This is a genomic window from Nocardia fusca NBRC 14340 (assembly GCF_001618425.1).
In the GTDB taxonomy this organism is placed as follows: Bacteria; Actinomycetota; Actinomycetes; order Mycobacteriales; family Mycobacteriaceae; genus Nocardia; species Nocardia fusca.
Window position 1 is genome coordinate 114,492 of the sequence record NZ_BDCU01000022.1, and the last position, 56,680, is coordinate 171,171.

At 67.5% G+C, this 56,680-nt stretch carries 61 protein-coding genes and 2 pseudogenes (2 of these 63 only partly in view); 41 read left to right on the forward strand and 22 right to left on the reverse strand.

Features of this window, described 5'->3' with window-relative positions:
• The 9 genes from NF4_RS13270 to NF4_RS13310 all read left to right on the forward strand — a co-directional run.
• A protein-coding gene (locus NF4_RS13270) for a DUF8020 domain-containing protein (RefSeq protein ID WP_063127657.1) crosses the window boundary here: on the forward strand, positions 1–358 show its 3' portion. The gene continues 296 nt to the left of window position 1, outside the view; the window shows 358 of its 654 coding nt (coding positions 297–654); its start codon lies beyond the left edge, outside the window; the stop codon is at positions 356–358.
• 35 nt (positions 359–393) lie between these two features.
• Positions 394–987, forward strand: coding sequence for a DUF4352 domain-containing protein (locus NF4_RS13275; protein WP_063814573.1), 594 nt, complete (start codon positions 394–396; stop codon positions 985–987).
• A gap of 214 nt (positions 988–1,201) precedes the next feature.
• Positions 1,202–1,621, forward strand: coding sequence for an exonuclease domain-containing protein (locus tag NF4_RS13280; RefSeq protein ID WP_232330445.1), 420 nt, complete (start codon positions 1,202–1,204; stop codon positions 1,619–1,621).
• A complete protein-coding gene (locus tag NF4_RS39250; protein WP_232330446.1) occupies positions 1,614–1,799 on the forward strand; it encodes a hypothetical protein in 186 nt (61 codons plus the stop codon). The genes NF4_RS13280 and NF4_RS39250 overlap by 8 nt, the downstream gene beginning before the upstream one ends.
• Positions 1,800–1,936: 137 nt before the next feature.
• Positions 1,937–4,009: a DUF262 domain-containing protein gene (locus tag NF4_RS13285; protein ID WP_063127658.1), complete on the forward strand. Its 2,073-nt coding sequence runs from the start codon at positions 1,937–1,939 to the stop codon at positions 4,007–4,009.
• A gap of 191 nt (positions 4,010–4,200) precedes the next feature.
• Complete coding sequence (locus tag NF4_RS13295) at positions 4,201–4,620, forward strand: WXG100 family type VII secretion target (protein ID WP_232330447.1); 420 nt, start codon at positions 4,201–4,203, stop codon at positions 4,618–4,620.
• The gene (locus tag NF4_RS13300; protein ID WP_063127661.1) at positions 4,617–4,913 is read left to right on the forward strand and encodes a WXG100 family type VII secretion target; all 297 of its coding nucleotides are present in this window, start codon (positions 4,617–4,619) and stop codon (positions 4,911–4,913) included. The genes NF4_RS13295 and NF4_RS13300 overlap by 4 nt, the downstream gene beginning before the upstream one ends.
• Before the next feature lie 8 nt (positions 4,914–4,921).
• Complete coding sequence (locus NF4_RS13305) at positions 4,922–6,319, forward strand: hypothetical protein (RefSeq protein ID WP_063127662.1); 1,398 nt, start codon at positions 4,922–4,924, stop codon at positions 6,317–6,319.
• A 22-nt stretch (positions 6,320–6,341) separates the two neighbouring features.
• Entirely contained in the window at positions 6,342–6,863 is a 522-nt protein-coding gene (locus tag NF4_RS13310; RefSeq protein ID WP_157120284.1) for a hypothetical protein, read from the forward strand.
• A gap of 376 nt (positions 6,864–7,239) precedes the next feature.
• On the opposite strand, the gene NF4_RS38605 is transcribed toward NF4_RS13310, so the two are convergent.
• Together NF4_RS38605 and NF4_RS13320 are read right to left on the reverse strand one after the other, a co-directional pair.
• Positions 7,240–7,656 (reverse strand): VOC family protein, encoded by a 417-nt coding sequence (locus NF4_RS38605; protein ID WP_063127664.1) that lies wholly within the window; start codon positions 7,654–7,656, stop codon positions 7,240–7,242.
• Between the two features lie 169 nt (positions 7,657–7,825).
• Entirely contained in the window at positions 7,826–8,395 is a 570-nt protein-coding gene (locus tag NF4_RS13320; RefSeq protein ID WP_063127665.1) for a TetR/AcrR family transcriptional regulator, read from the reverse strand.
• A 178-nt stretch (positions 8,396–8,573) separates the two neighbouring features.
• Between NF4_RS13320 and NF4_RS13325 the strand changes: the two genes are divergently transcribed.
• The 3 genes from NF4_RS13325 to NF4_RS13335 all read left to right on the forward strand — a co-directional run bounded on the left by NF4_RS13325 (position 8,574) and on the right by NF4_RS13335 (position 10,138).
• Positions 8,574–8,963 (forward strand): hypothetical protein, encoded by a 390-nt coding sequence (locus NF4_RS13325; protein WP_063127666.1) that lies wholly within the window; start codon positions 8,574–8,576, stop codon positions 8,961–8,963.
• A gap of 2 nt (positions 8,964–8,965) precedes the next feature.
• On the forward strand, positions 8,966–9,574 hold the full coding sequence (locus NF4_RS13330) for a pyridoxamine 5'-phosphate oxidase family protein (protein WP_063127667.1): 609 nt from the start codon (positions 8,966–8,968) through the stop codon (positions 9,572–9,574).
• A 102-nt stretch (positions 9,575–9,676) separates the two neighbouring features.
• A complete protein-coding gene (locus NF4_RS13335) occupies positions 9,677–10,138 on the forward strand; it encodes a nuclear transport factor 2 family protein (RefSeq protein ID WP_063127668.1) in 462 nt (153 codons plus the stop codon).
• A gap of 456 nt (positions 10,139–10,594) precedes the next feature.
• Here NF4_RS13335 and NF4_RS13340 read toward each other — a convergent pair.
• Both NF4_RS13340 and NF4_RS39785 read right to left on the reverse strand, forming a co-directional pair.
• Positions 10,595–10,780, reverse strand: a pseudogene (locus NF4_RS13340) (hypothetical protein); the annotation flags it as partial.
• Positions 10,781–10,959: 179 nt separating this feature from the next.
• Positions 10,960–11,082, reverse strand: coding sequence for a hypothetical protein (locus tag NF4_RS39785; protein ID WP_269749596.1), 123 nt, complete (start codon positions 11,080–11,082; stop codon positions 10,960–10,962).
• Between the two features lie 408 nt (positions 11,083–11,490).
• Here NF4_RS39785 and NF4_RS13350 point away from each other — a divergent pair, with 408 nt between their 5' ends.
• Positions 11,491–11,889, forward strand: a complete 399-nt coding sequence (locus NF4_RS13350; RefSeq protein ID WP_063814574.1) for an SCO4402 family protein — start codon at positions 11,491–11,493, stop codon at positions 11,887–11,889.
• Positions 11,890–12,227: 338 nt separating this feature from the next.
• The gene (locus NF4_RS13355) at positions 12,228–12,698 is read left to right on the forward strand and encodes a DIP1984 family protein (protein WP_063127672.1); all 471 of its coding nucleotides are present in this window, start codon (positions 12,228–12,230) and stop codon (positions 12,696–12,698) included.
• Between the two features lie 434 nt (positions 12,699–13,132).
• Here the strand turns inward: NF4_RS13355 and NF4_RS13365 are convergent, their stop codons facing one another.
• Positions 13,133–13,783, reverse strand: a complete 651-nt coding sequence (locus NF4_RS13365; RefSeq protein ID WP_063127674.1) for a TetR/AcrR family transcriptional regulator — start codon at positions 13,781–13,783, stop codon at positions 13,133–13,135.
• A gap of 137 nt (positions 13,784–13,920) precedes the next feature.
• On the opposite strand from NF4_RS13365, the pseudogene NF4_RS13370 reads away from it, so the two are divergent.
• The 6 genes and pseudogenes from NF4_RS13370 to NF4_RS13395 all read left to right on the forward strand — a co-directional run.
• Positions 13,921–15,297 (forward strand): annotated as a pseudogene (locus tag NF4_RS13370) (flavin monoamine oxidase family protein); the annotation flags it as partial.
• Positions 15,294–15,680, forward strand: coding sequence for a hypothetical protein (locus NF4_RS38610; protein WP_063127676.1), 387 nt, complete (start codon positions 15,294–15,296; stop codon positions 15,678–15,680). The pseudogene NF4_RS13370 and the gene NF4_RS38610, both read left to right, overlap by 4 nt.
• Positions 15,677–16,108 carry a nuclear transport factor 2 family protein gene (locus NF4_RS38615; protein WP_063127677.1) on the forward strand — a complete coding sequence of 144 codons (432 nt, stop codon included), beginning with the start codon at positions 15,677–15,679 and terminating at the stop codon, positions 16,106–16,108. The genes NF4_RS38610 and NF4_RS38615 overlap by 4 nt, the downstream gene beginning before the upstream one ends.
• Positions 16,105–16,572 carry a nuclear transport factor 2 family protein gene (locus tag NF4_RS13385; RefSeq protein WP_063127678.1) on the forward strand — a complete coding sequence of 156 codons (468 nt, stop codon included), beginning with the start codon at positions 16,105–16,107 and terminating at the stop codon, positions 16,570–16,572. Before NF4_RS38615 ends, NF4_RS13385 begins: the two co-directional genes overlap by 4 nt.
• Entirely contained in the window at positions 16,569–16,859 is a 291-nt protein-coding gene (locus NF4_RS13390) for an MGMT family protein (RefSeq protein ID WP_063127679.1), read from the forward strand. The genes NF4_RS13385 and NF4_RS13390 overlap by 4 nt, the downstream gene beginning before the upstream one ends.
• Positions 16,860–17,192 (forward strand): hypothetical protein, encoded by a 333-nt coding sequence (locus NF4_RS13395; RefSeq protein ID WP_063127680.1) that lies wholly within the window; start codon positions 16,860–16,862, stop codon positions 17,190–17,192.
• Between the two features lie 161 nt (positions 17,193–17,353).
• Here the strand turns inward: NF4_RS13395 and NF4_RS13400 are convergent, their stop codons facing one another.
• On the reverse strand, positions 17,354–18,214 hold the full coding sequence (locus tag NF4_RS13400; RefSeq protein WP_232330448.1) for a methyltransferase domain-containing protein: 861 nt from the start codon (positions 18,212–18,214) through the stop codon (positions 17,354–17,356).
• A 139-nt stretch (positions 18,215–18,353) separates the two neighbouring features.
• On the reverse strand, positions 18,354–19,004 hold the full coding sequence (locus NF4_RS13405; RefSeq protein ID WP_063127681.1) for a TetR/AcrR family transcriptional regulator: 651 nt from the start codon (positions 19,002–19,004) through the stop codon (positions 18,354–18,356).
• A 136-nt stretch (positions 19,005–19,140) separates the two neighbouring features.
• On the opposite strand from NF4_RS13405, the gene NF4_RS13410 reads away from it, so the two are divergent.
• The 3 genes from NF4_RS13410 to NF4_RS13420 all read left to right on the forward strand — a co-directional run bounded on the left by NF4_RS13410 (position 19,141) and on the right by NF4_RS13420 (position 22,430).
• A complete protein-coding gene (locus NF4_RS13410; protein ID WP_063127682.1) occupies positions 19,141–20,082 on the forward strand; it encodes a zinc-binding dehydrogenase in 942 nt (313 codons plus the stop codon).
• Between the two features lie 207 nt (positions 20,083–20,289).
• Complete coding sequence (locus NF4_RS13415; RefSeq protein WP_063127683.1) at positions 20,290–21,138, forward strand: LLM class flavin-dependent oxidoreductase; 849 nt, start codon at positions 20,290–20,292, stop codon at positions 21,136–21,138.
• Positions 21,139–21,389: 251 nt separating this feature from the next.
• Entirely contained in the window at positions 21,390–22,430 is a 1,041-nt protein-coding gene (locus NF4_RS13420; RefSeq protein WP_063127805.1) for an aldo/keto reductase, read from the forward strand.
• A gap of 233 nt (positions 22,431–22,663) precedes the next feature.
• On the opposite strand, the gene NF4_RS13425 is transcribed toward NF4_RS13420, so the two are convergent.
• The 4 genes from NF4_RS13425 to NF4_RS13440 all read right to left on the reverse strand — a co-directional run bounded on the left by NF4_RS13425 (position 22,664) and on the right by NF4_RS13440 (position 25,204).
• A complete protein-coding gene (locus tag NF4_RS13425) occupies positions 22,664–23,227 on the reverse strand; it encodes a TetR/AcrR family transcriptional regulator (protein ID WP_063127684.1) in 564 nt (187 codons plus the stop codon).
• A gap of 160 nt (positions 23,228–23,387) precedes the next feature.
• Positions 23,388–24,116 (reverse strand): DUF6973 domain-containing protein, encoded by a 729-nt coding sequence (locus tag NF4_RS13430; RefSeq protein WP_063127685.1) that lies wholly within the window; start codon positions 24,114–24,116, stop codon positions 23,388–23,390.
• 69 nt (positions 24,117–24,185) lie between these two features.
• On the reverse strand, positions 24,186–24,344 hold the full coding sequence (locus tag NF4_RS37770) for a hypothetical protein (protein ID WP_157120290.1): 159 nt from the start codon (positions 24,342–24,344) through the stop codon (positions 24,186–24,188).
• An 86-nt stretch (positions 24,345–24,430) separates the two neighbouring features.
• Positions 24,431–25,204 (reverse strand): TetR/AcrR family transcriptional regulator, encoded by a 774-nt coding sequence (locus NF4_RS13440; RefSeq protein WP_084533102.1) that lies wholly within the window; start codon positions 25,202–25,204, stop codon positions 24,431–24,433.
• 131 nt (positions 25,205–25,335) lie between these two features.
• Here NF4_RS13440 and NF4_RS13445 point away from each other — a divergent pair, with 131 nt between their 5' ends.
• The 9 genes from NF4_RS13445 (at position 25,336) to NF4_RS13485 (ending at position 36,218) form a co-directional block, all read left to right on the forward strand.
• Positions 25,336–26,427, forward strand: a complete 1,092-nt coding sequence (locus tag NF4_RS13445) for a homogentisate 1,2-dioxygenase (RefSeq protein WP_063127687.1) — start codon at positions 25,336–25,338, stop codon at positions 26,425–26,427.
• A 102-nt stretch (positions 26,428–26,529) separates the two neighbouring features.
• Positions 26,530–27,705 carry an alpha/beta hydrolase gene (locus NF4_RS13450; protein ID WP_063127688.1) on the forward strand — a complete coding sequence of 392 codons (1,176 nt, stop codon included), beginning with the start codon at positions 26,530–26,532 and terminating at the stop codon, positions 27,703–27,705.
• 97 nt (positions 27,706–27,802) lie between these two features.
• Positions 27,803–29,014 (forward strand): CaiB/BaiF CoA transferase family protein, encoded by a 1,212-nt coding sequence (locus NF4_RS13455; protein ID WP_063127689.1) that lies wholly within the window; start codon positions 27,803–27,805, stop codon positions 29,012–29,014.
• Positions 29,015–29,166: 152 nt separating this feature from the next.
• Positions 29,167–29,547: a VOC family protein gene (locus NF4_RS13460; protein ID WP_063127690.1), complete on the forward strand. Its 381-nt coding sequence runs from the start codon at positions 29,167–29,169 to the stop codon at positions 29,545–29,547.
• A gap of 262 nt (positions 29,548–29,809) precedes the next feature.
• Positions 29,810–30,901 (forward strand): hypothetical protein, encoded by a 1,092-nt coding sequence (locus NF4_RS13465; protein WP_063127691.1) that lies wholly within the window; start codon positions 29,810–29,812, stop codon positions 30,899–30,901.
• A gap of 258 nt (positions 30,902–31,159) precedes the next feature.
• Positions 31,160–32,656 carry an NAD(P)/FAD-dependent oxidoreductase gene (locus NF4_RS13470; RefSeq protein WP_063127806.1) on the forward strand — a complete coding sequence of 499 codons (1,497 nt, stop codon included), beginning with the start codon at positions 31,160–31,162 and terminating at the stop codon, positions 32,654–32,656.
• 47 nt (positions 32,657–32,703) lie between these two features.
• A complete protein-coding gene (locus tag NF4_RS13475) occupies positions 32,704–33,297 on the forward strand; it encodes a hypothetical protein (protein ID WP_063127692.1) in 594 nt (197 codons plus the stop codon).
• Between the two features lie 399 nt (positions 33,298–33,696).
• A complete protein-coding gene (locus NF4_RS13480) occupies positions 33,697–34,950 on the forward strand; it encodes a cytochrome P450 family protein (RefSeq protein ID WP_063127693.1) in 1,254 nt (417 codons plus the stop codon).
• 11 nt (positions 34,951–34,961) lie between these two features.
• Positions 34,962–36,218: a cation:proton antiporter gene (locus tag NF4_RS13485; protein ID WP_063127694.1), complete on the forward strand. Its 1,257-nt coding sequence runs from the start codon at positions 34,962–34,964 to the stop codon at positions 36,216–36,218.
• Between the two features lie 137 nt (positions 36,219–36,355).
• On the opposite strand, the gene NF4_RS13490 is transcribed toward NF4_RS13485, so the two are convergent.
• Entirely contained in the window at positions 36,356–37,525 is a 1,170-nt protein-coding gene (locus NF4_RS13490) for an acyl-CoA dehydrogenase family protein (RefSeq protein ID WP_063127695.1), read from the reverse strand.
• Positions 37,526–37,653: 128 nt separating this feature from the next.
• Here NF4_RS13490 and NF4_RS13495 point away from each other — a divergent pair, with 128 nt between their 5' ends.
• The 8 genes from NF4_RS13495 (at position 37,654) to NF4_RS13530 (ending at position 47,441) form a co-directional block, all read left to right on the forward strand.
• The gene (locus tag NF4_RS13495) at positions 37,654–38,436 is read left to right on the forward strand and encodes a hypothetical protein (RefSeq protein WP_063127696.1); all 783 of its coding nucleotides are present in this window, start codon (positions 37,654–37,656) and stop codon (positions 38,434–38,436) included.
• 1 nt (position 38,437) lies between these two features.
• Positions 38,438–39,535, forward strand: coding sequence for a hypothetical protein (locus NF4_RS13500; protein ID WP_063127697.1), 1,098 nt, complete (start codon positions 38,438–38,440; stop codon positions 39,533–39,535).
• A complete protein-coding gene (locus tag NF4_RS13505; protein WP_063127698.1) occupies positions 39,532–41,010 on the forward strand; it encodes a hypothetical protein in 1,479 nt (492 codons plus the stop codon). The genes NF4_RS13500 and NF4_RS13505 overlap by 4 nt, the downstream gene beginning before the upstream one ends.
• Positions 41,007–42,317, forward strand: coding sequence for an AAA domain-containing protein (locus tag NF4_RS13510; RefSeq protein ID WP_063127699.1), 1,311 nt, complete (start codon positions 41,007–41,009; stop codon positions 42,315–42,317). Before NF4_RS13505 ends, NF4_RS13510 begins: the two co-directional genes overlap by 4 nt.
• Before the next feature lie 73 nt (positions 42,318–42,390).
• Positions 42,391–43,704: a S8 family serine peptidase gene (locus NF4_RS13515; RefSeq protein WP_063127700.1), complete on the forward strand. Its 1,314-nt coding sequence runs from the start codon at positions 42,391–42,393 to the stop codon at positions 43,702–43,704.
• A gap of 9 nt (positions 43,705–43,713) precedes the next feature.
• Positions 43,714–43,974, forward strand: a complete 261-nt coding sequence (locus tag NF4_RS13520; RefSeq protein ID WP_063127701.1) for a hypothetical protein — start codon at positions 43,714–43,716, stop codon at positions 43,972–43,974.
• A gap of 97 nt (positions 43,975–44,071) precedes the next feature.
• Entirely contained in the window at positions 44,072–46,069 is a 1,998-nt protein-coding gene (locus tag NF4_RS39255; RefSeq protein WP_232330449.1) for a serine/threonine-protein kinase, read from the forward strand.
• Between the two features lie 211 nt (positions 46,070–46,280).
• Positions 46,281–47,441 carry an FAD-dependent monooxygenase gene (locus tag NF4_RS13530; RefSeq protein ID WP_063127703.1) on the forward strand — a complete coding sequence of 387 codons (1,161 nt, stop codon included), beginning with the start codon at positions 46,281–46,283 and terminating at the stop codon, positions 47,439–47,441.
• 4 nt (positions 47,442–47,445) lie between these two features.
• Here NF4_RS13530 and NF4_RS13535 read toward each other — a convergent pair whose 3' ends face one another.
• The 9 genes from NF4_RS13535 to NF4_RS13575 form a co-directional block, all read right to left on the reverse strand.
• A complete protein-coding gene (locus NF4_RS13535) occupies positions 47,446–48,990 on the reverse strand; it encodes a polyamine aminopropyltransferase (RefSeq protein WP_063127807.1) in 1,545 nt (514 codons plus the stop codon).
• A gap of 88 nt (positions 48,991–49,078) precedes the next feature.
• Positions 49,079–49,504 (reverse strand): DUF350 domain-containing protein, encoded by a 426-nt coding sequence (locus NF4_RS13540; RefSeq protein WP_030523977.1) that lies wholly within the window; start codon positions 49,502–49,504, stop codon positions 49,079–49,081.
• 40 nt (positions 49,505–49,544) lie between these two features.
• Positions 49,545–49,973 carry a DUF4247 domain-containing protein gene (locus NF4_RS13545; protein WP_063814575.1) on the reverse strand — a complete coding sequence of 143 codons (429 nt, stop codon included), beginning with the start codon at positions 49,971–49,973 and terminating at the stop codon, positions 49,545–49,547.
• A 52-nt stretch (positions 49,974–50,025) separates the two neighbouring features.
• The gene (locus NF4_RS13550; RefSeq protein ID WP_232330450.1) at positions 50,026–50,619 is read right to left on the reverse strand and encodes a DUF4178 domain-containing protein; all 594 of its coding nucleotides are present in this window, start codon (positions 50,617–50,619) and stop codon (positions 50,026–50,028) included.
• Positions 50,620–50,725: 106 nt separating this feature from the next.
• Positions 50,726–53,035, reverse strand: coding sequence for a hypothetical protein (locus tag NF4_RS13555; protein ID WP_063127706.1), 2,310 nt, complete (start codon positions 53,033–53,035; stop codon positions 50,726–50,728).
• Positions 53,036–53,143: 108 nt separating this feature from the next.
• The gene (locus NF4_RS13560; protein WP_063127707.1) at positions 53,144–53,452 is read right to left on the reverse strand and encodes a hypothetical protein; all 309 of its coding nucleotides are present in this window, start codon (positions 53,450–53,452) and stop codon (positions 53,144–53,146) included.
• 99 nt (positions 53,453–53,551) lie between these two features.
• Positions 53,552–53,881, reverse strand: a complete 330-nt coding sequence (locus NF4_RS13565) for a hypothetical protein (RefSeq protein ID WP_232330451.1) — start codon at positions 53,879–53,881, stop codon at positions 53,552–53,554.
• 52 nt (positions 53,882–53,933) lie between these two features.
• Entirely contained in the window at positions 53,934–54,269 is a 336-nt protein-coding gene (locus NF4_RS13570) for a hypothetical protein (RefSeq protein ID WP_063127709.1), read from the reverse strand.
• A 420-nt stretch (positions 54,270–54,689) separates the two neighbouring features.
• Complete coding sequence (locus tag NF4_RS13575; protein WP_063127808.1) at positions 54,690–55,367, reverse strand: class I SAM-dependent methyltransferase; 678 nt, start codon at positions 55,365–55,367, stop codon at positions 54,690–54,692.
• Between the two features lie 116 nt (positions 55,368–55,483).
• On the opposite strand from NF4_RS13575, the gene NF4_RS13580 reads away from it, so the two are divergent.
• On the forward strand, positions 55,484–56,026 hold the full coding sequence (locus tag NF4_RS13580) for a TetR/AcrR family transcriptional regulator (RefSeq protein ID WP_063127710.1): 543 nt from the start codon (positions 55,484–55,486) through the stop codon (positions 56,024–56,026).
• A gap of 160 nt (positions 56,027–56,186) precedes the next feature.
• Here NF4_RS13580 and NF4_RS13585 read toward each other — a convergent pair whose 3' ends face one another.
• Positions 56,187–56,680 carry the 3' portion of a hypothetical protein gene (locus NF4_RS13585; protein ID WP_063127711.1) on the reverse strand. Its footprint extends 199 nt past the window's final position, so the window shows 494 of its 693 coding nt (coding positions 200–693); its start codon lies beyond the right edge, outside the window; its stop codon occupies positions 56,187–56,189.

The following is a 56,680-nucleotide window of genomic DNA, read 5'->3' on the forward strand; positions in this document are numbered from 1 at the left end:
CTTCACCTTGACACCGCGTGTCGATGCGAACAGCACGAAACTGGTCGCCGATGTCGCCGCCCAGGACATCGGTTACTGGCGCAAGACCTCGCCTCGTCAGCGCAGTATCGAAGCGGGCGTCGCGATCGGTGGCGCGGTCGGGGCCCTCACCGGAATCATCGCCGGCATGGTGATCGGAATCGCCGCGGGCGGCCTCCTGATCCCGATCAGCCTGCCGATGGGCCTGCTCGGCGGCCTGCTCGGTGGAATGGCTCTCGGTGGCGCGGCCGGTGCGGCCGTCCCCAACTCCGATGTACCGGACCAATGGGGTTACCAGGAGGAATGCGAATACGTCGGCGAGCACCGCATCTGCTGGTAGCGCACATCACCCCAGAACAAAGGAGTTTCGATCCGATGACCAACCCTCAGTATCCCCTTCCCTATCCTCGGCCACCGCGTAGAAACCGCACGGCACTCTGGATCACGCTAAGCGTCCTCGCCTTCTTCCTCCTGCTCTGCGGCGGCTGCGTCGGCATCATCGCCACCAGCGCAGACGACACGGACAGTCCCGGCGGCAACAGTGTCGTCGCCGGAACCGCGCCGGACGAAGCCGACGATCTCGCTCCCCCCGGATCCGAGGTACGGGACGGCAAATTCGCTTTCACCGTCACCCGGATCGAGGCACCCGCGAAATCGGTCGGCGGCGAGTTTCTGAGCAAGTCGGCCCAGGGCGAATTCGTACTCGTCCATATCGACGTCACCAACACCAGCGACCGTCCGCAGTCCTACTGCGGCGGCAACCAGAAACTCATCGACACCCAAGGCCGCGAGTTCACCAACGACACCGAGGCCGAGATCTACCTGAACGACGACGTCTACACCGATATCAACCCGGGCAACAAGTTCTCGGTGATCCTTGCCTTCGACGTCCCGGTCGGCACGACGCCGGCAGCGCTGGAATTCCACGATTCGATGTTCTCCGGCGGCGTCCGGGTCGCGGTGCGGTGAAATGAACACCGAGTCATCGGTCGCGCATCGAACAACCCCGACACCGCGCGAACTCCGGTAACGATCCGGAGGCCATTGCCACGCTGCCGCACCCGGCCCTCGGTTGCGCCCGGTGCGCAGACAGCCGGGCCGAGTTCGAGAAGCCCTGCCGCTCCCGAAGCCCCCTCCCGTTCGGCGAGGAACTTCCCCGTCCCCTTCCACTGAAAGCACTCCGGTGACCAGCACACTCAACTTCGCAGCCTTCGACGTCGAGACCGCCAACCCCAAGTACGGCAGCATCTGCGCGATCGGTATCGCGGTCGTACGCAACGGGACCCGGGTGGGTACCCACTCGTGGCTCTGCCGCCCGCCCGAGCCGGTGCACAGCTTCAACCCCCGCAATACCGGAATCCATGGCATCACCGCCGCTATGGTGGCCGGGCAACCGGGATTCGCCCAGCAGCTCGACGCGGCACTCTCGGTGATCGACGGACTCCCCGTGGTCGCGCACAACGCGGCGTTCAATATGAACGCGGTGGCTCAAGCCTGCGGCCACAGCGGGCTACCCGTGCCGACCTGGACCTACGGTTGCACCCGCCGCTGGGCTCGACAGCACCTGCCGCATCTTTTCCGGCACAGTGCCCGATGTGAGTAGTGCCCTCGGTATCCACCTGACCACCCATCACCAGGCCGGAGCCGATGCCGCGGCGGCCGCCGATATCGCCCTCGCCATCGCCACCCGGGTCGGCGCCCACGATCTGGAAGCGCTTGCCAAAGCGACCGGAACCCGGCTCGGCAGGCTCTCCCCCGCCGGGATAGCGGCCTGCCGATAGTTCCGGGCGACCCCCTCGGGCTGAAACACATTGCAGCGCAGTGCCGATAAGCGCTCGAATTGATGCCCACTCGGGGATCGAAAACACCTACCTGTCGGCCGGCACCGCCTCGGCCGTGCTGATCGAGGGGAACCGCTGTGGTAGCCGCGCAGGAAACCAGTCTCCAGAAGATTCTCGAAGGCACCTGCCAGTATCTGGTGCCGCTCTACCAACGGCCCTACCAGTGGGGCCCGGACAACTTCAAAGAGCTCTGGCGCGATATCACCCAGCTGGCAGAGGACCGGATCACCGAAATCGATACGACCCATTTCATCGGCTCGGTCGTTCTCGCGCCCGTACCCGCCGGGGTGGCAGGCACCATCACGCAGTACCTGGTGGTCGACGGGCAGCAGCGGTTCACGACGCTGATCCTGCTGCTGGCCGCGATCCGTGACCACCTGCGGGCGATCGACGACACCACGCGCCGCGACACCGACCGTATCCACAACCAGCTGCTGACCAACCAATACGAGGACGACCCCTACCGGTTGAAGCTGCTCCCCACACAGTCGGACCGCGAGTCCTTCGCAGCGGTGATCGACACTCTGCCCACGGCAGGTGGTGATGACAATATCGGCGCGGCCTACCGGTTCTTCCGGGCACGTCTGGCGGAGCCGGTGGACCCGGATGTCTCCTATCACGCCGTGCAGATCGCGCACGCCGTGACGTCCGGTCTGTCGGTGGTCTCCATCAGCACTCACCCCGGCGACAATGTGCATCGGGTCTTTCAATCCCTGAACAACACCGGACTGAAACTGACTCAGGGCGACCTGATGCGCAACTATCTGTTCATGCGGCTGCCCACCCAGGGCGAAATCGTGTACCGCACGTATTGGCGGCCGCTGCAGGAGGCACTGGTCGACAACGAGCGTCTCGAAACCTTGTTCTGGTTGGATCTCTTGCACACCAGGCCACAGGTCAAGCAGTCGCAGACCTTCGCCGGCCAGCAGGCTCGTCTGGACAGATTCACGAACGAAGAGGACATCGTCGCCGAGGTGGTGCGAATCGCCGAGCTGGGACACCTCTACCGGTTGATGCTTCAGCCGGACGAGGAACCTGAATCCAACGTACGCGAGCGACTGGTCCGCCTCCGCGAATGGGGGTCCACGACCCCGGCGCCACTGGTCCTGCATCTGCTGGTGCTCCGAGCTCGCGGCAGCGCGTCGTCGGAACAGGTCGCCCGCGCTCTCCTCTACCTCGAGTCGTTGCTGGTGCGGCGATTCCTGATCGGGCAATCCACCCAGAGCCTCAATCGTTTGTTCGCAGCCGCTGTCCAGGATCTCGATACCGCGCTGCCGGTCGACGAAGCACTGCACCGGTATTTGTCCGGCGGAAGGAAGCACTACGCCACCGACGAAAAGCTCACCGAGGCCATCCTGACCTCACCTCTCTACACCACGGGTCGCGCCGCCCAGCGGAAAACCGTGCTCACGTGGATCGAGCGGCTGTTCGCTGCCAAGGAGCAGGTGGCGACGGAGTCACTGACGATCGAGCATGTGATGCCGCAGACCTTGTCTCCTCGATGGCGCGCGGAACTCGGGGCGGTCTACGGATCCGAGAATGTCGACGAACTACACGACAGCATGGTGCACACGCTCGGAAACCTCACGGTGACCGGGTACAACGAAGATCTCGGCAATCATGAGTTCGACCGCAAGCGGGAACTCCTGCGTGCCAGCAGCATCAGAATGAACCAGGAAATCGCGGCCCATTCGGCCTGGGGACCCAAACAGATCGATCAGCGCGGCCGCGACCTGGCCCAGCGCATCATCGCCGCGTGGCCGGGCCCGCTTGTGGCACCCGGGCTCTACCGGGACGACAACCCGCTGTGGCAATCGATGCATCGATTGCTGGCACTGCTTCCGACCGGGCACTGGACCACCTACGGTGATCTCGCCAAGATTCTGGGCACCGCCGCCCAGCCCCTGGGCAACCGGTTGGCGACCGTGCCCGCACCCAATGCCCACCGCGTACTCACCGCACAGGGCGAGATCTCGTCGGCGTTCCGCTGGCTCGAGCCCGGGCGCAACGATGATCCACGGCAGATCCTCGAGCGGGAAGGCATCCGGTTCACAGCCGGGGCGCGGGCGCACTCATCTCAGCGGTTGACAATCGAGGCTCTTCACACTCTGCGCGCGGCTGCCGAGGACGACACCGATCCCACCGAATGAATGAGGACCCCATGTAAGAACCTCACCGTCCGCGCCGCTGTACCTCGAACCCGCCGGAAACAGCCCTCTCCAGGTAGCTATGTTGCGCGACATCGCCGACACCGGGATCGGCGGTCGAGGGCCGATACGGCCAGAATGTCGCCACCGCGCTGTCCGTCAGCACCGGCTGTTCGCCGGGCAGCGGATCCAGCGTGATCGGCTCGGTGGTCGAACAGGAGCGCGTGCGCGCTCGCCGCATCGGCAGGACCGGCCATACGATCTCTGCTAACTTCGAAATCATGGCTGATCCAGGGGGAAATCCGAGCCCGGGCGATGGCATTACCGTTGTGCCCGAGGAAGTTCGAGCGGTCGGTCGGTTCATCGCCGATATTGCCCGGAATCTACGATCGGGGCTGGATTCGGCGAGCACAGACGTCGACGCCCTCCTCACCGACGGATGGCGCGGAGACGCCGCGAACGAGTTCAACGGCGGCTGGACCGAACTCCGCGACGGCGGCACCAAGATCCTGCAGGCACTCGACGGGATGGCCGCCGAGCTCGGTGTCCAGGCCGGAAGCTACGAAACCACCGACAACACCACCTCCCAGCAGTTCCCGAGCCTGAACCTATGAACCCGGAATTCACCGTCGATATCCAACGACTCGACGATCTCGTGACCCGCCTGTCCAACCTGGCCGGATACCTCACCGAACAACTCGACCTCATCGACGACAAAGTCGCCGCCCTCGATGGCGCATGGGAAACTCTGGCCGCCAGCGCCTACCGCGACGCCCACCTGCTGTGGTCGGCGGGTGCCCGTGAATTCGCCACCGGTCTGGCCGATATCAGCGACGCAGCCCGCACCGCCCACACCCGCTATACCACCGCAGCCGAAGTCAACCGGAAAATGCTGCAGGACGGGTGAACCATGGCATGGGTCATCGACTCCGGCATGTACTACGCCGCCGCGATAAATGCCACCTGCTGGCAGGGGATATCAGCCTCGCGCTGGGCCCGCTGCTCAGCACGCTCGTGCACGACTGTGGTGGTATGGCCGGCGACCACGAAAAGTCGGCGGCGTGGACCACCGGCTACGATCAGCACGCCGCCGATATCGTCACCCTCGCGGCGACCCTGGCCAACGCCCTGCAACGCTTCGGTGATGTGCTGGCCGCCAACGGCTACAACTGGTGGCACGCCAACCGCGCGAAAGCCAGCGGACCCGAACCCGATCGGCCCAGCGCCTCCGAACCGCTCTACGACTCCGGGATGGCGCTCCCCACAACCGCCAAGGGCGATAACGGACCCGGGCTCGACGAGGGCGCGGTCGCCGGATTGCTCGCGCAGGTCGGCAGAATCCCCAACGGCGACGTCACCAGACTCGGCAAGGCCAAAGACGCCTGGCAGACATTCGCCGACCACGCCACCACCACCGGCGCGGCCGACCGGATCAAAGGCATCAACGCCGCCTTCACCGGCAGCACCGACCCCAATATCACCGATATCGAAACCAAACTCACCACCCTGACCCGAGCCGCGGAAATGCTGGCCCAAGCATCCAAAGCCCTGGTCACTCCGGTAGTTGAGCACCGGGACGCGCTCGCGGACATGCGCGATGACATCCAGACAGCAGTCGCGAGCGCCGGTAAAGAGATCGCCGCCGCTGTCGTCATCACCGCCGGTATCGTCGCCTTCGCCGTAGTCGCCTCCGCCGGCCTCGCCGCCCCCGCCGCAGCCGGCGGCGGCATCGTGGTCACCGCGGAAATCGTCACCACCACCGCCGGAATCATCAAGAACGCCGTCACCATCAGCCGGCTCCTGATCATCTTCGGCTCCGTCGTCGCAGTCGGCACTGCCTCCGGCGCCTTCACCGCCATCCCCGACCTCACCACCGACGGCATCAACACCGCCCTGGCCGCCATCGCCGCAATGAGCGTCCACATAGCCACCGACGGAGAAGAAGGACCGAGCGGTAGTCCAGATCAGTCTCGCGCCAGCGGTGATCCCGCAGAATTGGGTCGGGCCGTGGGAGAAGCTGCCGCGCAGATTCCGAAGGGATCCGGTCAGGGACAGCATATTGCTACTGAAGTCACCAAACTCGGACTCGGTCAACAGGAAGCCGCAACAGCCGCTGAGGCAGCAGCAGAACGAGCATTCGGAGAAACCGCAGGCGTAGCAAGCCTGCCCAATGGAAATCTCGTTGTCCTTCCCACGCAGCCGCAGGTGAAGGCATGGATCGAAGTGACCCCAGACGGTGAAGTAATCTTCAAACGGGGAACTATCGGTGGTCCTGGTTCCGACCTCGACGTGACCACCACAGGCCCACGCTGATCACTGACTCGGAAAGGAATCCATGACATCAGGCGCTCTGGGTGTTACCGAATTTCAACTTTACCTGTTGAAGACGATGCAGCCCATACGATCACTCCTCGATCCCGCGTTGGCCGCCCTGAATTGCGATGAGGACAAAATGCTCGCGGGCGCCGAAGCCGTATCGAAGTCGATCATGCCCGGGAAAGGCGGCTCGGCGCACGCTCTCAAAACTATATTGAATGATACCCTTATAGAAAAATCACACGGGCGGGAATCCGATACTTTTCTGTACCTCCTCCCTCTCTGGAAAGAATTTGCATTCAGGCTGGAACTGGATGACCTACCCTTTATGAGGAGAGTGGAGTTCATTCGCTACACAGCATCCGAGGAGGAGATAGCGCCTTGGAAGTTCCTCGAGCTCGATGTAGAAGAGAGGTTCGATGAAGTTCGCGAGATCGACTCCTGGGGAACCTACAACAGTTACACCGTGCGGGATCCCGGAAGCGGTGATCAGCTTTTCTTGAGGTTCTCCTGGGGACTTCTCCAGGAAGTAACAAGGTAGCCACCCAGCCGATGCGAGGGCATACTCGCTGGCGGAAGCCTTCGTTGAGCAAAGAGTCGCGCGCACAGGTCTCGACGGCAAAACCGTCAAGCCTTATGGGAAACACCTCCCTCAGGGGAGCCCTTCAGGGTCCCGGAGTTAATACACCCTTCAGCGAGCGGCTCGGGTGGAGGAGCTGGAATCAACGGTGAGTGTTCGTGGTGGACGACCAGGACCTCGTCCGCACCGGTCTATGCACACTGGCCGAACACGACAGAGACATCCGTGTCATCGCGGAGGCGGCGAAATCTTCCGACTCCGGTTCGCGCCACGCGGTTCGATGCCCTGAACCACGAATAGCGCGTCATCGGCCTGCCCGGTACCGGATTCATGGATGTCAGGGAATGTCGGCCGATGCGAATTCCGCCGCCCGCGGGACCGGCGTGCCGATGATCCATTCATGGCCGAACGGATCCCGCACCCGCCCCTGCCGGGCACCGTAGTACTGGTCGGCCACCTCGAACACGGTTTCACCGCCGGCCGCCACCATCCGCCGCGCGAGATCGTCGGGATCGTCGGTCACCACGGTCAGCAGCACCCCGCGGCCGCCGAGGCGCAGCGGGTCGGGGTCGAATTCGTCGGCGTCCTTCACCTGGAACATAGCCCCGCAGGGCAGCGCCAATTCGGCGAACAGCACCCGGCCGTCCGCCGCGTGCCGGTCGCGAAGTACAGCGGCCAAGACTTCGCTGTAGTAACGGATCGCCTTGTCGGCACCCTCGACACTCAACTTCGGTGTGATCTGCTCGATGCTCATGGTGCCGAGTATCGGCGGGCACCGCGCCCGCCGGCTTGGAGTTTTGTCGCCTGCGGTGCGGCGTAGTGACAGTGTCGGCAAGGGACGCTGCCGCCGGCCGATCACAGGGGCTCGGTTCGCAGGATGGCGCCCTCGTAGGTATGGGTCCGGCCGAAGTGGACGAGGGCGTCTACCCAGCACTGCGTTCGCCGGCGGAAAGCAGGGTCTCGGCGGCGTCGCGCGCGTGGCGTGCCGCCCGGGGGTCCTCGTGGATGGCGGCGGTGACCATGGCGCCATTGGCGAGAATCATCAGCTGATCGGCCACACCGCCGGGAAATGAGCCTTCGGCGACGAGTTCGGCCAGATAGTCGCGCACGGCGAGTTTGTGGCGCCGCGCGATCCGGGCGACTTCGTCGGAGGTGCCGCCCAGTTCCCCGACGGTGTTGATGAACAGACATCCCCGGAAATCGGGTTGGGCGAACCACTCGAGCAAGTAGTCGAACACGGCGAGTATCCGCTCCCGCGGTGTGTGGGCCCGCGCGTCCACGTATTCGACAATCGCACTGCGCACATCACGGTCGCGCTGCTCCAACACCGCGCACACCAGATCGGCTTTGGAAGGGAAATGCCGGTAGAGCCGCTTCAGCGACACGTTCGCGGCATCGCGAATGTCGTCCATACCCACCGCTTGCACACCCCGGTCGTTGAACAGCCGATCGGCCGCGACGACCACCTGTAGCGCCTCGGATCCATCCGCCACCGCGACCTCCTTGCGTTGAGAACCTTCGTTCTCCTATACTACCGATACCGGCGAGAACGCTCGTTCTCCCGGATTGACCGGCACGACATCAGCCTGGAGTGGGCACCCACCCAGCTCGAGAAGTCACGCCCGGATGACCCCGACCGCAGGTCCGGGCCACCCTCCGAAGGAGCAGACCATGAGTGGAAACACCGCGAGCAAGACCGCCGTTCTCGTGATGAGCGACCCCCAGGGCGGCGACGAGGCACTCGGCCGCGTATTCAACGCTCTCGCCGCCGCCTACGACTTCGACCAGGCCGGTGACGAGGTCCGGCTGCAATTCCAGGGCGCGGGCACCCGCTGGCCCGAACTCCTGAACTCGCCCGAACATCCTGCCTACGACGTGTATCAGGCAGTGCGGCACACGGTCGCCGGGATCTCGTGTGGATGCAGCGATCTGTTCGGCGGCAAGGAGGGCGCCCAGGCCTCCGGTCTCGAACTGATCAAGGACAACCCGCTGCCGGGCACCTCGGGTGTGGCCAGCGTGCGCACCCTCGTCGACAACGGATACTCCATCCTGTCGTTCTGACCATGGAACATTTCTTCGCACTCACTTTCGGAGCGGACGAGCAGGCGCATCAGCGCCGACGGGGCTCGTTCGACCGTTACGATGCACTTTCCGCCGCGCCCGTGCCGACCGGCATGGGCGCGGCGGAAGCCGAGTTCCTCCAGCGCCGCGACAGCTTCTATCTCGCCTCGACCGGCGGCAACGGCTGGCCCTATGTGCAACACCGCGGCGGGCCGGCGGGATTCGTGAAAGTGACCGGCCCGACGCAGTTGGTGTGGGCCGAGAGCACCGGCAACCGGCAGTACATCACCGCCGGCCACCTCGACCACGACGACCGGGTCGCGATCATCGCGGTGGACTACCCGAACCGCAAAAGGCTCAAGCTCCTCGGACACGCGCGGTTCGATCCGGAGCCCGCTCCGGAAAGGCTCGAACAACTCGAAATAAGCGGCCGCCTCGAAGGCCTGCTGACGGTCGAGGTCGTCGCCTTCGACTGGAACTGCCCCAAGTTCATCACTCCGCGCTTCACCGCAGACGAAATGCGGGCCGCCACCGAACCACTGAGAGAACGTATCCGCCAACTGGAGACAGCGCTGGCGGACAACGGAATTCCCACCCCGCTCTCCCCGTGACCGACCTGCCCGGCCGAATACTCCACGCCCCGGCCCTCGCAATCACGATCCAGGGTCATCGAGAAACGTCCGCCGGGAACGCCCAGCCCATGAGAGGTTGCCATGACCGACGCCCGACCACCGTATCCGCCCTTCACCGCAGACACCGCGCTCCGGAAGGTCCAGGCCGCCGAGAACGCGTGGAACACCCGCGACCCGCAGCGCGTGGCCCTCGCCTACACACCGGACTCGGTGTGGCGGAATCGCGATCAATTCGTCACCGGGCGCGACGAGATCGTCGCGTTCCTGACCGCCAAGTGGGAGCGCGAGCTGGACTACGCACTCCGCAAGAGCCTGTGGAGTTTCCACGACAACCGCATCGCGGTCCGTTTCCAGTACGAGTGGCACGACACCAGCGGACAGTGGTGGCGCAGCTATGGCAACGAACTGTGGGAGTTCGACGATCACGGTCTGATGCGACGCCGGGAAGCGAGCATCAACGACGTCGCGATCCCCGACTCCGAACGAAGGATCCGGGGGCCGCGAACCGAACAGGAACACGGGGTGGACATTCCGCTCCACTAGACGGTCTTGATAGCCCCACCATCGGCCAGATAGTCCCCTGGTCAGGTTTCCGGAGACGGGGGGCCAGGAAGGTGACCAGCGCCGCGGTCTCGTGTGGTTCGGTGAGCCGGCCGGTGGTGGTACCCATCCGGGAGGGGGCCTGAGCCAGGAACCGCGGCGAACTCTTCCGCCGCTGGTTCCGCCCCCACGCTGCCCCTTCCGGCCCTCCGGCCTCCTCGTGATCGACCCCGTCCGAGCCTGTGCCGCCCGCCGCAGCCGGCTGCGAACGCCCACGACGCCGACACCAGCATGATCCGGGCGCGCAGGAGCCGAATTCCAGCTCGTCAGCCCGACGCGAAACGATGAAGCAGTCGTGATCCTGCGGCAACAGGCCCCGAACCACCCCGCGGTGGCAGAAAGGGATGACCGACCGACCTCGCCGACGGGCTTCGTGCCGGCGGCGAGATCGACACCGAATCATCCGCCGAGGGCGGAACCGGCCGAGCCGAGGTCCAGAAACACCGTTTCACCGTTTGCGTCGTCCAGGCCGTCGTTATCGGTGACCACGTACAGATTGCCGTTACCCCCGACGGTGACACCCTCGACCTTCTCCTGGACGTAACCGTTGGTCGCCCGCAGATCCGGCAGTAGATCGCGGACCACTCATCCTCATGGCTGATCCTGGGGGGATTCCCAACCCGAACGACACCGTCACCGTCGTACCCGACGAAGTACGGGCGAGATCGCCGCCGCTGTCGTCATCACCGCCGGTATCGTCGCCTTCGCAGTAGTCGCCTCCGCTGGCCTCGCCGCCCCCGCGGCAGCCGGCGGCGGCATCGTGGTCACCGCGGAATCGTCACCACCACCGCCGGAATCATCAAGAACGCCGTCACCATCAGCCGGCTCCTGATCATCTTCGGCTCCGTCGTCGCAGCCGGAACCGCCTCCGGCGCCTTCACCGCCATCCCCGACCTCACCACCAACGGCATCAACACCGCCCTCGCCTCCATCGCCGCAATGAGCGTCCACATAGCCACCGACGGGGATGACAGCGCTGAGAGCGACTCGCCTCAGGAGACGACCGCCGCCTTCCCGCCACAGGAGGCAGTCGATAAAGTCCCGGACGAATGGGGTCCCGGGCGGCCCAACAGGAAGAAGGAAGGAGAACGGTGGCTCGATCCCGACAACCCTCAGGGCAACGGAGTGCGAATAGATAAGGGCGACCCCTCGAGTCCGAACCCCTCTCAGCGCGTAGACCATGTAGTCGTGCGCACGGACGGTAAGGTCCTCGGCCCTGATGGGCAACCTATTCCACCAGGAGAGTCCATTCAGCAGCACCCGGAAGCTCATATCCCGCTCAGTGAGTGGCTCGAGTGGAGGAGCTGGAATCAGCCGTGAGTGTCCGTTATCCAGAAATGCGTACCCAGGTATTCAGCGCTGTCAGCGCATTGGCGGATCGTGAGTACCAGCAGCGCGTTTGGATCGATCAGATCTATCCTCACGAGAACTACTATGACGACCTCGATCTGAACATACACATCCTCTACGACGACGCATTGGTTCTCCCTGACCCGACAGCCACGCTGGGACAAGTTCTGGCAAACCGGACCGAGGTGGACACGCTCCGTTTATTGGCCGAACGCCTTGATCCGATCATCGACGAGCTAGGCGATTCGCCCGATTCTGGATACCTTTCCCACCCGGGATGGCCGTCCGTGGTGGACGCCGCCAAATCCGCTCGCGAGGTCATGAGGTCGACAGGAGACTTGTGACTACTTTGCGGACCGCCTCGCTACCCCGCCACAGTGGCGGCGGCACGCCCACCGCGGAATCTGATTGGCATACATTCCCGTCACCCACACCGCCTCTGTGCGCGAACGGCTATCGATCCACTGGACTCGACGAGATATTCGCTGAGCGCGGATCGTCTGCGTCCTCCTTCATCTCAACAGCACGCGGTCGCGCCTGGAGTATCGGCATCGTCTGGCCTCGACCTCGACCCCGAATTCCGTGACGAGCTCCGGTCGGGGCAGACCTGGACCGAACAGCAGCGCCCGGCCCGGGTAGGCCATACTCGAACCGTCGTGGTCGTGACCGAAAGTAGGGGGATGTGAAGCTAGCAGAGGCTCTGTCGTTGCGTGCGGACGCGGTGCGCCGTATCGAACAACTGCGCGCCCGAATCGTGAGCAGCGCCCGATTCCAGGAGGGCGAGGAGCCCGCCGAGGACGCGACGGCACTGCTCGGCGAAGCCGGCGAGGTACTCGAGGAGTACGAAACACTGATCCGACGCATCAACCGCACCAACGCTGCCACGAATATCGGCGCGGACGGCACCCTGACCGACGCACTCGCCCGCCGAGACGCGTTGCGGCTACGGCATTCGGTGATCACCGACGCTGCCGACGCGGCCGCGGGCAAGAACCGGGGCGGCTATGCCCGACAGCTCCGCTCGGAGTTGAAGATCCTGTCCGCACTGCCGGTCGCCGAACTCCGCGCGCAGGCCGACGGGCTCGCCACGCAACTTCGTGAACTGGATGTGCGGATCCAGCGTGCCAATTGGGAGGTCGACCTCCTGGATTGATCACAGCAGTGGAGCAGGTAGCCGGCACGGAGGCGCGCACCGACCCGCTGGACCGACGGGCAATCGGTCACCTCCTGGCGCACGAAGGGCAGTGCGAGGGGTTCGACTCCCCCACTCACATCGCAGCCCAGCAACGCGCACAGGTGAGAGCGCACAGCGCACAACACACAACCGGGTGCGGATCCATCACGGTGAGGGCGGGTACGGGGTACTCCACGCATATTTCCGCGCCGACCGCAGCGTTTCCCACCGGCCCGAGCAGTTTCGTGCCGGTGACGGCCACCGATACCGGGCCCCAGGCAACCGAGCGCGCGGGTATTCGAATGCGGCGAAACCTTGAAGCGGCCGCCTGATCGAACACCTCGTACGGTCGCGTGCCTCAGGAGCAGTCGGTAAGGCCGGGTGGCCGAGGGAAGGATCCGATTCGAGGCCCGCTATCGGCGCGTTTCCGGCCGACTTGGCCCCGCATTCGTACCGTGGTCGGTAAGCAACCCCCGCGCGATGACGTCGGTGGCGGTGCGCAGCAGTTCACGGAGTTCGGGGGCAGAGCGGTGCAGGTCGTCGGGGCGCCAGCCGAGGCTGATGATGCCGTTCCAAGACGCCCACAGCACCGTGGCCACCGCGTCCGGGTCCACCTCGCGGATGCTGCCTGCGGCCACCCCGAGGCGCACCGCTTCGACCAGGCGCCGGTTCTGTTCGTTCACCGATTCGGCCAGCCGTTGCGCCATATCCTTGCCGGCGGCGTATCGGCCGGGAGAGGCCGGGAACGCGAGCATGCGGAAGTACTCCGGATGGGCCAGATAGAACTCGAGGTATTCCTCCGCGGCCGAGTAGAGCTGTTCGATCGGGTTGCGCTCGGGGGTGTAGGCGCGGTCCATAAAGGTGCGGTCGATGGCGAGCGCTCGTTCGACGACAGCCGCGTGCAGTCCAGATTTGGAGCCGAAGTGGTTGTAGATCGAGCCGACCGCGACACCCGCGCGGGCGGCGATCTCCTCGACCGTCACTAGTTCGGCCTCCTGCTCGGCGAACACCTCCTCGGCGGCGCGCAGCAAGGCGTCGACAGTGCGCTGCTTCCGTGGATCCATGACCCCTTCTTGTAATCGTTGCAAAATCTTCGCGGCAACTGCTACCGTACTCTCCATACTTCTTGTAAGCATTGCAAGAAGTTGCTCCGCGCCGGTAGCGGGAGCGCCGACCTGCCGTAACCACTCGAGTCGTCACGACCGATCAGGAGAACAGCATGGAGTGCGATGTCGTCGTCGTGGGTGCGGGAATAGCGGGTCTGGTTGCGGCCGAACGACTGTCCCGGGCCGGGTGTTCGGTCCGCGTACTGGAGGCGAGGGACCGGGTCGGCGGCCGGACGCTGAACGCCGATATCGGGGGCGGCAAGATCGTGGAAGTCGGCGGGCAGTTCATCGGCCCCGGTCAGCACACGATCGGGCGGATCGTCACCGAACTCGGCCTGGCAACCTTCGGCACCCACAACGAGGGCGCACACCTGCTGGAACTCGGTGACGCCGTGCGCCGATGGCGCCGGATCGTGCCGTGGTCGGGACCGGTCGCGTCGTGGTCGTTCGTCCGGTCGCGCCGGGCACTCAACCGGCTGGCCCGTACGGTGCCGCCGGAAGCGCCCTGGTCGGCCGCTGACGCCGCTCGATGGGACAGCGAGACCTTGGCGTCCTGGATGCGACGGAATACGAAATCGGCTACCGCGCGGGCGTTGCTGGGCACGGTAGTGCGAGCGGTATGGTCGGCCGAGCCCGAGGAATTGTCGCTACTGCACGCCCTGGCCTACATCAGCGCCGGTGGCACGCTGCAGCGATTGGCCGAAACCCGCAGCGGCGCCCAGCAGGACCGGATCGTCGGCGGATCGCAGCTCATCGCCCAGCGGCTGGCGGAACGGCTGCCGACCCCGCCACTTCTGGGCAGGCCCGTCCGGAGTATCACCCAATCGGCGGCCGAGGTCGTCACCCACACGGACACAGTCTCGGTGAGGTCCGGGTACGTCATCGTGGCGTTACCGCCGATGCCGGCCGCGCGCGTCGACTTCCGGCCGGCGATGCCCGCGGGCCGTGAACAGTTGCTGGCACGGATGCCGCAGGGCGCTACCTTCAAATATCTCGCGATATACGACGAACCGTTCTGGCGCCGCGACGGGTTGTCCGGTCAGGTCGCCAGCGACCGCGGTCCGGTCGGCGCCGTCTTCGACAACTCACCGCCGGACGCAACGCCGGGGGTACTGCTGGGGTTCGTGGTCGGCCGGCACGCGCACCGACTCCTGCGGTGGTCCGAAGCCGAGCGTGCACAGGCGGTCCGGGATTGCCTCGGCCGCTGGTTCGGCCCCCGGGCGGCCCGCCCACGGCAGCTGATCGGTACCTCCTGGACCGAGGACCCGTGGACCCGCGGCTGCTACTGCGGATATATGGTGCCGGGCGCGTGGACGTCGTACGGGCCCTGGCTACGACAGCCGCACGGACGGGTGCACTGGGCCGGCTCGGAGACCGCGACCCACTGGTACGGGTCGATGGACGGCGCCGCCAGTTCAGGGGAACGGCCCGCCGACGCGATACTCGCCGAGATCGGGGCGAGTGCGGCATGACCCGATGGCAATGGCACATCGTTCTACTCGGCGCGGGCGGCACCTTCACGCTGCTCGGGCTGTGGGCCGCGCTCCTACCCACCGATTTCCTGTCGGTGGTGGCGAACTACGGTCCGCCCAACACCCATCTGGCGCGGGATTTCGCCGCCTGCGCCCTCACCTTCGGGTTCGCGTTGCTGGTGGCCGACCGCCGCCCCGGCTGGCGGACACCGGCACTGACCGTCACCGCGGTCTGGAACGGTGCCCACACAGTGTCGCACCTGGTCGACATCGGGCAGGCCACCCCTTATTTCGTAGGCCCGCTGGAAGCGGTCCTGCTACTCGCTACCACCGTCGTATTCGCAGCGCTGGCCCGGGTCAGCGCCTCGAGAGGACACCGATGACAGTCGACATCTTCGACCAGAGCGAACTCGCCGCGGAATACGGTGCCGCGTGGAATGCGCACGATCTGCGCGCCATCATGGCCCTGCACACCGCGGATTCCACCTTTCGTCTCCAGTTACTCGACGCGCCCCTCGCGGTGGGGCACGACCAGGTGCGCGGTGCCTTCGCCGGTCTGCTGTCGACCTGGCCCGATATCCACTTCGATACCGAGACCAGGCAATACGGTCCGGGGTTTCTGGCGCAGCGCTACCGGGCGACCGCGACGCTGGCCGCACCGCTTACCCTCGGGCGGCTGACCGTCGAACCCAACGACACCCCGGTCTCCTTCGCCGGGCTCGACATCATCACCTTCCGGACGGGCCTGGTGCACACCAAAGAGACCTATCTCGATATCGCCGAGATCATGGCTCGGCTGGGGGCGTTGTGACCACCGAGCGGGATCCGGTACACGAGCGGATCGTCGAGGCATTCGCCGCGGGCTGGGCCGATATCGACAGCCGCGCACTCGACGACATCATGGCCGACGAGGTCGTACTCGTGCAGCCGATGATTCCGACCTGTCACGGCAAACGGCAGTGGTGGGCACATGTGGAGGCTTTACAGACCTTCGCCGCCGACCTGCGCAGTGACGTGCTCTCCTGGTCCGGCGCGGCGAATAAGCTCTACATCGAGCACCGGCTCAGCGCCGTCATCGGTGGGCGCACGGTGGTGATCGACGCCGTGGACAGCTTCGAGATCGACGACGCCGGTCGAATCGTGCGACGCACAGCGTATTTCGACCCCGCCCGTCTCATGTGGGCGGTTCTCACGACTCCGTCGATCTGGGTGCGCTGGTGGCGCTCGAATCTGCGGCCGAGCTTCGCACCGCCGGCCGGAAACGGTGTGCGGTGAACGACGAAGTCAACGAACGCGTGCGGGAGGTGATCGCCGATATCCCGCGCGGTCGCGTGCTCACCTACGGGGATGTCGCTGCGCGCGCCGGAGTCACCTCGGCGCGGATCGTCGGCCGGATCCTCGCCACCGACGGCGCCGACCTGCCCTGGCAACGGGTGCTGCGCGCGGACGGAACCTGCGCAGCACATCTGGCGGAGCGGCAACTGTCCCGGCTGCGCGCGGAGGGGGTCACGGTGACATCGGGCCGGATCGATCTACGGCGGTACCGGTGGAAGGAAACGTGAATGTACTGGAGATCGTCGCAGCCGGAGCACCGCAACGAACTTCCGGCACGTCCGCTGGGACACCCGCCCGCTCTGCTGGACCGCGGGCCCCGGCAGGTCACCGGTCGCGGAGAACGTCTCACCGAAATCGACGGCTGGCAAGCGATATGGCGGGTCGACGGCCACTCGATCCGAATAGTCGCACTGCGCAGCGCGTTCGACGCATCGGCCACCGCCCCGTTCCCCTCGGCGCATCCGCCCGACCTCGCCGATATGCGTGAGCGGTTCCCGGAACTGTCGCTGCTGTGGGATGCGATCCGGCACGAGTACTGGCGGCGTTTCCTTCCGTCCTGAAAGCGCACCGGTCACGGATACGGTTCGGCGCCCGGCGGTGACGATGCTTTCGTGGACAAAATGCTGGTGCTGGTGAACGGCCCGAATCGCCCGGGTGGCCGCCAAGCCCGCCTTCGATACCTGCCCGCTACACGGCGGGTAGGGGCGCGGGAAACCTCGGATCAGCGAAGCGGGAGGTGGCCGAGGACGGCGAACATGGTGACCGACAGGTGATAGTCACCGACCGCGACGCCCGCTTCGATGGCGGCGACGAGATCGTCGCGTTCCTGTTCGGTGATCACCTCCCGAGCCAGCGCGGTACCGCCCACCTCGTCGAACATGGGACGGGCGGCAGCCGGATCCCAGATCACCGCTTCCGAACCCATATCGTCGATCTCGAACCCGGCCGCCACCAGCCGGCCGCGCAGGGACCGGCCGGATCTGGAATTGGGGGTGGCCTCGAGCATCGCGGCGACCATCCGCGCGACCACTCCGGTGTCGCCGGGGTGCAGGATGGCGGTCTGCCAGTCGCTGTCGACCAGCACCACCCGGCCGCCCGGCCGCAGGACCCGGGCGATCTCCGCGGTGGCGGCGGCCGGATCGTCGAGGTGCTGGTAGACGCGCTCGCTGCGCACCGCGTCGAAGTAGTCGTCGTCGAACGGCAGCCGGTAGGCGTCGGCTTCGACGAACCGGCACCGCGCCCCCGTCTCAGCGGCCCGTTCGCGTGCCACGGCGAGCATCGCCGGGTTCGGTTCGACACCGACAGCCTGCCCCTCGGGCCCGACCCGGCGGGCGAACTCCAGTACTTCCGAGCCGGTCCCCGAGCCGATATCGAGAGCTCGCTCCCCGGCGCCGACAGCCAGCGCGGCGTGGGCCCAGCGGCGCATACGCCGGATCCCGGGGAGGGCGGCCTGCAGATCGAGGGCAGCGACGAGCAAGGCCATCGGGTCGGCCCCGGACGTCGCATCCTCGGCGCGCGCGGTCGCGATGGCATCGAGATGGAACGACGGCGGCCGTACGGGCTGCTCGGGTTCGCTCGGCACGGATTCCGACACTAGCGAGGCCGGGGCAGTATCCCGGCACCCGCTCGGCATCGATTCGGTGGCGGTTCGGGCGCAAGTGAGACGCCGACACGGAATGTCCGGGCGACCGACTCGACCGTCCGGGACCCCGCGCGTCGGTTCAGCCGGCGGCTCGTGGATCCGGCACCAGAACGAGTGCCTCGGGTGCGGCGGCGAAGGCATCCCGGAGGTGGTTCGCGAGCTTGCCGATATCTCGCTCGCCGGAGCTGTTGCTCCACGCTTCCATACCGCAGTGGAATGCGGCGACCACTATGTCCAGGGCCAGACGAGTGCGTTGGTCGGCGGGGAGTCCGGCGCCGAAACGGTGGTGCAGGATCTCCAGTGCCTCGCGGATGGTGCGGTCGCAGAATTGGAGGTTGTTCGCGCCCATGGAGGGCGTGGACTGCGCGAGACGGTGGCTGCGGGCGGCACGGTCGGCCCAGCCTTGCGCGGGCATTCGTTCCACTGCCGCCAGCACGCTGTCCTGCAAGATCCCGTAGAGCGATCCGGCGCCGGGCTCCTGGTTTTCCAGCTCGTGGAGAAAGGCGGCCCACATGTCCCGCAGCGGCGCCATGGCGACGTCTTCTTTGCTGGTGAAGGTGCGGAAGAAGGTGCGTTTGGAGACCTCGACCGCGTCGCAGAGTTCGTCGAGCGTGGTGCTGTCGAACCCGTTCTCCGTGAACAGTTCCAGAGCGGTGTCGACCAGCGCCTGGCGCGTGCGTAATTTCTTGCGCTCGCGCAGCGGCGGCCGGTCCAGCGCAGCGTCGGCCATAGGGACAGGATAGCGGCCGGCTGCCCCTCGATTCCTATCGCCCCTTGACGCCATTTGCCACTGAGTGGCATTTTAAGGAGATGGCACCGCACCCGGTGTCACATCGAATCTCCCCGCACTCGAAAGGCGCTGTGTCATGCGCGCATTGATCGTCGACCGTTCCGTTCCGGCCGGATTACGTATCGGCGAGGTACCCGATCCGGATCCGGCACCCCATCAGGCAGTGATACGGGTGACGGCGACATCGCTCAACTACGGCGAGGTCCAGTTCGCGCGCGAGGACGCACCGGAGGATGCGGTCCTGGGCTGGGACGCGGCGGGAATCGTGGAACAGCCCGCCGGCGACGGCTCGGGCCCACCGGCCGGGACACCGGTGGTCACCCTCGGCTGGTCCGGCGCCTGGGCGGAGTTCCGCGCGGTGGACACCGACCTGATCGGCACAGCCCCGGCCGGCGCGGAGCCCGCGGCGCTCAGCACCGTTCCGGTTGCCGCGACCACCGCGCTGCGCGCCCTGCACCGGCTCGGACCCTTGCTGGGGCGGCGGGTATTGATCACCGGAGCGACCGGCGGCACCGGCCGGTACGCGGTCCAGCTCGCCCGGCTCGGTGGCGCGCATGTCGTCGCGGCGACCGGCGACCCTGCCACGCACGGCGCGGGCCTGCGCGAACTCGGCGCAACGGAGGTCGTCACCGGCGCCGGTGACCTGGACGCTCCCGTCCACGGCGCCATCGACCTGGTGGGCGGCAACCGGCTGGTCGACGCCTACCAGCGGCTCGCCGAGGGTGGCACGGTGGTCGCCGTCGGGCATTCGGCAGGCGCGGACGAGACGTTCCCCTATGGGGCGTTCTTCGGCGACCAGGGCCGCCACGACCGATCGGTCACCTCCTTCTTCCTCCTGGGGTGTCGCGACCTGGGTCCCGACCTGAGCTGGCTGGCCCGGCAGGTCGCGATCGGGACCCTGCGGCCGAGTATCGCCTGGCAGGGCGATTGGCACCGGGTCGGCGAGGCGGCCGAGGCGCTGCTGTCCCGCCGCCTGCACGGGAAGGCGGTGCTGGAAGTGGGCGGACCGCTGGTGTAGCGGACGCGTCGGTCACCGGGAGCCCCGGCGGCCGAGAGGGACCGCCGGCGGATTTCTGTTTGTGGATGGTCGTATTCGCGCCTATAGTCGGCGTGATCCGATCGGAGCTCCCCGGAAGTACAGCCGCAGAGTGGGAGCCCGCGCCCGAACGAACCGGGCGATGGAGTGGGCGGCGTATTTAGCCCACCCATTTTCCGGAGGAATTCCATGCACATCGGACTCGGACTCCCCATCGCCGACCCCGCCGTCCTGCTCGATTGGGCACGCCGTGCCGACGCGGGACCGTTCTCGACCCTCGGCCTGCTCGACCGCCTCGTCTACGACAACCCCGAACCGCTGGTGGCGCTGTCGGTGCTCGCCGGCGCCACCAGCCGGATCAATGTGCAGACCGAGGTCCTGCTCGCCCCGCTACGCGAGACCGCCCTGCTGGCGAAACAGGTCGCCACGCTGGACCGTATGTCCGGCGGCAGGCTGGTGCTCGGGCTCGGCGTCGGCGGCCGCGCCGACGACCATCTCGCGGCGGGGGTGGACCTGCACATCCGCGGCCGCCGGATGGACGAACAACTCGCGCAACTGCGCGGATTGTGGGCCGGCGAACCGTTCGGCGGGGACTGCGGGCCGATCGGGCCCACACCGGTTCGCCGCAGCGGACCGCCGATCCTGTTCGGCGGGTTCCGGCCCGTCGCGCTGGAACGTGTCGCCCGCTGGGGCGACGGATTCCTGTCCGCGGCACCGGCGCAGTGGTGTGCGGGACTGTTCGATTCGGTCCGCCGATCCTGGCACGAGCACGGACGGCAGGGGGAGCCGCGGATCGTCGCTCAGGTCAACGTCGCGCTCGGACCGCAATCGGTCATCGACGAGGCCCGGGCGGCCATCGGCGCCTACTACGCTTTCACCGACTGGGCCGAGCACACGGTGTCGGGAATGCGCACGACGCCGGACGAGATCCAGGCGGCGATAAGGCAATTCACCGACCTGGGCGCCGACGAGGTCATGCTCTACTGCTACGGCACCGACCCGGACCAGGTCGATCGCCTGGCCGACCTGATCGGCTGATCGGGTCCGCGCCGGACGGCGGGGAGGCAGAGTCACCGCGCCGAGTGCCCGCCGCCACCGCTGTCCGGGCGGCGGGCACTGCACCGTTCTTCGTCGAGGGGATTCGCCGATCCGCTCGCCCACCGGGCCGGAGCCCGGCCGCGATGGGGCGAGCACCACGGAGATCGGCGGATCTCGCGACCGGAGCGGCCGCGCACCCGGCGATCGCGCGTAGCCTGGTCGGAGATCACGAATCCGGAACGGGGTGGGCAGTGCAATACCGTCAGCTCGGCCGAGCGGGCCTCCGGGTCTCGACCCTCGCCCTGGGCACCGCCACCTTCGGCAATACCGACCCGACCGGCTGGGCCTGCCATGATCTCACAGCGGCCCGCCGCCAGATCGACCTGTGTCTCGACGCCGGCGTCAATCTCATCGACACCTCGAACGCCTACGCCGCCGGCCGGTCCGAGGAGATTCTCGGCGAAGCCCTGGCCGGGCGGCGTGATTCGGTACTGATCTCGACGAAGGTCCGGTTCCCGGTAGGCGACGGCGTCAACGACGCCGGGCTGTCCCGCCACCACATCCTGCGCCAGATCGACGCCAGTCTGCGCCGGCTGCGCACCGACCACGTGGACATCTACCACGTACACGAATGGGACGGCCGGGTCCCGCTGGAGGAAACCCTCCAGGCACTGGACTCGCTGGTGCAGGCGGGCAAGGTCCGGTACCTGGGTGTCTCCAACTACGCGGGCTGGCAGCTGATGAAAGCCCTGGCCGTCTCTGACCGGCACGGCTACCAGCGGTTCGTGAGCAACCAGATCTACTACTCCCTGGAAAGCCGCGACGCCGAATACGAACTGCTGCCGCTCTCGGTGGACCAGGGCCTCGGAGTGATGGTGTGGAGCCCGCTGGCGGGTGGACTGCTCACCGGGAAGTACCGCCGGGACCGGACGCCCGGCCACGGACGCCATGTCGGCGGTTCGTCCGAACCTCCGGTCCGCAACCGGGACAAGCTCTACGACACCATCGATGTCCTCGTCCGGATCGCCGGATCCCACGGCATCCCACCGGCCCAGGTCGCGCTGGCCTACCTGCTGACCCGACCGGCGGTCAGCACACTCGTGATCGGCGCGCGCGAGGAGCACCAGCTCGCGGAAACCCTGAAGGCCGCCGAAGTCCGGCTCGCAGCCGAAGAACTCCGGCAGCTCGACGAGGTGAGCGCCCCGGCCCTGATCTACCCGCACTGGCACCAGGCCGCGATACCCGCCCAGTTCCGCGGCGAATCCGACCGGGTGCTGCACCCTGGGTCCTGATCACCGGCCACCTGCCTGGTATCCCCCGCAGGCCGGCGTTCCGGCCGGGGAGGTCGGCGGGATGCCGTTCGGGATGCAATCGATCGCGCACCACTCGTCGCGGCCACCGGCCGCGCCGGGCGGGGCCGTTCAGCGGACGGGCGGTGTGCTCCCGTGCACGCGGCCCGCCCGGGAGCCGGGTCGAGCGCGCCGTTCCTGTCCGCGGCTCACCCCGACGATCCGCCCCACCCCGCTCAGCGACGCAGCAGGAAATCGACCAACTCGGCGTGCTCGGCGGTTCCCGTCCGGGCCCGGCGCGCACCATCCGACAGATGCAGCGCACCGATCCCCATCGCGAACATCCATTCCGCCCGCCGGGTCGCGGTCTCCGGGTCGAACCCGTGATCGAGGAAAGCCCGGCGCACCGCGCGGCGGGCGCGACGATCGGCGGCGCGCACATTCGCCGCGGCGCGCGGATCCGACCGAGCCCATTCCCGCATAGCGCGCTCGAGCGTCCACTGCCGGGAGCCGGTGAGCAACCCCATCATCTCGATCAGCCGTTCCCGCGGCGAAACGCCGGCGAGCGCGTCCATCCGCCGGTGGTCCTGATCGCGCCAGCCACCCCACGCCGCCACGAGCGCGTCCTTGAACGCGGCGATATCGGAGAAGTGATGGTAGAAGCTACCTTTGGTCACCCCGAGACGCCGGCAGATCTCATCCAGTTTGAGCGCCCGGAAGCCCTCCTCCGCCAGCACGGTGTAGCCGGCCTGCAACCAGTCGTCGACCGTCAACTGAACGGCACCACGCGCCCGCGCCATCGGGTCAGCTTAACGCGGCGAGCCGATTCCCCGAGCACCGAGCCGATCCCGCTCTACGCTCCTGGACGACGAGGGCCATTAACGGCCATGGAGGACCGGCCCGGTCCCCGAACCTTTGTGACGGCTCTGATGTGGGCCCGCCGACCACCCGCGGAGGCGGCTATTCGGCGGGCGCGAGAACCCGTCCGCCGGTTACCCGCCCCTGGGTGGGGATCAACTCGTCATCCCGGCCGACAACTCCGGCATCACCGAATTCGAGGTATTTGATATCACTGTTACTCCAGGTGATCACCGGAGGACTACCCTCGCCATCCTTGGGCGCCATGACCAGCACTTCACCGCTCTCGATCTTGCTCTTGATGATGTGCTGCAACTCCTCGGGGGAGGCGTCCGGATTATCGGCCCCGATCTCACGGCCGATCTGGTTGTTGAAAAGATCCATCGCCTCGCGATTGGGTGGGTTACCACCGCTCTTCTCGTGCGCCGTCCCATAGGTCTCGGTCCACTCGGGGCCGAACTCCTGGGTCATCCGCGCATTCCAGTAGATATGCCTGAATGCGTTGCCGTGACCGTCGTCCAGCGATTGGGGATAGTTCTCCTCCGCGGCACTCTTGGCCTCGTCGACCATGTTCGCCTGCCGATACGCGGCAAGCGGACCCTGCTCGGTGAAAAGATCCTCCAGCGCCTCGATTTCCTCCGAAGTCATCATCTTGGGCTGGAATTCGGAATCGTAGACACGCATGGCCGTCGGCATCCAGCCTTCGGGCCACAGCTGGGGCTCCCCCTTCGACGAGTCCGTCTGGTACTCACTGAGCACCCAAGCGAGGTACGGATCGTCGGGAGTCGCGGCCACCTGTTTCTTGACCGTATCGGCGAGATCCTCCAGCAACCGGGCGAAACTTTCGGCCCCCTCGCTGTCCGCCTCCCGGATCGTCGATGGTGAGAGGATCAGGAGTCGTCACCGCGGCCCGGCCTCTTTCAACTGCCCGGTGACACCATCGTCGAGCGCCTCGTACTCGGCGGCTTGCCGATCGAGTTCGTCACCGAATCGACTCAGGCGATCCGCGTGATACTTCACCACTCCATCGAGCGCCTCGAGCGATTCCTCGATCTTCACGGCGAGATCGGACCTCTGTCGTACATGAAAGGGTTCCCCGCACTCCAGCGGTGTGTGCCGCTCCCGGGCCGCACGGCCGGGCGTGTTCATTCTGGCAGACCCGGATCTACCGAACCGATACGTCGGCGAGCCGCGGCTCGCGCCGGTTCTCCTCCGTCCCCGACGTTCTCGTCCGGGCCTGGTGTCCGGGCCGCCCGGGCCGCTATTCCGGCGACAATGGTGTCGGCGACCAGGCGCGCGTGGCGACGTACCGCCCGCGGCGCGAGGGGGTCGGCCGGGGCGATCCGGGTGGCCAGCGGCAGCTGCGCGAAGGGCGCGGTGGCGCCGCTCGTGATGAGGAAGTGCAGGGTGCGGAGGTCGTCGCGGTTCAGGATCCGCTGCCGGAGCAGCGGTTTCAGTGGTTCGGCGAGCAATACCGACATCGGTTCGATGTGCCGGTCGTAGAGGTAGGTCAGCCGGGGGCCCTCGATGGCCGCTTCCATACTGATCAACCGCACCACGTCCGGGTATTCGGCCTGGATTTCCAGGAAGCGGATGATGCCGGCGCGGAATTCCTCCAGCGGCGGCAGATCGTCGCGGCCGGGCCGGATCCGCAGCAGCGTGATGACATCGGTGAAGATCCAGTCCACCACCGCGTACCACAGTGCTTCCTTGGAACCGAACCGCTGATGGATCAGATTGTGGCTCACCCCGAGTTCCCGGTTGATCGCGGCCACCGAGGCGCCGGCGAACCCGTCGCGGGCGAAGACGCGTAGGGCGACGGTGAGGATCTCGTCCACCGAGGCAGGCGAATCACCGGCGGGTGGGCGTCCTCTCCCCTTGCGCGACCCCCGCGGTTCCGGTGCGACCTCTACGTCCATGAACCCGGATTATATTGACAGCTATCAATTTCTCTGCGAGGGTGACACCGATCACTCCGCTGTGCGGTGTGGCGGATCGCGGCGCACCCTCGCCACGGCCGCTCCGCGCCCGACGAGGACGGGATACTGCTATGGAATCCTTTGTGCACCTGCGGAAAGGCATCACTCCCGGCCGGCTGCACGCCGATCTCGACGGCCTCAAGGACGACGAACTGGGCCGCGGCGGATTCACCGGGCGCACCGCCCAGCTGTACCGGCGCAACGAGCCGATGGGCTATCGCGCCGAGGGTCCGCTCGCGCCCGTCGACGTACTCGCCGACACCCTGAAGCCCACCGACTCCACCGACCCCGCCGGCTCACCGCTGCTGCTGTTCTCCAATGCCGACTGCCGGATCCTGCTGAGCCGGCGCACGCAGGAGATGCCGTTCTTCGCGCGCTACGTCGACGGTGACCTGCTCTCGTTCGTGCACAAGGGCAGCGGTCTGCTGGAGACGGAGTTCGGGCCGCTGCGCTATCGGGAGGGCGACTGGGTCTATCTACCCAAGGCCTGCACATTCCGGCAGGTGCCCGACGGCGAATCCACCTGGCTGATGATCGAGTCGACCGAGGAGTTCCGGGTACCACCGGCCGGTCCGCTGGGGCGGCACTTCCCGTTCGACCCGGGCAAGATGGTCGTCCCCGAGCCGCGGGCTCTGGACGACGACGGGCGCGACGAGTACGAAGTGCGGCTGATCCACGAGGGCGGCCCGACGTCCCTGTTCTATCGGCACCATCCGCTCGACGTGGTGGGCTGGCAGGGCGACAACTTCCCGTTCACGTTCAATATCGCCGACTACCACGTGATCCTCTCCGATACCGTGCACCTGCCCGCCACCGTGCATCTGTTCATGCAGGCCACCGGGGTGTACGTGATGAACTTCCTGCCGAAGCGGGCCGAATCGGCGCCGGGGACCGAAACCGTGCCGTGGTATCACCGCAATGCCGACTACGACGAGATCGCGTTCTTCCACGGCGGCGATATGTACGGCGTGCCCATGCCGCCGGGCCTGATCTCCCATGCGCCGCAGGGTGTCCACCACGGCGCGCCGGAGAAGATGCGCGAGCGGGCGCGGCGTAAACGCGAGGAGATCACCCATATCGGGTGGACCACCATCGCGGTCGACACCCGGCGGCGGCTCACCCCCTCGCCCGAGGTGCGGGCCGCGAATCTCGGTGCGCACTGAAGATTCCGGCACCCGGTCGCCGGACCGCGGCCCGCCGGCCGCGGTCCGGTGACCGGCCGGCGCTGTGTTCAGCGGTAACGAAAGACGAAGGCAGGCAATACGATGTCGCATCATGTCGAGCGCGTCCCGTATGTGGTGGCGTACGCGAACACCTCCGGCACCCGGGACGCCTACGGCGGCCTCACCGAAACGGTGACCCTCGATTCGATCCTGGTAAAACCGCAGGACCTCGCGTCGGACACAGTGCTGGTGCTCATGCATCCGGTCTCCAGCGGCACCTATCTGCCGATCGTCACCGCGCTCGCCCGGGCCGGACACCACATCATCGTCTGCAACAGCCGCTATCGCGGCGCCGATGCCGCACTGCTCATGGAGAAAGTGGTGCAGGACCTCGGAGAATGTATCCGTGACGCCAAGAAACGGCTCGGTTATACGAAGGTGGTCCTGGCCGGGTGGAGCGGGGGCGGATCGCTGTCGGTGTACTACCAGCAGCAGGCCCGGCGTCCGACCGTGACCTCGAGCCCTTCCGGCGACGGGCCCGACCTCACCGCACTCGAGCTGATCCCGGCCGACGGCATCCTGCTCATGGCCGCCCATATCAGCCGCCACCACACCCTCACCGAATGCCTGGACCCGTCGATCCTCGACGAGACCGACCCCTCCCGGCGCGACGCGGACCTGGATCTCTACAACCCGGACAACCCCGAGCAGCCGCCCTACAGCGCCGAATTCGTCGCCCGCTACCGGCAGGCGCAGGTCGACCGGAACCGGCGGATCACCGCCTGGGTGAAGGAGAAGCTCGCGGCGATCGCGGCATCGGACCGGCCACAGGACGAGTTCTGTTTCGTCGTCCACGGCACCATGGCCGATCCGACCGTGCTCGACCCCACCCTCGATCCCAACGATCGCACGCCCGGCGAGTCCTATCTGGGTGAACCGCAGGAGGTGAACACGGGCGCGTTCGGCCTGGCCCGGTTCACCACCCTGCGCAGCTGGCTGTCGCAGTGGAGTATCGACGACGCCCGCGGTGACGCGGTCGCCTGCGGCCCGGATATCGAGGTCCCCACCCTGGTCCTCTACAACGCCGCCGACAATGTGTGCACACCCTCGCACGCCCATCGCATCCACGAGGCTTTGGGTTGCGCGGACAAGGAACTGCACGAGATCCCCGGCGCCAACCACTACTATCTGGGCCCCGACCAGCGTGAGCCGCTGGCGAAGGCGATCGCGCTCGTCGACGGCTGGCTGCGCGCCCGCGGCCTGGGGCCCGCCGCGTGACCCCGCCGCGCTCCCCGGCCCCGGCGGGTGCGCGGCGTGCGGGGCTCCCGCACCACCCCTCGGTCCCGCCCCCGTGGCCACCGGAGATAATGCCGCGATGGACTCCGCGACAACCGGTGCTCTCGACGGTATCCGGGTACTCGAGATCGGTACGCTGATCTCCGGCCCCTTCGCCGGCCGCCTCCTGGGTGATATGGGCGCCGAGGTGATCAAACTCGAGCCCCCGGACGCCCCGGACCCGTTGCGCACCTGGGGTCAGGCCGAACTCGACGGACACCATTTCTTCTGGACCGTGCACGCGCGCAACAAGAAAGCCGTCACGCTGAACCTGCGGGAGGATGCGGGCCGGGACCTGTTCCTGGAACTCGCCGCGAAATCCGACATCATCGTGGAGAACCTGCGACCCGGCACGCTGGAACGCTGGGGTCTCGGCTACGACGCACTGCGGGAACGCAATCGGGGCATCATCCTGGTCCGGGTATCCGGGTACGGGCAGACCGGCCCGGAAGCCCGCAAGGCCGGATATGCCTCGGTCGCCGAAGCGGCCAGCGGCCTGCGCCATATGAACGGTTTCCCCGGCGGCCCGCCGCCGCGGCTCGCGCTCTCCCTCGGCGACAGTCTGGCCGGGATGTTCGCCGCCCAGGGAGCGCTGGCGGCGCTGTACCGGCGCACCGTCACCGGGGAGGGGCAGATCGTCGACGCCGCGCTCACCGAGGCCTGCCTGGCGGTGCAGGAGTCCACCATCCCCGACTACGACATCGGCGGTGTGGTCCGCGGCCCGTCGGGTACCCGGCTGGAGGGTATCGCGCCGTCCAATATCTACCGCACCGCCGACGGGAGCTGGGTGGTTATCGCGGCCAACCAGGACACGGTGTTCCGCCGGCTCTGCGCGGCGATGGACCAACCGGAGCTGGCCACCGACGAACGATTCGCGAACCACACCGCACGCGGCCGCAACCAGGACGAACTCGATGCGATCATCGGCGAATGGGCGGCCCGGCGACAGCCCGGGGAGATCATCGCGACGCTGGGTGAAGCCGGGGTGATCAGCGGGCCCATCAACACCGTCGCCGAGGTGGTCACCGACCCGCAGCTGAACGCGCGCGGCATGATCGCCGACCACTACGACGAGCGCATCGAACGGAATGTGAAGGGCCCGGGCGTCGTGCCCGTGCTGTCGGCGACCCCGGGGACCATCCGCAATGCCGGCTCGGCGCGGCCGGGTCAGCACAACGACGAGGTGTACTCCGGTCTGCTCGGGAAATCCGCGGCCGAGGTGGCGGCCCTGCGGTCACAGGGGATCGTCTAGCGTGTCGGATTCCGGCACCGCGGGCCGTAGCGATGCCGGAAACCGTCCGTACCGGCGGTTATCGGCGCTGATCAGCGCGGATCGGTGCACGATCGGAACGGTGAACCCGTTGCCCGGGCGGCCGTGGCCGCCCGCTCTACTCAGGAGGATTCGTGCTGACCGCACTGCCCATCCGATACGTGGCCGATGTCGAGGAGTCCCGCCGGTTCTACGCCGGGCTCGGATTGCACCCCGGTGACGACAACGGCCTGTCGGTCTGGTCGCAACTGGACGCCGACGCGGGCGCGGTCGGCATCCACGACGCCGCGGTATCGAAGGGCCGGCCGCCGGGAACAGTGGAATTGGGTTTCGCCACCGACGAACCGCTGGAAACGGTCGCCGCCCGCCTCCGCGCCGCCGGGTACGCCCCGGAACTGGTCGAAGAGGATTTCGGGCGCAGCCTGCGGCTGACCGACCCCGACGGTGTCACGATCCAGATCCAGGAACTGGATACCGAGGTGATGCGCCGTTCGGAGGCCGCACTCCAGGATTAGCGCACCCGGCGCGGCCGCCCGGCAGGCGAGGTGATCCGCCGGTCCCGGTCCCCGAGAACGGCCCGCTCGACGATGCGTAGCGGCTATCATCGGAGAGTGGCGTGAGACACCATGCGGCACACCGCGGTCGGCGACGATCGGCCGGATGCGTGTCGGCCGCCTCGGGCGATCGGCGCCGGGTCGGTCGTCTTCCCGCCGGGCGACAGAAGAGTGACGCATGACCAGGTACGCGCATTTTGTAGGTAGCCTCCCCCCTGAACTGATGACCGGAGGTGATCGTGGCGTCCTGGACTGGTTCGCGGCGCACACCGACGGCCGCCCCGTCACCGCGATCCCCTGCGATCTGGATCCCGACTGGATCCTCGCCTACCTGAAGGACCTCGGGAACCGCACCGACACCCTGGAGGTATTGCGCCCGGGCGGATTCGACGGATACTCCGACTTCCCCACCTACGGCGTCCGGGCCGGGCGGACCCTGGAACCGCGAGATGTCTCGATGAACCGGGTCGAGCGGATCGGCGAAGTGGTGACGGCCTTCGAGTCGTTCCTACGCGACCGGCCCGAACTGGCCGGCACCAAACTCCAGCTCAGCCAGCCCCACCCACTGGATCTCGCCATGTTCGTCCACGCCGGTGGCGCCGTGGCCACCGGCCTGCCGGTCGGACTGGCATTGCGGCGGTCGAATCTGGCCCTCACCGCAGTGCGGAATCTCCCGGTGTTCACCGAGGCGGTACTCCAGGAGATGCGTGAGGTACGCCGCCGGCACGGCGATCTGATCGTCTGGCAGGTGGAAACCCCGATCTCGCTGCTGAGCATGGTCAAGGCGCAGCAACTGGGGGCGCTGTGGGCGCTGGCGCCGGTGGTCGCGGGACAACTGGCCGGGTTCCTCGAGAAGGTGCACGAGGTCGATCGTGAGCACGGTATCGAGACCGAGACCATCGTGCACCTGTGTTACGGCGATTACCAGCACGAAAGCCTGCTCGCCCCGAAGAACCTGGCACCCGCCGTCGCGCTGCTCGGCCGTACCGGACGCCGCCTCGCCGAGCGCGGAGTGCCCGTTCCCCGGGTGCACATCCCGTGTGCGTACGGCGCCCATCCCGCGCCGGTCGACCCCGCCTTCTACGCGCCGCTGCGCGAACTCGGGCCCGAATGGCGAGTGATCGCGGGCGTGGTCTCCACCGACGACCCCGACCGGAGCGCGCAGGCGCTGTCGCTTTTCGAGCAGGCCCGCGGAACCACCGCCTACGGGGTGGCCGCCGCGTGCGGATTCGGCCGCAACAACGCCGAGGAGGCCGAACAGGGTGCCGCGACCATCGCGTCGCTGGTCCGGGCACCGGAGGGCAGCCGGGGCTGAACCCCCGGGCGAACGTCGTCCGTTCCCGATGCGCCCCACCCGGCGGGTGTTCGTGCTCGCCGGGTCTCGGCGCTCTGTGTTGTTCATACAGATACGTAGTGCAGATGCACGCACAATTGTGCGTGCGCTGATACACTCTTCTAGGCGCCATTCTGTTCGAAACCACTTGCGGCATCGCGATTCCGGGCCATGGACCCCGGTCGGTCCGGCCGCCGGTGGCGGACCTCATGGTTCGTTCAGTTGATCCAGGAGTCAGCTATGGCGCACGATCCGCATGTTCTGATCATCGGCGGAGGCCCGGCCGGGTCGACCACCGCAGCACTGCTCGCCCGGGCGGGAATTCGGGTGACCCTCCTGGAGCGGGATACGTTCCCCCGCTATCACATCGGGGAGTCGCTGCTGGCTTCCGTACTGTCGACCCTGCGCCTCTCGGGCGCCTACGACAAGGTGGCGGCGCACGGGTTCCAGGTGAAACGCGGCGGGTATTTCCAGTGGCAGGACGACACCTGGTTGCTGAACTGGGCCGCGCTGGTGGATGCCGAGGCCTGGTCGTGGCAGGTCGACCGTGCCGAATTCGACGAGATCCTGCTACGCAACGCCGCCGACCAGGGCGCCGAGGTGATCGAGGGTGCCACGGTGAAGCGCGTTGTCTTCGACGACGACGAACGCCCCACCGCGGTCGAATGGGTACTCGCCGGGGAAGACACGCTCCGGACCACCGAGTTCGACTTCCTGGTCGACGCCTCGGGCCGCGCCGGACTGCTGGCGAAACATTTCAAGATGCGGCGCGTGCACAACGGGTTCCGCAATATCGGGATCTGGTCGTATTGGACGGGGGCCCGGCTGCACCCGGACAGTCCGGAGGGCGCGATCAACGTCGTATCCACCCCGGAGGGCGGCTGGTTCTGGAACATCCCGCTCGCGAGCGGGAAACACAGCGTCGGCTACGTGATCTCCACCAAGATCGCCGCCGAACGGGTCCGTGAATACGGTTCTCGGGAGGCGTACTACCACGCCATCATCCGCGACACCCCGGCGATGCAGAAATTGGTCGACGGCGCGGAGCAGATCGCCGAGGTGCGCGCCGAGCAGGACTACTCCTATGTCTCGGACCGGCTCTGGGGTCCCGGCTATGCGCTGGTCGGCGATTCCGCGCTCTTCCTCGATCCGCTGCTGTCCACGGGTGTGCACCTGGCCACCTACGGCGGGCTCACCGCGGCCGCTTCCATCGCGACCTACCTGCGGGGCGAAATGAGCGAAGCCGATGCCCTGGCCTTCCACGAATACACCTATCGACGGGCATACGAGCGGTTCCTGACCCTGGTGTCCCGTATGTACAAGGATTACATCGGATCCGAGGAGTACTTCGCACACGCGAGCACCCTCACCGAGGAACACGAAAGCGATACCAACGAGCAATCCTTCACCAGGATCATGGCCGGCCTGACCGACGTGGAAGAGACTTCCGGCACCCAGACCCGCACAGCGACCAGCACCATCGTCGGTGAAGCCGAGGGTTTCCGCGACGGGGACTACGCCGAGGGCGCGAATATCGAGTACATGGGCCATCTCGATATGTCCCCGGTCTGGAACATCTGGCGCGATCCGCTCGGCGCGGATACCACGATGGGCGATATCCGTATCACCACCGCACCGGTCCTGGGTCTCACCAGCGACTCCCGCAGCGCCGCCGAAAAGGAGGCCGTCGCCCGTCCGGTGCTGCCACCCCTCACGGCCGAGGGCGCGGCCGACTGATCGAGAGCTCGCAACGATTTCATGAGTATCCGAGTGCGGGGGCCGCAGTGACCGCTGCGCCCCTGCTGCCCGGGCCACCGGGGGCCGTCCCGCCCGGTGGCCCGGGCTTCCGAGACCCACTGACCCGGACGTTGCTCGCCCACGACGGCTATACCACTCCGGCACTGGAAGCGATCGTCGACGCCGAACTCAGCGTCCGGGTCGTGTGCCAGCACGACACGAGCGCCGCCGGGCTACCCGGCACGGTGCTCGACGCGCTCCGCCTGTCGGGGCAGGACCGGGTCCTCGTCCGCAGATCCCGGCTGGTGCACGGGGAGCTGACCGTCTCGCTGAACTATGTCGTCGCCGCGCACGGACGGGCGCGTACCTACGGCGTGGACGATCTCGGCAGTCCCATCGGACGCAGTCTGATGTCGCGGGGCGTCGCGCAGCGGCGGCGCATCCTGCGGACCGGCCTGGCGCGGTGGCCGGATGGACGCCTGTGCGCGGCACGGGCCTATGTCCTGCTCCTCGATCAGCCGCTCTGCTATATCCGCGAAACGTTCAACCCCGGGGTGGTGTCCCCCGAACACGACCCCGGCCTCGACGAAGGTCCGGATTGGCACGACGAACCCGATTCCCGGCGCGCCGAGCCGGATTGATCCGGCCGCGCTCAGCATTCACCCAGCGATTGCGATATCGCCCGCGCGGACTATAGTTCTGCACCGAACTGATGAGAGGCACGCATGAAACAGGCTGTCGCTGTAGCAATTCCATGGACCCGGCCCTGCCACCATGGCGAATTGTCCCGAACAGCGATACCCGCCCACCGATCGACCGGTGCATGAACGGGATGGCGAACGACTCGACCTCACCGAAAACTGCCGTAGCCGTGCGACACGTTTGCCCGTGCTGTAGTCAGTGAAATTTGTGGGGGAACAAACAGCCAGGGCGCATGAGTCCGCACGACGAGCTCGCGCCGAATCCCATCTCGTTCGAGTCTCGTAACTGGAGTCATACCCTTGTCCACACCACGCCGTAGCCCGCTGTCACAGTCGCCGATGACGACGGGGGCGTTTCCCGCCGCGCCCGGACCGGTCGCCGAACCCCCGAGCCCGCGCTACCCGATGTACACCCAGGAGTTCGCCACGGACCCCCATCGTGCGTACCGTGCGATGCGGGAACAGTTCGGGCCGTTGGTCCCGGTGGATCTGGCCCCCGGAGTGCCGGCCACACTGGTGATCAACCACAAGATCGCCGTACGTATCCTCAACGACCCCGACCACTTCCCGGCCGACCCCCGGTACTGGCAGGAAACGGTGCCGCAGGATTCTCCGGTGCTGCCGATGATGAAATGGTTCCCGGCCGCCCGATACAACGTCGGTGACGTCCACGCCCGCTATCGGCAGGCATCCGCCGACAGTATCGACGGCGTGGACCTCAACGCGTTGCCGTATACGGTCGAGCGAATCGCCACGCCGTTGATCAACGACTTCTGCGAGCACGGCACCGCCGACCTGATGAATCAGTACGCCTTCCCCTTGGCGCTGGAGATCATCAATCACATCTGCGGCTGCCCCGACGATATCGGCAGGCGGATCGCGGCGGGTATGGCCGCGCGCTTCGACACCGTGCGGGCCGAGGAGGGTATGGGGATCCTCAAATCCGCGCTGATGGAACTGATCCACCTCAAGCGCGACCGGCCGGGCGACGATGCCACCTCACGGCTCGCCCGACACACCACCGGGCTCGACGACGTCGAGGTCTTCGCGCAACTGATGAGCTTCTACGGGGCCGGTTTCGAAGCCCAGCGCAACCTCATCACCAACGCGCTGCTGCTGATGATCACCGAGCCGCAGTACGGGCCCGGGAACACCTTCGGGGGCAATCTGTCGACCGACGACGCCATCGACAACGTCCTCTTCAACGACCCGCCGATGGCCAACTTCTGCACGACCTACCCGCGTCAGCCCATCCCGGTCGCCGATACCTGGCTGCCCGCCCACCAGCCGGTGGTCATCAGCCTCTCGGCCTGTAACAACGACCCCGAGATCCGCAACGACCTCGACACCCCCGGTGGCAGTTTCGTCGGTAACCGCTCCCACCTCGCCTGGAGTGTCGGACCGCACGCCTGCCCGGCGCAATCACTGGCCCGCACCGCCGTACGCAGCGCGATCGATGTCGTGCTCAACGCGATCCCCGATCTGGGCCTGGATACCCGGCAGGACCTGGTGTGGCGGCCGGGGCCGTTCCACCGGGCACTGGCCGGGTTGCCCGTGGTCTTCGAGCCCGCTCCCCCGCTACCCGTGATGTAGCACTGCCAGGATTGCCGAGCCACCCCATGATCTTCCTGCTGGCCGATCTCGTCCTCATCATCGTGGCAGCCCGCCTGCTCGGCGGGTTGGCCCGGCGGCTCGGCCAACCCGCCGTCATCGGCGAGATCGCGGCCGGCATCCTGGCCGGGCCCACCGTCCTCGGCGCCGGCCTGTCGGAGGCGATCTTCCCGGTGGAGGTGAAGCCGCAGCTGACCGCGCTGGCCGATATCGGCGTCGTGATCTTCATGTTCCTGGCCGGGCTGGAGATCGACCGCGACCGGTTGGCCGGGAGCGGCCGTTCGATCCTGGGGATCGCCGTCGCCGCGTTCGTCACGCCGTTCGTCCTCGGGTGTGCCCTCGCACTCGGGCCGCTCGCGCGCCACCACGATGGCAGCCGGTTCGCGTTTCCCCTCTTCCTCGGGTGCGCGCTGGCGGTCACCGCCTTCCCGGTCCTGGCGCGGATACTGCAGGACCGGGGGCTGTTCACCACGCGCCTCGGCCAGCTCGGCCTGGCCGGCGCCGCGGTGGTGGATATCTTCGCGTGGTGTGCGCTGGCCCTGGTCTTCGCGTCCGCCCGGCCGGAGGTCGACGATCACTGGCGGCTGCTGCTGATCCTGCCGCTGGTGGCCGTGCTGTGGTGGGTCGTGCGCCCGGTCCTGGCGCGCGCCCTCACCGCCGAACGCGGTGAGACGGCGACGGTCCTGGTCGCGGTCTGCGGGGCCATGACCACCGCCGCCGTCACCGAATGGATGGGACTGCACCTGATCTTCGGCGCCTTCCTCTTCGGTGTGATCTTCCCCCGCCCGCAACGCCCCCGGGCCGAACCGGGCGCCCAGCTGGTGAGCAGCCTGTTCCTGCCGGCATTCTTCGTGGTCGCGGGGCTACGCGTCGATCTGAGCGGCCTGGACCGGGCCGCGGTCGTCGAGGCCGTGGTGATCGTGGCCGCCGCCGTCGCGGGCAAGCTCGGCGGAACATATCTCGCCGCCCGGCTGTGCCGTCTGGACCGCCGTACCGCGGGTGCGCTGGCGGCGTTGATGAACACGCGCGGTCTCACCGAACTCGTCATCCTCAATGTCGGATTGACACTGGGTGTCATCGACACCCAACTGTATTCCGTCCTGGTGCTGATGGCCCTCGTCACCACGGCGATGACCGGGCCGTTGCTGACCGTGTTCGGCGTGCGGCGGCCGCCACCGCCCCGAATCGGCGGGGAACTCCCCGGAACACCACCGAGCGAAGGCCGGACCACTCCCGCGGCGCCGGCCTGAGAATTCGCGTGGGCCGCTTCTTCTGGTCCGCTACCGTGCAGCCGGACTCGTGGCTGCGCCGAAGCCCGCGCCCGGATCCGCCCGGAGCCTTCGGGTGCGGCTCGGCCCACCTCCGCCGAGCGACCTCGCCGGACCGGTCAGAGCATGGCGGCGCGGGGGACCTTCAGCCCGATCGCGGTCGCCCCGGCGAGTTCGCGGGCGGTGTCGTAGTCGAAGACCACATGCCCGCTCAATACGTCGACATCACGTTTCAGCCGCTGCATCGGATGGTCGCTGAAGTGCACACTCGCACCGGAGGCGGACAGGAGGTCGGCGATGACCGCCCGGGACTCCCGCACGATATACGCGGCGGCCAGCCGGGCCTCGGCCCGGACCGGTACCGGCACCGGTGTCCCGGCGTCGAGCAATCCCTCGATCTCGGCCACCGTATCGGCGAGCAGACCGTGCACCGCGCGCAACCGGACCCGGGCCTGCCCGAGATGCGCCTGGGCTATGGGTTTGTCCCGCTGGCGGGAGCCGCCCTCGTAGAGGATGCGGCCCTCGAGCCGTTCGGCGAATATGCCGGCGGCCCGTTCGGCGGCACCGAGGGCCGGCATGGCCGCCGCCAGCGACAGCGCCGGTACCAGCGGCCACCGGTAGGTGGTGGCGTCGTGCAGCCGGGCGCCGGGAGTGTTGCCGCTGTAGATGTCGAGCACCCGCACCAGCCGGTGTTCGGGCACGAGAAGATTCTCGATGACCACGTCGTTGGACCCGGTGGCCCGCATCCCCTCGGTGTGCCAGACGTCCTCGATCACCACACCGTCGGCGGGCAGCAGCGCGAGAGCGAGGTAGAGATCATCGGTCGGGCCGCACAGTGCGCCCACCATGATCCAGTTCCCGCTCATCACCCCGGTGGCCCAGGACCAGCGGCCCGACAGCAGCACACCACCGTCGGCGGGGATACCCCGGCCGGTGGGCGCCAGCGGCGCGGGACACAGGAAGGGTCCGCGACCGTATCCCTCCTGCTGGGCGGTTTCGGGGAAGAGCGCGAGCAGCCAGTTGTGCAGCGCGTAGAAGCCCAGGGTCCAGGCGCTGGACACACATCCGTGTGCCATCCGGCGGATCGGGTCGAGTACGGCGGGGAACTTCTCCTCCCGTCCACCGAACCGTTTCGGCACCAGCGCACCGAGAAATTCCGAGGCCACCGCGTCGGCGATCGTCTCGTCGGGCAGCCTGCGCAACTCCTCGGCCGCGCGCGCCCGCGCGGCCAGTGCGTCGACAAAGTTCTGATCGATACCGAATGCGCAATTCGACCCCGCCGCAACCATATTCGTCACGCTAACATACCCAAAAGTATGTCGCAGGGATCCCGGAGAACTCGCCCACGCAGCGACATATACCGGCAAATACTGGCGTTCACTGGACTTCCCTGGAATTGCCCCCTACATTTCACCCCATGCCCACCGCCGAGGCGCTCGAAGCGCGCATAGCCGAGTTACGCGCGCAAGTGCGCCGGGCCGCCGGATCCGGCGACCGGACCGCGGCCCGCCGGTTGCGGGCCCAACTCCGGGCCGCCGAAACGGAATGGGACGCCGCGGTTCTCGGCGCCCCGGAAACACCCGCGCCGGCCCGGCAGTCCACGGCGGCGGTACCGGTCCGGGAGCACGTACATCGCGCGCTCACCCTGCTGTCCGTGCCCGCCGCCCCGAAACTGGTACTCGCCGTGCACGACGCGTTCTTCTCCGGAGAACTGGTCCCGGCGCGGCTCACCAGCCTGCGCCGGGACGAGGAGCGGTCCTTCCGGGCGGCGCCCTACGCCCGCCCTTACTACATCTGCGCCGCCATGACCACCGATCTGCTGGCCCCCGCCCGCGGCCTGCTGGCAGTGAGCACCTGGTCGTCGGCGCAGCGTATGGTCGGGCCGTTGAGTCCGCGCGTGGACCTGCTCACCGCAGCCATCCGCTTGGCCCGGTACATGATCGACCACGGAGGCACATCCGCGGGGCAACGCGTGCTGTGGCAGCTGGCGGTGTCCATCCCCGGCGCGACCGACGGGAAGAACATCGACCCGGAGATCGTGCGGGCGGCCGCGGAACGGGAACTAGAGGTGCACAGAGACGACGACATACAGCAGCGGGCCGACGCCGCGGAGCGGGCGGTACGGCAACTGGCGGATCCCGCGGCGCAATTGTTCGGCGTTCGGCTCGCGGTAGCCGACCGGCGACGGAACGGGGCCTGAGATGACGCTAGCCGAGAAGACACTGACCAACCGGCTCGACGAATTGCGCGGCGACGCCCCGGCCACCCGGCACAATGCCCGGACCATCGCCGCGCTCACCGCCAATCCGGGCTGCGCGCGCCGGGCCCTGCTGGACGCCGCGGCGGTGGACAAAACCGTGATCGCCCAGGAACTGGGCTTCCCGCCGAAATTCGGTCAGTCCCCGTTCGCGATCACCCGCGGTAACAGCTTCGAGGCCATGGTTAAGGCGCACGGCTGCGCCGAACTGCTGCGACTGCTGCGCGAAGAGCTCGGACTGACCATCCCGGAGGTGGGATACCACGACCTGGAGACCGTCGGCGACAATGCGAGCAATTCGGTGCGCTACCAGCGCACCAAACAGCTCCTGGGCCAGGCGCTGAGCTCCGGCCAGGGCACTCTGTTCGACCATCCGATGCTGCGCTTGGAGATCGCCGGCGCCACCGCCTATCTGGAACCGGATGTGGTGGCCCTGCAGATCGGTGGACTGTTCCACGTGGTGGAGATCAAATCGTTCGCCGTCGTCGACGGACAGGCCGATCCCGCGCAAGTGGCCTCGGCGGCCCGGCAGTCGGCGGTCTACGTCCTGGCCATGCGAGAGCTGTTGCGCGAACTCGGGCAGTCCCCGGAACTGGTCGCGCACAATTCGATCCTGGTGTGCGCCCGGGATTTCACCAACCGCCCGACCGCCGCACTGGTGGATCTGCGTAAACAGCTCGCGGTGATCGGACGCCAGCTGTCCCGGCTCACCTCGATCGATACGCTGCTCGACCTGGTGCCGCCCGGCGCCTCGTTCACACCGGGCGACGGGCTGGCGGGCACCGTCGCGGCGATACCGTCACGCTACGCCCCGGAATGCATGTCCAGCTGTGAACTGGCCTTCGCCTGCCGCTCCGAGGCCCGGACCCAGGGCTCGGTGGACACTCTCGGCCGCGGCGTTTGCGACGACCTCGGCGGTATCGACAACCTCGACACGGTGCTCGCCCTGGCCGACGGCACCCTGGACCCGGGTCCCGAACACGCCGATATCGCGGAGATGCTCCGCCGGGCGCGGGCGCTGCGCCTGGAGGTCGCCCGATGAGCGTGCTCAGCGCGCTGGCGAAAGTGACCGCGGTACGCAGCGGTCGCGCCGAACCGATCGCCGACCGGCGGCACTACCATCTCTCGGATCGTCCCCTCGTGCTCGTGCCGCTGCGGCTGGCCGGTGAGGCCGCGGCGCCGCTGGCGGTCGCGCTCGGATCGTCCCCGCACGATATGACCGTGCTGATCGTGGCCCAGCCCCGAGATCGGGTGCTCCGCCTGCGGTTCATCGAACACTTCGCCGACCGGGTGCTGCCCTATATCTCGTCGTTCTGCGAGGACGCCGAGGAACTGACGGTGAAATCGACCGGCGAGGCCTACCTGCGCTACCTGGACGCACCGCAGCTGCTGGTGCCCAATCCCGGTGGCGCCGAATTCCTGCGACTGCTGGGCCGGTCGGTGCGGTTCCATCGCACCGAGGGTGAAAACGCCGTCCCGGAATCTCTTCCGCTGCTGGGACGCTGGCTCACCTGGTTCGGTGACCGGTCCGATTTTCCGGGATCCAGTGTGTGCCTGGCGATGACCTCCGTACTCACCACCCACTGGGCTTCCGGGCAGTCCGCGCTCGAGGACGGTAATCTCGCCGCCCTGCTCGGCTGGATCGATCCACCCGCCGGAATGACGGGGCCGGAGGCCGCCGCCCTGGCCGAGGACCCGCTGGCCTATCCGCCGGCCGGCCCGGCCACCGATCCCGGTTTCGACAACGAGGAGCTGGCGCCCCTGATCGCCGCCTACGACGGCGCCGAGCACGAATGGGCCAAGGTCGTGGCCGCCGAACGACTCGAACAGGCGTTGCGCGGACAGCTGGAACCGACCTGGCGGCTGATGTGGCGGGCCGTGGAACTGCTGCGCGTCCTGCCGGAAGGCGCGAGCGTGGCCAAACGGTGGACCGACGACCGCGCCGCGTTCTCCTGGTTCGTGGCCGATATCCCGGAAGGATATCCGCAGGCCCGCCGCGACTCGGCGGTATCGGCGACCCGGCGGCTGCTCAAACAGGAACAGGCACTGGACACCTTCCAGGCACAGCGCGCCTTCGACGACCCCCGGGTCCTGATCGAATACCGGCTCGTCGGGGAAGCGTTCCAGGGCACGGTCAGCGGGTGCGAACCGGACCGGCGGGCGAAACCGAAATCCCGCGAAGTACCGCGCCCCTATCTGTGGGTTCATACCGCCGACCCGTTCCGGGCCCGCGTCGGGGAAACCCTCATCCGGATCGACCGGCCCGCGCAGAAGGCCGAGGTCGTCGCGGTGGCCGAAGATGTGATCCAGCTGGAACTGGTCAGCGGGATGGGACAGGGCAAGAACCCCGCCGCCGGCAGTGTCCCCGAGGAGGGCGACGCGATCGGCTTCGCCCGCTTCTCCCCCAGCGGTTTCGGCGGGCCGCCCGCCAAACTCCCACCCCGGGAGGAGACCCCGTGGACCCACGGCGGCCCACCGCCCGAACCGACCCTCGAATTCGCGGAGGAGTGGTCATGAGCACCGCGGACGAGGTGGTCGGCCGGATTCTCGCCGACCTCGACCATGCCGCCCATCGCGCCCTGGTCGTGGATTCCCCGCCGGGCGCCGGTAAATCCACCCTGGTGGTGCGCGCGGCCCGGCAGCTGGCCGCGGCCGACGACGAACAGCGAATGATCGTGGCGCAGACCAACGAACAGGTCGACGACCTCATCGATCGGCTCGCCACCGCCGACCCCGCCCTACTGATCGGACGGTTGTCCGCCGGCGACTACCGCCGCAGCGCCCGGATCGACCGCGACAATGTCGAGGTGGCCAACCGGCCCGCCGATCTGGAGAAATGCGCGATCGTGATCGGCACCGCCGCGAAATGGGCGACCTTGGACGAGGGCCGCTGGTCGTATGCGATCGTCGACGAGGCCTACCAGATGCGCTCGGATATGTTGCTGCGGATCGCCAACCGGTTCGAACGCGGCCTCTTCGTCGGCGACCCCGGCCAGCTGGACCCGTTCGCCACCGTCGACGGCGACCGCTGGGCGGGCCTGTCCTGGGATCCGACCATGAGCGCGGTGGCGGTGATGCTCAACCACAACGCGGGCATCCCGGTGCACACATTGCCGGTGTCGTGGCGACTGCCGCCCTCGGCGGCCTCGGTGGTGTCCTCGGCGTTCTACCCCTTCGCACCGTTCGCCGCCGGAACCCGCCCCGAACAGCGCCGGCTCGAATTCACCACCCGCGGCCTGCGCGGCCCGGTGGACGACGTCCTGGACGAAGCCGCCGCGCACGGCTGGGCGTACTACGAATTGCCCGCCCGGCATACGCTGCGAACCGACGGAGAAGCGGTGGCCGCCATCGCCGATCTCACCTGCCGGCTGCTGGAACGCGGCGGCGTCGCACATTCCGAACACGGCAGCCGCGAGATCGACGCGACCCGTATCGCGGTCGGCACCGCGCACCGCGACCAGGCCCAGGCGGTACGCGACGCACTGGCGGGAACGGTGGCGGAGACGGTCACCGTCGACACCGCCAACCGGCTGCAGGGCCGCGAATACGACGTCACGGTCATCCTGCATCCGCTCTCCGGACGTCGCGACGCGGGCGCGTTCCACCTGGAGGCCGGCCGGTTGTGCGTGCTGGCGTCCCGGCACCGGCACGCCTGTATCGTCGTGGGCCGTGCCGGAATCGGCGAACTCCTCGACGCGCACCCCTCCGCGGAGCCGGTCTATCTCGGAGTGCCCGTGAAATTCCCCGACGGCTGGGAGGCCAACCAGGCGGTGCTGGGCAGACTGGCCGAACACCGCATCGCCGCGCCGGTCCGCGCCCGGTGAGCGGGGCGGCGGCGCGCACGCGCCCGGTTGCGCAGCGATTGCCGTCCGCCGGCTCCCGGGGCACCATGGCGGGATGCGAGTCCTCATCGAGCTCCGCCCCTCCCCTGAACTGATCTCCGCCGCAACAGATTCCGCGGCCGGGATATCCGCTACCGAGATCACCGGCGCGGTCCCCGGTTTCACCGTCGACACCGGCTACCGCCCGGTGTCCGTTCCCGCTGCCCCGGTGGTGAGTGACACCACGGGCGGGACCGGCGGTTCGTACGTGGTGCGCGGTGAGATCCCCGACGACGACCCGGCCGCCCGGGCCGCGGTGGCGGGCGCCCCCGGCGTGACCGGCATCTTCGCGGATCCGGTGATCGAACCGGTGCTCACCTGCGGCGATACCGGTCCGGTCGGCACCTGGACGGATGTCGCCGACCGACTCGGCCGCGACGAGCTCACCGCCGCCGGACTGACGGGTGCGGGCGTGGCCGTGGCCGTGCTGGACACCGGGATCAATGCGGCGGCGGTCCAGCGGGCGGCCGGTGCCGCGATAGCGATCGACGCCGCCCGGAGCTGGAATCCCGCCGGGGTCCGCGGCACCGCCGGCGAATTCCCGGTCGACCACGGCACCATGTGCGCCTTCGACGCGCTCATCGCCGCACCGCAGGCCACCTTCCTCGATATCCCGCTGTTGCAGAGCACGCGCTCCGGTGGTAGCCGGATGGATGGTCTGCTCTCCGACGCACTCGCCGCGTTCGCCCATCTGCGTACCGTGCTGACCGCGCAGCCCGAGGACCGCCGTGCCCTGGTGATCAGCAACAGCTGGGGTTCGTTCGCCCCGCAGTGGGATTTCCCGGTCGGCGACCCGGGCAACTACTCCGACAATCCCGGCCACCCGTTCAATGTCATCGTCGCCTCTCTGGACGCGGCGGGCGCCGATATTCTCTTCGCCGCCGGGAACTGCGGCCGCGACTGCCCCGACGGACGCTGTGCCTACCCCGAGCGGCCCATCACCGGAGCGAATTCGCATCCGAACGTGCTCTCGGTCGGTGGCGTAGACACCGGCGGACAGCGGATCGGCTATTCGTCGCAGGGTCCCGGCCGGCTCTCCGATCGCAAACCCGATCTCTGCGCCTACTCCCACTTCCTGGGTTCCACCGCCTTCGGCGCCGACGCACCCGATACCGGTACCTCCACCGCCTGCCCGGTTCTCGCCGGAGTCGTCGCCGCGTTCCGCACCCGGTGGACGGCGACCGAGGTACCGCCCGCCCGCTTGCGGGAACTGTTGCGCAGCACCGCGGGTGATCGGGCGGGCGCCGGATTCGACTACGACTACGGGTACGGCATCGTCGAGCCCCGAGCCCTGCTCGCGGAGCTGCAGAAAGCTGCGGCCCGCGCGTAGCCTGGGGGAATGCCGCTGCTGACCGTCTCGCTGCCCCCTGGCTCGGTACTGGCCGACGCCCTGCGGGAACTGGGACTGGCCGAGGACGAGGTCGACCGCGAATACGGTTTGATCGCGGTCGACCCGGATACCGGCCGGTTCGCGCTCCGGGTGGCCGCGAGCGCGGCCGCACGGCTGGCCACCGGTAGCGCGGCCACGGTCTTCGCGGACCCGCCCGTCGAACCGCTGGACGACGCCGGGTCCATGGGGCGCGACGAACCCGGCCGTTGACCGAAAACCCCTGGTCCCAGCGTGATTCCAGCCTCATCCCCGGTGCCGGGGTGCTGTGATCGGTCACCGGATGTGGTATCCGTAGCTCGTGGAAGGTGTGGAAGGTACAGAGTTCGGTCGTTACCGACTGCTCGATCCACTGGGGGCGGGCGCCATGGGGGAAGTACACCGCGCCTACGACACCGGGACCGAGCGCATGGTGGCGGTGAAGGTGCTGTCGCGGGAATTCGCGCAGGACACCGTCTATCGTCGGCGGTTCCAGCGCGAAGCCCAGCTGGTGGCCCGGCTGCACGAACCGCATATCGTGCCCATCCACGATTTCGGCGAGATCGACGGCCGCCTGTTCCTGGAGATGCGCCTGGTGGAGGCCCCCAATCTGGCCGCGTTACTCGCGGACAAGGGATCGCTGCCCGCCGCCGAGGCCGTCGCCGTGATCGCCCAGATCGCCGCGGCCCTCGATTCCGCACACTCGAGCGGGGTGGTGCACCGGGACGTGAAACCGTCGAACATCCTGATCACCACGGAAGGTTTCGCCTATCTCATCGATTTCGGAATCGCCCGCAGCAACCAGGACACCACACTCACCCGCGCCGGCACGATGATCGGCACGCTCGCCTATATGGCGCCGGAACGGCTCACCCTGGACGAGGTCGACGCGCGTTCGGATGTGTACTCCCTGGCCTGTGTCCTCTACGAATGCCTGGCCGGCACGAAACCGTATACCGGCGAGAGCGTGGAGCGGCAGATCACCGCCCATCTCACCGAACGTCCGCCGCTCCCCTCGGCCGCCGGTCTCCCGCCCGCCTTCGACGCGGTCATCGCGCGCGGGCTGGCGAAGGATCCGGACCAACGTTACGGGTCGGCCGGGGAGTTGGCGTCGGCGGCGCAGCAAGCGCTGGAACCGGCCGACGCCCCGCGAACGGGTAGGCGGGCCGCCGTCACCTCCCCGGTGGACTATCCACCGGACGACAATCCGGACGGCGGCGATTCGCCGGGTGTCGATTCGCGAATGGACATTTCGTCGGTCGACGACCCACCGGGCTCCCTCTCGCCGCTGGACAACGGGCCGGCCACCTCCCCCGCTGCCACACCACCCGCTCCCTTCCCGCCCGCCGCCACCCCACTCGTCGGCCTCTCGCCGGATGACAACCCGCCCGTCGGTTTCTCGCCGAGCAACAAAATTCCTGGCGCCGGTTTCTCGCCGGGCAACTACCCACCCGCCGACGGCTTCTCACCGGCCGCATTCAAGCCCGCCGTCACCCCATCCACCGACCGCCCACTCACCCTCGGTACGCCTCACGGCACCCCGTCCGCTACGCGGTCCCGTGCCCGTGCCAGGACCGCGGCCGCGGTGGCCGCGGTCGTGACGGCGGTCGTGAGCGTGTCGGCACTGGCGTTGACCGGGGAGGACACCACCACGGTCACCGACGCACCGGTACCCACGGCACCGTCGGACGTGCCGGCCACCGCGGTGCCGGGTGATCGGGCAGCCGAGATCGTCCCCACCCCCGCGCCGCGGCTCCCCGGACAAGAACCGCCTCCTTCGGCAACCCATTCGATGCCGGTGGTTCCGTCCGAACCCCCGGCCGCGCCGGGAACCACTGTCGCGGAGCCGGCACCCACCACACCCGCGGGTGACCCGGTGGACCAGCAGCAGCCCGCGCCTCCCGAACCTCCGCTGCCGACCACGAGTGTCGCCGCGCCTCCGACCACCATCACCACCACCTCCGAACCGTCCGGCACGTCGACCTCCCCCACCACGACCACCGACCCCGGGACCAGCACCACCACTCCCTCCGCCGGCGAGACCACGACGGCGACCCCGCCGGAAACCACCGGTACCGGCGACGAGACGAGCGCCGCCGCGAGCAGCGCGACCACCGAGCAGCCCCGCACCCGGGGCAGCGCGATCTCCACTTCCTCCGGCCACGTTCCCGCCACCGCCCCCACCGCGACCCCGCCCACCACCTCGACCCCCGGCCCGGCCTCCACCTCCACGCCGATCTCCCCGGCCCCGGACTCCGCCCACCTCCCGGCCCCGCCTCCTGCTCCGGTCTCCCCTTCCGCTTCCGCGCCTGCTGCCACCGGCGGCTGAACCCGGTGTAGGGCCGGGCAACGAGGCAGTCGTCGTGACGACGAGCGGGGCCGCCGGCAAGCGGCGGTGGCCACTCGCCGCGTCCGCGACACCGGATCGCGAGCGAACCGGACGGGTGACCGGCGTAACAACGACTCGGCAGCCGTGAAAAGGACTCCGCCGCCCCGGCAATAATCGTTGCGAGCAGGAAATTCGAAATCCGGAGGTCGTAATGAACGCGGAACCCGTGGGCGCCGAACGCCGGGCGGTGATCGTGGGTGCCGGCGTCGCGGGGCTCACGGCCGCCATCGCGTTGCGGCAGCGCGGCTGGCGAGTCGAGGTCCTGGAACGGGCCTCCGGGGTGGAACCGGCCGGGTCGGGACTGAGCCTGTGGCCCAACGGTCTGCGTGGTCTCGATGTGATCGGTGTCGGCGCCGCGATCCGCGAACAGTCGCTGGCGGCGACCGAGGGCGGTATGCGCGATACCGCCGGGCGTTGGCTGTCCCGCACCGATATCGCCGCCCTCCGCGACCGTTACGGAGACCTGGTGGTGATCCACCGGAACCAGCTGTCGGACCTCCTGCGCACCGCGCTGGGCACCGGCCCCCTGCGGTTCGGGTGTGCGGTGGAGGCCGTCGAGTTCACCGGTCGTGGCGTGCGGGTGCGGCACAGCGCCGGGACCACCGACGCCGACCTCGTACTCGGTGCCGACGGGATCAACAGCACACTCCGCGCCACCCTGTGGCCGCGCGCCCGGCGGCCGGTGTATGCCGGATACACCGCCTGGCGGACCATTGTCACTCCGGCCGAACCGGTCCTCGCCGGTGGCGAGACCCTGGGCCGCGGGCAGCGTTTCGGTATCGCGCCGCTGCGGGACGGAAGGGTCTACATGTTCGGCACCGCGAACCTGCCGGCCGGGCAGCGTGACCCCGGCCGGGAACTGGACGAACTGCGCCGCCGGTTCGGCAGCTGGCACGACCCGATTCCGGCGCTGCTGGCAGCGGCCGACCCGGCGGCGATACTGCGGCACGATATCTACGAACTGCCGCCACTGGACACCTATGTGCGGGAACGGGCGGCGTTGCTGGGCGACGCCGCCCACGCCATGACCCCGAACCTGGGCCAGGGCGCGAACCTCGCCGTCGAGGACGCGGTCACCCTGGCGGCCGTGCTCGACCGGGCACCCGATATCCCCGGAGCCCTCACCGAATACGACCGGATCCGCCGGGCCCGGGTGCAACCGCTGGCCCGGCTGTCGCATCGGATGGGCGCCGCGCTGCAACTCGCGCTGCCGGCGGTGACGCCGGTACGCAACGCCGTACTGCGCCTGGCCCCGGACGCCGCCGCGCTGCGTGCGCTGGGGCCGGTGCTGTCCTGGGCGCCGCCCGCCTGATCCGCTACACCCACTCTTTGCGGGCCAGCTCGAGAATTGTCGGATGCATGAGCGTCGACGGCTGCTCGCCGGTGTCCCGGCGATCCGGCGCGAAGATCGTCGCGGCCGGCAGGCTCAGTTCGTCCATCGAACGCAGCGGAGCCGGCGGGTCCAGCGCGAGCCGCGGCTCGGCGTCACGGGTGGCCTGGACGAAACCCCAGTCACCGAAACTCGGGACGTCCACGTGGTACGGCAGGATGTTCAGGCCGGAGGTACGGACAGTGGCCGCGATACACCAGTACGAATGCGGGGCGAAGAACGGCGAACCCGCCTGCACCACCATGGTGCCGCCAGGGGCCAGCACCCGGGCCGTCATCGCGTAGAACTCGGTGGAATAGAGCTTGGCGATGGAGGTCTGGTCCGGATCGGGCAGATCGACGATCACCGCGTCGTAGTCGGCAGCGGCGGTACGCAACCAGGAGAACGCGTCCGCCGTGACCACCCGCACCCGCGGATCGGCGAAAGAATTCCGGTTGAGTTCGGTGAGCCGCGGATCGGTGCGGGCGAGCTCGATCACGGCCGGATCCAGTTCGACCAGCGTCACCGACTCCACATCGGGATATTCCAGGATCTCGCGCAGCGCCAGCCCGTCGCCGCCGCCGATCACCAGTACCTCCCGGCGCGGCCCGGCCAGGGTCGGATGCACCATCGCCTCGTGGTATCGGTACTCGTCCACCGACGAGAACTGGAGATCACCGTTGAGGAACAAGCGGGTATCCCGGGTTCCGAACGGCGACACCGATTCGGTGAGCACGATCTTCTGGTATTCGGTCTGCCGCTGCCAGACGATCGGATACGCGAACAGCGCCTGCTGGGCGGTGGCCTCGAATCGGTCGGCGTAGACATAGCTGCCGACCAGCACCGCCGCCACCAGCAGGGTTACCGCGCCCAGAGCCACTTTCACCAGGTGGGACAGGTCGGCACGGAACCAGATGAGCACCAGTACCAGCCCGGCCACCGCGTTCACCACTCCGACGATCAGACTGCCGCGGATCTGCCCGAACACCGGCAGCAGCAGGAACGGGAACGCCAGACCGCCGAGAAGGGCGCCCACATAGTCGGCGGCGAACAGGTCGGCGACCGCGCTGCCCGCCTCCTGTTTGCGGATCCGCTGCAGCATCTCCATCAGCAGCGGGATCTCGGCGCCCACCAGGGCCCCGATCACACACGATGCCGCCACCAGCGCCGCCGTGTACAGGTCGAGCCAGGCATAGGCGGCGTACAGGCCCAGCACCGACAGGCCGCCCACCAGCGCGAGCGCCAGCTCCACGACCACGAAGGCAGTGGCGGCCCGCTGTCGCAACGGTTTCGCGGCCAGGGCGCCGACCCCCATCGCGCAGACCATCACGCTGAGCGTGATCGATGCCTGGGTGGCGGTATCGCCGATCAGATAGCTGCCCAGCGTCACCAGGGACAGTTCGTACACCAGTCCGCACGCGGCGCAGACGAAAACCGTGGTGAGCAGGGCCAGTCGCGCGAACCGTCCGGGGACGGGCGGCGCGTCCACCATCGGTTCGACCGACTCGGTGTCGGACGCGTCGGCGACCGGCGGAAGTTCCGGCGCGACGGTGCCGGCCCGAGATTCGTTCGGTGGCAACTCAGGTCAGCGCGGACGCGACCACCGCGGCCACCGCGATGTGCACCGCCGCACTCACCCACACACCCGGATGCAGTTCGTGCTCGTTCACCACGCCCCGGAACTCGCCGGGCGTGGTGAACTCCAGCAGCAGAAACGCCAGCGCCATCGCCACCAGCCCGATGACCCCGTACACCGCGCTGGTGACCAGCGCCTGCCCGATCGCGCCGTCGGAGGTCCAGATGGCGGTGGCGACGATAATGCCCACACCCAGCATGTTCGCGGCGACCAGCAGCGCGGCGTTGCGGTTGCGCTCCACCCAGATCTGGTGACGCAGGTTGCCGGGGGTGAGCACATCCACCAGGACGAACCCCAGCACCATCAGGACGATCCCGAGGCCGGAGTAGGCGGCCGCGGCGCCGGCGTTCGCGGGCAGGTCTTCGAGCATTGTTTCCTCCTGGGAATGGATCCGAACGGGCGGGCGGCGGTTACTTTCCGTCGCCGGAGCCGCCGCCACGGAAGCCGGTGTTGTCGCTGGGCCAGCCGAAGACGGCGATCGCGCTGTGGTGGCGGCGGTGCCCGGTCCGGTAGTCGTCGAGCAGGATCTTCGCGCCGGACCCATTCGGCGAGATCGCGACAATATCGTTGCGATACTGCAGGTAGGTGGTGGCGCCCGCAGTGCGCCGGTCCAGCGGTCGCGCGGCCTTGGCGATCTCGTCGGCGGTCGCCGTCGGCGATTTGCCCGCCGTGTACGCCAGCCCGTTGTTCGCTTCGTCGAGCTTCGGGGCACGCGCATAGTGCGAGGTGATGTAGGCCCGGACCCCGTTGTCGTCGTCATCGTCATCGGATCCGCATCCGGACAGCACAACGGCGAGAACAGCGCAGAGCACCGCGACCACCCAGGACTTACGACTCACAGCAAACCTTCCCCCGTCCGGCGCACAGTCCCTCCGGTGCCGCAGCTATCGCTCAGTTCGACGACTGCGGGTAGATCATAATGGCACTCCGGTACAGCACCTGACCGATCGCGGCTTCCTTCTTGCCCGATTCGCCGAAATCCTCGAACGAGAGCCTGGTGCCGTCCGCGGCGGCGTAGTCGTGATAGGCGACAGTGCCCGAGGGGGTGAGGCCGGTGGTCGCCTCGCCGACGTACTGGGCGCGCCCCGACTCGTCGAGCCGGAACGTCTTCCCGTCGTACTCGATCTCTTCCCCGCCCGCCGCCGGGACTCCCGGTGTCTCGGTCCACAGCACCAGCTCGAGATCCGGGTCCTCCTCCACCGACAACCATTTGCGGGTACCCCTCGCGGTATCCAGCAGATGCTCACTCCACTGGTAGCCGCCCTCTTTCAGGCGTAGCGAGCCACGGACGGTGTAGGTCTCGCCGAAGATGTCGACGATATCCCCCGCCTTCAGCGCCCGCGGATCACCACGCAACGCATCGGAATCCTTGTCGGCGAACGGATCCACGGGGCCGGCCGGGACGGCCGGCTCGTTCTTCTTCCGTACCAACAGGAACAACGCGACCCCCGCCACGACAAGCGCGACGACGAGCAGGACGAGCAACAGCGCGTTGATGGTGGCCTCCCTCTGACGGTCTCAGCGGAGACTAACACCCGCCACCGCGGCGTTGCGGTCGGCCGAGCGCGAATGACGCGCTCGGCCGGTCGGATCACGCCTGCTTGGGCTCTTGCGGTGCCTGGACCGAAGGTGGTGCCTGCGGCGTCTCGAGGGTGACCTTCGGTTCCGGCAACTCCGTCGGTGCGCCGGGAGCCTGCACGTCGGCCTCCCCCAGGCCCTGTGGGCGGAGGAACTGCACGAATTTGCCGTGGCCCAGGTTGTCGAGATCGCCGTTCTGGTCCAGCCGGGTGAGAACTCCGTCCTTCCAGTACTGCGGACCCGTCCCGTCGTTGATCACGACGGCACTGTGGTTCTCCCACCTGATCACGTCACCCGTCTTCAAATCTCCCTGCACGGCTTCCCAGGTACCGCCCATGTCCTGCGAGGCCTGCGTGCCCTCGTAGGCGGTGAACGCGTTGAGCGCCGGGTTTCCCTGCTGCCGTGTCAGCGCGTCGGAAACCGCCTGCGGCACCTGGATGGTGGTCTTACCGTCGGGCATCTTGTAGTCGACCATCGCGCCGGGCGTGGTCACCACCGGCGGAGCACCGGTATCGGTGGGCGCGGTGACGGCCGGCTGCGCGCCGGGGCCCTGATCGGTCGCTCCAGGAACAACACCCGGCGACGGCTGGCCGGGAGCGGGAACCTCGCGACCCTGACCGCGGGGATCGTCCTTGCCCTTGTCCTTGTCCTTGTCCTTGTCGTCTTTGTCCTTACCGTCCGCACCCGCCGGGTTCCCGCCGTTCGCCAGTTGGGAAAGCAGCGGGATCATCGCGAGGCTGCTCATATCCGGAGCACCGCTGGTCGGCGAGGACTGGACAGCGGGCTGAGCCTGGGTGGCGCCACCGGTGTTCTGGCCACCGGCGACGGGTTGCCCGGTCACACCGGACGGGGACTGCTCCCCGTCGGTACCGGTGGTATCGGAACCATCCGTCGGCTTCTTGGTCGAGTCACCCAAGATCTGGTCGTACTGCTTGTCCAGATCCTTCAGCGCATCATCCGCGTTGACCGGAGTATTCGCAGGCGTATTGGCGGGGGTGTTCACCGGAGTATTGACCGGAGTATTGACCGGAGTGTTCACCGGGGTGTTGACCGGAGTGTTCGCGGGCGTGTTGGCAGGAGTGTTCGCGGGCGTGTTGGCAGGAGTGTTCGCGGGCGTGTTGGCAGGAGTGTTCGCACCGGGCTTTTCCGACTTCGGATCGTTGCCTGCGTGCCATTCGCCGTCATCAATATATTTCTTCGCTTCCTTATTATCCTTGGCGAGCTCCTCCATATCCTTGACATACTGATTCACCCGGTCGGTGCAATCGACCACACCACGGCGTATTATCTCGTAGAGTTCCAACTCCTCGATATGATCCTGAATACCGATATCTGCCAGGTCCTTATCCTTGTCCTCCTTCTTCAATTTTTCATTTACAACTTCTTCCGCCGGGGTGAGCGCGCCGGAATAGGTTCCTTTCAGAGTCTTCTCGTCTTCTTTGAACGTGTACTTACCCGTAAGACTGAGGGCCATGGCCGCGTTTATGTCCTGAACCTTGTCGAACACCTCTTTGTACGCTTCATGGTTGTGGCGATCGATGGTCAGGACGGTATCCCCGAACTCCTTGTCGATCTTCTCCCAATCTCCCAGCATCTCACCCATCAGGAAATTGGCTTCCCGCTCGCCATCGGCCGTCTGACCCTCACCACCGATATACTTTTGAATGAATGCCGCGTCGAGGTTGTCGTTCAGGTTGTTGTTTTTCTTACCGTCGGTCTCCAGAAGTTTTTCCGGTTTGTTTATATCGCCGGTTCCCATTTGCCGACTCAACCACCTCAACTGGATGTTGGCGAGGTTGATGGCGTCCACCAATTTCGACGAAGGTCCTACACCGAGTTCAGCGGAGGGCGTCTCGATTCTCAGTGGGAAATCTTTGTAGTCGGCGAACAGGTACTCGGTCTTGTTACCGTCTTTATCTTTGTCGTCTTTGTCCTGAAAATATATGCCCTTGGAATCCGGCGGTTTGTAATCTGCGCCGTAAGTATCGGTTATCGAACGAGGATCATCATCTTTTCTCCTCTTGTCCTTATCGGCGCCGTAGATATTGACATTTACGTTTGCGGTGTTTCCGTCATTATCCGCATCCTGAGACTCCGTCTTTACTGTCTTTTTCTCGTACGCCTCACCGTCTGACGTGACCAGAAACTTCGATTCGCCGGCCTTGAAGGTATCGATCAGGACGGGCTGCTGAGTCCAAGGGTCGACCTGATAGAGCTTGACCTCACCACCGACTTTGTCCTGCGCGTAGTAATATCCCGATGTGGGCTGCGAATCCGGCGTCTTACGTTCGCCATCTTTTGTGTATACGTAGTAATCGGTCATCCGACCCCCTAAAGATCGACGATTGCGCCGTTGATACCACCGTCAACCGCTCGCCGAAGCCCGGTTACACGGACATCGCGATCGGTGAAAGCCACCTGAGCAATATGCTCAGGTTTCCCGGGGAATCCCGGCGCCGCCATCGGTATCGGTGTGCTCGAAATGTGCGGCCCCGCGATAGCCGATATCGCCCGCACCCTGGACCCGGTCGGCGAACGCTGTCAGGCCCAGCCGACGAGCCTCACGCCGTGCGCGCACGGCGTGCACAGCGGCATCGGCACCGAAGCCCGCGCCCGAGCGCAGTCGATCCGCGTAGTCGGGATCCGCCTCGGCATGATCGAGGACGCCGGGAACAATCCGATGCTTTCCGTCCGCACGGGAGCGGATATCATCCGGAGTCTGGTCGAAGTTCGCCACCATCCCGCTGGATCCTTTCTTGTCACACTCGCAGGCCAATTGTCTTACATTCCCACAACCGGGGAGGGTGATACGACGAAGAGCCCTGGTGACGAGGCCGAATCAGTGCTGATCACTGAACTCGGCCGCCTCCGCTCGACGGTAGTCCGCTTCACTCGGCAGCCCGCGTGCATCCGCCGCGTGCGGCAGCATTCCATTGTCGAGCAGCACTCGACGTCGCCCGACCTCGGACTTCATCCGTGCGAGGCGAGCCAACCGGACGATTTCAGCTGCAAGCCAGGCATCCGACTGCTCAACGATCTCATCACTCAGGTGCAGTCCGACGATGACGCCTGCCGCATCGCACGCTACTCCGACCGAATAGTCCGGATTGAAAACCTCGAAGATTCGCTCCCGGGGCGACGGGGCCGTCGAGGAGCCGTATGCATCCACGGAACTCACCCCCGGCTTGACACGGTGGCCGAACCGGACGGCCGACCATCGCCTAGGTGCGACGGGGTACCCATGGCGCCTCGGGCATATCAGGCAGGACGGTTTCCGCGATGACCATCTTGTGCTGGCGCGCGGCGTCGAGCGTACTTTCTCTGATGGCGGCCATGATGTCGGCGGCCAGTTCCCGGCTGTCCGTCGAGTGCGCAATCGTGCCGGGCGCGATGTACATATCCGTCAGCCGGAGCGTCCCGTCGACTTCCGGGATCACCCGGCCACTCGGAGAGGGCCGACGAGCGCGGATTCGGTGCACCCGCTCCAGCATATCGGCAAGGGCGTGCGCGAGCGCGCGCCCTTGCGCGAGTACCTGGACGGTCTCCGGGTTCCTCACTCCGAATCACCGGGCGATCGCTGGACTCGCCGCCCGACAGGCGAAGTCGAACTTGCCGACGCCATCGTCACTACTCCTCCGGAAGCAGGCGCGGCGTCAGCGCTCGGCAAACCAGACGGCAACAACTGCGACAATGCTCCTCCTCCCGCCTACTGGGGCCATCCAAATCTTCCACATCGATGAGCAGTTATCACTGCTGGGAAGCTTCCCGGGCGCTCTGGACAGATCGCACGAGCGCAGGCCGCCTGCCGAGCCGAAACATCAGACCTCGTCACCAGCGCGCGGCCAGGGCTCTGGACAGGTGCGACGCCGGCGTTCGCCCGACAAGTTGCGGCTCCAACGCCGGCCGACACGACCGATGTGATCGTGCCGCCGACGTTGCCACATCACGGCCGGCAAGCGCTCGACCGGTAGATGCATTTACGTCTGTCCCGGTTTCGACGCTGTGACCATGCCGGTCATATGACTGCTGGTGGCGTACTCGACCTCGACGAATCCCGCCGCGCGCAACAACGAGGTGTAGCGGCGGATATCGACCGCGTCGAAGGGGTCACCGCCACCGTGCCGACGTGCGGATCGGCTGAACAAGAAGCGCATCCACCGGGTCGGGTGGGCGTCGGCGAGTAGCAACCGACCCCCCGGCCGCAGAACCCGCCACATCTCGGAGATCGCTGCTGCGCGGTGCTCCTCGGGAATGTGGTGCATTACGAAGGTGCACGTCACCACATCGACGGAAGCGTCCGGCAGCGGTAGATCCTGCGCCGGGGCCTGGATATAGCGGTGATTCGGACGGTCGTCGTGACGCTGGTTGTAGGCGACGGCCGCGGCGGACGGGTCGATACCCGCTACGCTGCCCCGCGCCCCGACCCGGGCGCCGAGGGCGCGGACGAGTTTGCCCGGCCCGCATCCGATATCGACGGCATCGTCTCCCGGGCCTACCCCGCTCATCCGGACCAGTTCGGCGAGCAGTCGGCGGTGCCGGCCGAGAAACCACACCGCGGTGAACAGGTTGTAGCGGCGCATACCCGCGATGACCAGGCCGGTCCCTGGGTCGTCGACGAACATGGGTGTACGGGCTGATGTAGTGGAAGAAGTCATGGTTTCATCGTCTGCGGTCGCCCCGGTGTCGACCAGGATCAGTACCGGCGGATCCGTCCGTTTCCGCACAGATCCGCGAATACTGTCCGATCCGCGCCGGGCAGAGAGGAGAGGCCGTGGAGGAACCGGACCGCCGGGTCCGCCGGACCCGTAACGCCCTGCACCGGGCGCTCATCGAACTGATGATGGAACGGCCCTACGACCGCGTCACCGTCAGCGACGTGATCGCGCGGGCCGATGTCGGGCGGTCCACCTTCTACGCCCACTACCGCGACAAGGACGATCTGCTGGTGGTGAGCTGCGCCGAGCATCTTCGTGCGGAGATCGCCCGCTCACCCGATCGGGGCGGATGGGCGCCGGTCCGGGTGATGCTGGCGCTCGCCGCCGGATACCCGCAGGTGTACCAGCCGCTGATCGGCCCCAAGGCGTCCAGCACCGCGCTGCGCGGTTATCGGCACAGTGTCGCCACGATCCTGCGTGAACATTTCGCCGAGCGGTCCGGTGCGGAACTCGACGATCTCGGCGTGACGACCCTGTCGTGGGCCCTCGTCGGGCTGCTCACCGCGGTCACCGATCCCGCGGCTCCCGTCGCACCCGATGCGGCGTGGCGGCATTTCGAATCGCACTACCTGAACCGGCCGCCGGACCCGCCTTCGTGAAATCAGGTCGGGCCTCGTGAAATCGGGTCGACAAAAGAAAACGGGCCCCGGCCGCAGTGGCGGTAGAGACCCGTTCCGGGCCGATGGGATCACCCGGGCAGGGCCCGGTCGGCTTCTTCACGATCCCGAGCCGACCGCGCCTACCTCGTCTCGGCCTCGGTCAGGCCGTCGCGCGGCTGATCGTGACCCGGGCACCGATCAGCGCGGCCAGGGCGAGCACGGCCGGCAGCACCACCATCGGCACCAGCCGGGGCGCGTCGACGAACCAGGAACCCACCGCGGGCCACCACCGCTGCCACGTCACCAGGATGGCGGCGAGCCCGCCGACGAGCAGGAAGACCGTACCGGCCGTGTAGAGGCCGGTGACCCGCCAGCGCTGGTAGACCGCGCCGAGGAAGAGACTGACACAGGCGACCAACCCCAGGAACGCCGCGTAGGTGGCCAACTGGATCAGCCGATTGTCGGTGAAATGGCCCGGCAGGCCGAACATCTCCATCCGCACACCCCACCCGCCGGTGTGGTCCTCGACAATGGCCAGCACCCACAGCAGCAGGGCGGTTCCGAGCACCTGCACGGCACCGACCAGGGCGGTGGCGTTGAAGAAGTCGCGGCGGGTGACGCCGAGGCCGAGGGCGAAGGGGAAGGTCTGGGTCA

Bases quoted from the DNA above. Each gene is read 5' to 3' on its own strand.
- NF4_RS13275 (WP_063814573.1), top strand. From the start codon at position 394: ATGACCAACCCTCAGTATCCCCTTCCCTATCCTCGGCCACCGCGTAGA.
- NF4_RS13300 (WP_063127661.1), top strand. From the start codon at position 4,617: ATGAACCCGGAATTCACCGTCGATATCCAACGACTCGACGATCTCGTG.
- NF4_RS13305 (WP_063127662.1), top strand. From the start codon at position 4,922: ATGGGTCATCGACTCCGGCATGTACTACGCCGCCGCGATAAATGCCAC.
- NF4_RS13310 (WP_157120284.1), top strand. From the start codon at position 6,342: ATGACATCAGGCGCTCTGGGTGTTACCGAATTTCAACTTTACCTGTTG.
- NF4_RS38605 (WP_063127664.1), bottom strand. From the start codon at position 7,656: ATGAGCATCGAGCAGATCACACCGAAGTTGAGTGTCGAGGGTGCCGAC.
- NF4_RS13325 (WP_063127666.1), top strand. From the start codon at position 8,574: ATGAGTGGAAACACCGCGAGCAAGACCGCCGTTCTCGTGATGAGCGAC.
- NF4_RS13330 (WP_063127667.1), top strand. From the start codon at position 8,966: ATGGAACATTTCTTCGCACTCACTTTCGGAGCGGACGAGCAGGCGCAT.
- NF4_RS13335 (WP_063127668.1), top strand. From the start codon at position 9,677: ATGACCGACGCCCGACCACCGTATCCGCCCTTCACCGCAGACACCGCG.
- NF4_RS39785 (WP_269749596.1), bottom strand. From the start codon at position 11,082: ATGGCGGTGAAGGCGCCGGAGGCGGTTCCGGCTGCGACGACGGAGCCG.
- NF4_RS13365 (WP_063127674.1), bottom strand. From the start codon at position 13,783: ATGGATCCACGGAAGCAGCGCACTGTCGACGCCTTGCTGCGCGCCGCC.
- NF4_RS38610 (WP_063127676.1), top strand. From the start codon at position 15,294: ATGACCCGATGGCAATGGCACATCGTTCTACTCGGCGCGGGCGGCACC.
- NF4_RS38615 (WP_063127677.1), top strand. From the start codon at position 15,677: ATGACAGTCGACATCTTCGACCAGAGCGAACTCGCCGCGGAATACGGT.
- NF4_RS13395 (WP_063127680.1), top strand. From the start codon at position 16,860: ATGTACTGGAGATCGTCGCAGCCGGAGCACCGCAACGAACTTCCGGCA.
- NF4_RS13405 (WP_063127681.1), bottom strand. From the start codon at position 19,004: ATGGCCGACGCTGCGCTGGACCGGCCGCCGCTGCGCGAGCGCAAGAAA.
- NF4_RS13410 (WP_063127682.1), top strand. From the start codon at position 19,141: ATGCGCGCATTGATCGTCGACCGTTCCGTTCCGGCCGGATTACGTATC.
- NF4_RS13415 (WP_063127683.1), top strand. From the start codon at position 20,290: ATGCACATCGGACTCGGACTCCCCATCGCCGACCCCGCCGTCCTGCTC.
- NF4_RS13425 (WP_063127684.1), bottom strand. From the start codon at position 23,227: ATGGCGCGGGCGCGTGGTGCCGTTCAGTTGACGGTCGACGACTGGTTG.
- NF4_RS13440 (WP_084533102.1), bottom strand. From the start codon at position 25,204: ATGGACGTAGAGGTCGCACCGGAACCGCGGGGGTCGCGCAAGGGGAGA.
- NF4_RS13445 (WP_063127687.1), top strand. From the start codon at position 25,336: ATGGAATCCTTTGTGCACCTGCGGAAAGGCATCACTCCCGGCCGGCTG.
- NF4_RS13450 (WP_063127688.1), top strand. From the start codon at position 26,530: ATGTCGCATCATGTCGAGCGCGTCCCGTATGTGGTGGCGTACGCGAAC.
- NF4_RS13455 (WP_063127689.1), top strand. From the start codon at position 27,803: ATGGACTCCGCGACAACCGGTGCTCTCGACGGTATCCGGGTACTCGAG.
- NF4_RS13465 (WP_063127691.1), top strand. From the start codon at position 29,810: ATGACCGGAGGTGATCGTGGCGTCCTGGACTGGTTCGCGGCGCACACC.
- NF4_RS13470 (WP_063127806.1), top strand. From the start codon at position 31,160: ATGGCGCACGATCCGCATGTTCTGATCATCGGCGGAGGCCCGGCCGGG.
- NF4_RS13480 (WP_063127693.1), top strand. From the start codon at position 33,697: ATGACGACGGGGGCGTTTCCCGCCGCGCCCGGACCGGTCGCCGAACCC.
- NF4_RS13490 (WP_063127695.1), bottom strand. From the start codon at position 37,525: ATGGTTGCGGCGGGGTCGAATTGCGCATTCGGTATCGATCAGAACTTT.
- NF4_RS13495 (WP_063127696.1), top strand. From the start codon at position 37,654: ATGCCCACCGCCGAGGCGCTCGAAGCGCGCATAGCCGAGTTACGCGCG.
- NF4_RS13500 (WP_063127697.1), top strand. From the start codon at position 38,438: ATGACGCTAGCCGAGAAGACACTGACCAACCGGCTCGACGAATTGCGC.
- NF4_RS13505 (WP_063127698.1), top strand. From the start codon at position 39,532: ATGAGCGTGCTCAGCGCGCTGGCGAAAGTGACCGCGGTACGCAGCGGT.
- NF4_RS13510 (WP_063127699.1), top strand. From the start codon at position 41,007: ATGAGCACCGCGGACGAGGTGGTCGGCCGGATTCTCGCCGACCTCGAC.
- NF4_RS13515 (WP_063127700.1), top strand. From the start codon at position 42,391: ATGCGAGTCCTCATCGAGCTCCGCCCCTCCCCTGAACTGATCTCCGCC.
- NF4_RS13520 (WP_063127701.1), top strand. From the start codon at position 43,714: ATGCCGCTGCTGACCGTCTCGCTGCCCCCTGGCTCGGTACTGGCCGAC.
- NF4_RS13530 (WP_063127703.1), top strand. From the start codon at position 46,281: ATGAACGCGGAACCCGTGGGCGCCGAACGCCGGGCGGTGATCGTGGGT.
- NF4_RS13535 (WP_063127807.1), bottom strand. From the start codon at position 48,990: ATGGTGGACGCGCCGCCCGTCCCCGGACGGTTCGCGCGACTGGCCCTG.
- NF4_RS13540 (WP_030523977.1), bottom strand. From the start codon at position 49,504: ATGCTCGAAGACCTGCCCGCGAACGCCGGCGCCGCGGCCGCCTACTCC.
- NF4_RS13555 (WP_063127706.1), bottom strand. From the start codon at position 53,035: ATGACCGATTACTACGTATACACAAAAGATGGCGAACGTAAGACGCCG.
- NF4_RS13560 (WP_063127707.1), bottom strand. From the start codon at position 53,452: ATGGTGGCGAACTTCGACCAGACTCCGGATGATATCCGCTCCCGTGCG.
- NF4_RS13575 (WP_063127808.1), bottom strand. From the start codon at position 55,367: ATGACTTCTTCCACTACATCAGCCCGTACACCCATGTTCGTCGACGAC.